Origin of the sequence: Eupransor demetentiae (assembly GCF_963930865.1) — a bacterium.
GTDB lineage: Bacteria > Bacillota > Bacilli > Lactobacillales > Lactobacillaceae > Eupransor > Eupransor demetentiae.
Map to the genome: position 1 here is coordinate 687,485 of NZ_CAWVOH010000001.1, position 53,751 is coordinate 741,235.

The following is a 53,751-nucleotide window of genomic DNA, read 5'->3' on the forward strand; positions in this document are numbered from 1 at the left end:
TGATAAACCGAGTTCCGTTTTCTTGGGCGTAACCATAGTTGAAATTCTTGTTATAGGCGTTCGCTGTCACTGTACCAACAGCAGTAGTTGAGGTGCTAACCACATTAATATTCGTGCTGCGCTTCAGAAAACCAGTTTTGACGGGAGCAAGACGTGCTGCCTGTTGTTGTGTGCTAGCTGCTGTCGTTTGAACTAACCGCTTAGCACGTTCAGGCAATAGCTGTCGCTTGTTGGTCATTGCTGACACAAACTTGTCTGCCCCTTCAACCCTAATTGACATCTGTGCGCTCCTTCGTGCCGTTTAGCTTAACTGTGACGGACTTGCGATAACCAACCTGTTGGCCTTCAATCGGCACATACTGATTACCATCAACAATTGCAAATTCAAAGCTAGGCAGCGGCATAGCTGTACGAATAATTAACTGGTCATAGGCCACAACACCATAGTCACGATAGGATTTTGCAGCGGACATGGTTGTCACGTTCGCAATAAAACTCCCAATCTTGACGTTAGCTGTTCCAGGCTGTTTCACACGAGGGTCTTTTGAGCGTTTTGCCTTGTTGTACAAGACAATTTCTGTTGACATGTTCAATAGAAAATCGCCCTCCCTCGCCGTGGCCCATAATTGTCCTTATCCCGATAGGCGTTAATCTCTTTCATGTAAGGGTCAAAGTCATTGTCACGGAAAGTCATGGTTAAACCGTCCTGTGATGATGACTTCATACCCTCGTTACCGATGCGAGAAAAACGTGATGCCGTCACATCATTCACGATATAGTCGAACTTCGTCGGGATACGGGTTGGGTCTTCAATCCCAAGCAAGACAGCTAGACGATTGCGCACCTCTTCTTCAAGAATATCAAGCTTATCTTCAACACTAACCGTGTTGCTAACTAGCTTGGCGTATCGTTTTGCTACTGTCATTTACTTGCCTCTCTTAGTTACCTGACTTAGCTGCGCTTGAACCAGACTTACCAGCCGTCAAGATAGCCTTCTTGTTGTTGTCGGAAATCCATGCACCGTACTTACCAGCACCTTGCAATTCAACACCAGCAAAGTTAGTAGCATCAATGGTACGAACGATGTTAATACCCAAGAATGCACGTCCAACGTTGTCAGGAGCAAAGATAACCTTAGCCCCTTGCATGTATTGCGTAGGCACTTCAGTAACACGGATGCCCTTCAACATCACTACACCATTAGTGTCGATGTTAGTTGCTGAGTTCTTAGCGGTCGTGGTTGCTGATGCGTCCACAATAGCGTTGTATGTTTCTGGATCAACGTAAGCACGTACAGGAACAGTGATTTCCATGTCCGTGTATTCTTGTGATGCCTTACCGAACACCTTCACTACGTCTGATGCAGAACCCAAGTCCTTGTCAGCATTGTCGGTCAACTTCTTACCAAACAAGTTGTTAAACAAACGAACCTTGGCTTGTGCTTGCAAGTCCAATCGGTCAGCTACGGCTTGGTTCAATTCAGCGTTCACAGTGAAACGGTCAAGCCCTTCACGAATAGCCCAAGTATCGTCGTAAGGCACGTCAGTATTCTTGTAGATGACTTCTTTCAACTTACCAAAACGATTTGAGTTGTCAGAACCGTTTCCAAAGGCGGTGTTAGCATCGGTACTATACTTACCAAGTTCTGCAGGCAAGTCAGTAGACTTGATAGAAAACATAGTTGCGTTATCAGTTACACCATCAATCGTCTGCAAATCTCCAAAAGCTGGTTGGAAAGCAGACAATGAGCGGAATACCGGTACAATCAAACCGGCAAATTGCTTGTCAAAAATTTGTTCATTAGCCATTTATGGCCTCCTTATTGATATTTCTTCATCTTTGCAGCAAACGGGTTATCAACGTTATCAAGCTCAGAGGCAGAACCGTTAGGCTTGCCGCTGCCGCTCAACTTCGCATCAACCTTAGCGTTTACTTGCTTTTCAATCGTGCTAGTCAACACATCAACCGTCTTATTGATGGCTTCGGCGTCTCCTAGCGTTACAAGGCTATCTGCCAAATCTGAAGGTAAACCTTTCTCGGACAATACGTCACGAGTGTTAGCCGTCAATTCACGTCGGTTCAATTCATCAAGGCGCTTCTTGTACTCAGCTTCTTGCTTTTCCTGTTCGGCCTGACGTTTCTCATCTTCGCTCATCTTGGCTAACTTAGCGCCCTCAGACTTGGCTTCATCTAGCTTTGCCTGCTGCTCTTTTTCCCACTTAGCACGAACCTTAGCAACACGTCGTTCAGCTTCTTGTTCAGCCATCTTCTGTGCTTCTTCAGCCGTGTATGTGGTTACTTGGTCTTCTTGCCCTTGCCCTTCTTGCAAGCCATCATTACCACCACCTTGTACGTTTTCATTTTTAGCTTCGTCTGTCATAACTTCTCCTTTGCACAGCGCCTGCACAGCTTCCACCAATCGGCACAAGTTCCACAAGGTCGCTCCGTTTAAAAGTTCAATAAGCAGTTAAAGGCTTGCTTAGGCACGTAATATAAAAAGGCAGACTGTTTAGTCCGCCTTTTCGTAAGTCTTTTCAAATACACCTTGAGCCACGGCGTAGACTTCATCGTTACTGTGAACGAGATAGTCGCCATCACCGGCTGTCGAGATACCAGTCATCCCCATTAGATCAACACGGAAGTTTCCCTTTTCGTCAACGGAAAAGTTAAAGTTGCCAATCCAATCAGGAACATTTTCATTCTTCAAAAAATCATCTTTCGAAACCTTGTAGGCTTCCACATCAACACTCTTGCGATACTTCATCATTTCTCCTATCCATCAATAATGTCATCGGGATTATCCGCAGCAACTACCGCACAACGGCAATTATGGTGCTTGGGCAACACGTACGGGTCGCTGCCATACTTGCTTACTTTGAAACGCTTACCGTCCATTTCCATGCAGTAACGGCAAGCACCAGCACTGGCAACCCATTCAGCGTAATCAAATCCAGATGCCTTGATGTTACGCATTTGTTGCTTACCAGACACTCTAGCCCCCTCTGTGCGCAAGATACGCTCGGCTTGGTATTTGAATACTCCAAACTTCTTACGCAAATCCTTAGCGTAGCTCATGGGGTTGTTGCCAGATAACATAGCCTGTCGCATTGCTTTGGAAACGTCATTACGCAACTGCGCTTGGTTTGACCAAACGTTATCCGACCATTTACGGCCATCATACGAACGCTTAATCTCTTCATCGGTTAGCTGTTCGGCAACGTGCTTGTAAATCTTTTGGCCAAGGTCAGCAGTCTGTGACACATCGGTGTGCAGTGACTTGTTAATCTTGGTAATCGACTCACTGGCGATAACAGAGGAGTACACTGTTGAAGCATAATCGAGTAGCTGGTCAACATTAGACACATTAGCTGGCTGCAGCCCATGCTGAATGGCGTACATATCCAACATATTAACTAACTCATGATTAGGTATCTGTGAGTTCGTCGTGTTGTCATACTCTGGATAAACCGACTGAAAAAGCGCCCACCATTGCATGAACTCTTTTGAGTTCTCATCAACAATCTTGTTAATGACTTTGGTGTTGCGCTTATCCTGACGTATTTGTTGTTTGCTAAATCGGTAGGCCTGATCACGTATGTTCATTGCTTACCTCTCAATCAAAAAAAAAAAACCAACGCATCATTCGTCCTCCTCTTCAATGTCTTCATCATCGACAGCATTGTCACGTTCATGTAAGCGCACCATTTCAGCTTGCATCGCGTTCTGTGTGACGCTTTGTTCGTCACGCAACCCTTGCATCTCGTCAGGCGTAATACCCGGCGCAAAACGGTCAAGGTATGCTTGAGGGAACGTAGCACCAGATTGCTGCAGTGTCTGAATGGTGTTGACATCATCAGTCGGCAAGTTATCCGTAAACATGAAGTTAATATCGTCAGCATCTAAGTTCCATGGACCAGATACGGCCTGTTCCAAAGCTTGAACAATACGATAGATACGGTTCAACCCCTTTTCAAACATGCGGCGCTTTGTCTTAGCTAACTGGATAACACCTAACTGCTTGTACTGCATAGCAACACCACTGGCATTGCTTGCAAAGTTCTCATCAGACACATCAGGAGTACGGCTAAACGAGTGAATGTTCTTGTACAAGCGGTTCTTATACGCTTCCACGCCGTTAACATCGTAGCTCTTAGTCAAGTATGAGGCTGACACATTGGTTTGTTGACCGGTAGCACTGATACCTGATTGAAGTACCAGTGTACGAGTCTTACGAATGTCAGCAAGCATGTCCTTCTTGGCCTTGACTAATTTATCTAAGTAATCCTTATCCTCTGGGTCAATCGCTGTACTAGCACTATCCAACAGGTCGGAAATATCGCCCTGGATAACCAACATGGCATCGTTACTATCTTGCATGTAGTTGGCCGTGTCAGACTGTGACGCATCATAAGCATCAATCAGTGAGATGACACCGTCATAATCGCCCATACGTTGGCTATTGTTCCAAAACTCAACGACTGGCATCGTAACCAGTGGCTGACGTTCTGCAATGGTGTATCCATCAGCAATACCACTCTGCATGTCAACCGGTGATGAACGGGTGTACTCGTCGTCCGTCCAGGTCTCAATAATGTACTGAATGGTTGCTGTCGTTTCCCCATTAGTACCTACCACACTAATTGGGTTGTAGCGCACAGCCATTAACGGCTTAGGGCTAACGTCCTGTGAATAGATAATGAACGTGCTCTGTGGGTCAAGCTGGACAATCTTTTCAATCCGTTCATCTTGATCCCGATAAACGTTAGCAAACGACCGGCCAAACTTCGACATATCACTGAACAAGTCGTAGTAGAGTGCATCAACGTCGTTAACCGCATTTACTTCTTCAAGAGTTGGATGTTCTTCATCGTCATTAACACTAATCGTGATGGCATTACCAACACTGAATGACGTGTGAAAGTCTGCAATCTCTTGGGCAAACGGGTGTGAGATACGCACATCAGCACCGTACTCATCACGACGTCGCTTGACTTCATCATTAATCTTGCTATCAACGCCCTTGTAATAACTGTCTAGCATCTGCATGCGTGGACGTTGGTTATCATAGTGATGCTTGATGAACTGACCCACGCGTTCAGCAGTTAGATTACTAGCGTCTTCCTGGTAGACCATCAAGGCGTTTTTTAAATTGTTATAGGTTGAGTTGTTGACGTTAACGTCCGTCATAGTCCAATCTCCTTAACTGCCTGTACTCGCTGGCGATAGTTCATGTAGCTGCCGTCCTTGTTTGTGAAGATAACCGGTTCTAAGGCATAGCCAAGCGCCTGTATAGCGTGGTCGTCGCCATCTTCCGGAATATTCAAGAACTTACCGTACTTATCTTTTTTATAAGTGAAAGTGCTCATCTCTTCAAATAAGGGACGAGCACTGGGGTGAATATGAAATTTGTAGTTCTTCATGAACTCCATGCGCTGAACGTTGGAGTCCTTACCCTTACCAACCGGCCTTACACCACGTATACCGTGTGTCCTTAGCTCTGCAATCGTACGAGGTTTGGCACTATCGGCGTATATCTGTCCAGATAGTCCGCCATTCTGTGCAATCAATCGAGCCATTGGTTCGTTCAGCAAACCGTGCTTGTAGAAACCGCCATAGACATAGATATCATTACCCTTAACAATTGCCTTAACAAAGGCCGTGGGGTCATTGGTAAAACCAAAATCAATCCCCATAATCTGTCGGCCAGTTATCGCCTTAGGGTCGAAGTCTTCCATCTCAAACAGTCCGTCAAAGACAAGACCCTCTGAAATACCCCAATCGCCAAACACAGCAACACGGGCACGGTTAGGGTTGCGCTTAACCATCTCTTTCATCGACTTAATAAAGGTGTCGTCTAAGTGATGGTTGTTGTGGTATGTCGTGGTAAACGAGAGTACGTCAGAACGTTTAGTAGCTTCATCGAAGAACTCGGACTTGAGCCAGTGCTGTTCCGACCAAGGGTTAAACGTAATGAGATGCTGATAAAATCCGCCCTCTGGCAACTCGCCACGAATAGACTCGATAACCGTGTTGAAGTCATCAAGGTTGCGCAGCTCGTAAGCTTCTTCCCACCACGTCCGGCATATCATACCCACATCAGCACGCACAGACGTAATCTTCATGGGGTCGTCCATGCCACGGAAGTAAACCTTTTGACCTGTGGGAATGAAGGTTATCTCAAGTGGGCTGACTGTGAACTTGAAGAAGTCATCAAGGCCGAGCAAGTGAACCACGAGACGTATCGTACTAAATGTCGAGTTACGCTGTGTCGTTTGGAACTGACGAATAACCAACCAATTACAGTACGGATACCTCAAGATATCATAGACAACCTTATAAGCGCCGGCCACACTCTTACCACTAGCACGAGCACCTTTTAGGGCAATGAACAGACTGTGCGAACTAAACAACTTGTAATAGTCTTGATCAACAGCTTTATGAAAATCTAGATTAATCCTCATCGCTATCCTCAAAATTATCTAACGTAATCGTTACTCGGCCTGTCTGATTACCAACCATGCTTGCGTTAGCTTCTGCAATGTCCGCTTCGGCCGTTAACTTGCGTAACTGTTGTTTAGCCACTTCATCACTACCTGGATAACGCTTCAATATTTCCTTAGTAGCCTGAATGCGAGTCTTAAGGTCGGCCTCTTTCTTGGTCTTCTCATAACCGCTCACAGTGGCCACCACAACCGTTTCAGTCTCTTCCCCTCTAACTACCCTAGTCAAGAATTCGATAGCTTCCTTGGCGCTCATGGTACGCTCTTCATCGAGTTTAGCCATCTTTTCAGCGATATATTTTTTAAGGTCAGGTTTAGTCAGGTTTTCCTGACCAATCGACTTGGCTGTTTTCTCCGAATAACCAGCTTTAATAGCGGATTGTTTAGCATTTCCAGACTTGACATATTCATCGGCGAACGCCTTTTGTTTAACTGTCAGTTTCATGTCATTGCTACACCTCCTTAGCTAGTTAGTCGTCAATTTTGACGTTTGTAAACACCTTATGGATAAACTCTATAATCAATGTCGCAAACGTTAGTGATAAAAACGGATGGTTAATTACAAACTGCATCACATCTCCTCCGTTAACCAAGGCATATGTTTGGCGTACATACTATTTCTAAGCTCTTGCTTCATCTTGTTGTATCGACGTACTCGTGTACCTTTATCAGTCTTAGAAGTCTTAACAAGTCGACTGTTCACACCGTTAGCACCATCAATGTTATTCTTGCGCTTCAATGCTTTCCTGCGTTCACGGTCTAGCGCTTTCTGGTAACGAACCGGGTCGCCAACAAGTGATGCGATTGGGTCGAAAACTTTAGTATGTCCCATATTAACCATTAGTTACTCCTTAAGATTTGACTGTTGCAATTTTTTCATTAGTCATATGTACTGAACAGCGAACCTGTAAGTCTGTCATCGTCACTTTGTTTCTGCAGTAAACATTGTGAACTTTTTTGATCACCAGGAAATATGTACACAGGCCGAAGCCTGCTTGTTTTATGCTAACGAATTCATGAAGTCATCAACCAGCTTTTGACGAATTACAAGCGCTTGCTGAACTTGCTGAATACCAGTCTTACCCAATGATGGGGAAGTCGTGAACTTAGATTCTTGTTCCTGCATACGAGCAATTGGAATGTCACGCATGTACTGCTTATATAATGCAATTCCATGAGCAGCGCTCAAGACTCCTGTGTTACGAAGTTCAAAGTAACGCGCCTTCAATTCAGCAGGCTTGTACTTCTTAACGGCCAACAGCATATGATTTCCAAGAAAATTACTTAGATCACGAGTTACTGAGTTAGAACCGGTATCAATAGCGCCCGTCCAATCCATACCAAGAATGTTGTCATTGTCGTAACGCTGCATACCCCACTTAACACCGTCATACGTTACCCAAGTCTGGTTCTTCTTCCATGCGTCGCCATCGCCCCAGAATAGAGCATGACTGATGTAATCGAAGATTGACTCGAAATCAAGCATTGAGTCTGCCTTTGATTTGAAGTTTTCGTAATTGTCGGTATCAGCTAAATATCCAAGAGCTGCCAACTTTTGAACAGCAGCATCAGAATTGGCTGTTTGCTTAGTCAAGTATGCCCACTGGTGTGAACCGTCAAGGTTAAATGACGGAACAGAGAACGACGGGTCGTTAGTCGTCAATGACGAACTTTCAGCGCCATCACCACCGTAAATACCAATGTTAGTATCTGGCTTATTGGCGTCCAATCCATAAGTGGCATAAGCGTCCTGATACTGGAACGTGTAAATTCCGTAATTGTTGACAGGGTTACTAGTTGCGTCCCCTTGCGGAACAATCAACAACTTAACTGGATAACCATCAATAGCACCATTGTTCAAACCAGTTTGAATTTGCGGTGCTGGATTGTGCTTAGATTGATTAATTTCAGCCCAATTACGCTGTGCAACGATGTTTCGACCAGTAGTTTCGTCAATATAATTTGACTTGATACTTGCTTTCTTAACAGGTTCCATCGATAAGTTAAAGTGAACTGTTTGTGATTTGGTTGCAGCAGCATCACTAAAGAACGACAAACCATAGTTAGCTCGTTCCCAACCCTGTGACGAGTCGCCCTGCTGTTTAACTGTTGCGTATCCGGTTGAGATGGTATTGCCAAGTGCATCAGTTAATGAATAAGGCATGATTACCTTAGAATCAGGATTAATACCAAAAGCCTTACCGGTTAACGTAAGCACTGGAATACCATCATTAGTTGCTGATGAACCTGAAGCTTCAATCTCGAACTGACGAACAGAACCCATTTCAGTCGATTGCTTACCCTCAATCACTCGAATATCGTACGAAGAATAATAATCGGTCGGCTTTGACCAAATTTCCCAACGTGAATAATCGCCAGATTGAGTTAATCGAGCAAATACGTTGGTTAAATCTCCCCATTTAGTTCCAAGAATTGACTTATTCTTGAAATAGAACAACTTAGTGAATGTTCCGCTATCGTCTGAAATCCAACCCCAAGTCTTGAAGTAAGAACGGTACAAGAACCACTGTGCAATACGCAAATCGCCTGGATCAGTCGTCATTGACTGGTCACTAACGGTTGTTAGAGTTGAAGCAGTACCAGTCCCACCATTAGTCTTAAGCGTGGCAATATCAGCCGTGTTGGTTGAAACTTGTGTCGTTAGGCTACTTGCATTCGTTGACACGCTGTTAAGCGCTTGACTATTAGCGGCTGCAAGTGAGTTAGCCTGCTGAGCTGTAATCTGTGCCGTGCTTCCAGCAGTCGATACAGTACTCAAACTCGTTGAGTTAACCCCAATGTTGGCAGCTAGTGAGTTCACTTCGCTATCGTAATTCTTACCGTTATCTCCTCCGCCACCTTGCGGACGTGCTTCAAGAACAGATACACGGCCCTCAACCAAATTAACGCTGGTTGCGGTGCTTGCGTTACCAGAAACATCCGTGTTGGCCGTTGACAAGGCTTCACTAGCTGTTGATGTGGCGTTATTTGCCGTTGATTGAGCGCTCACAGCATTTGAATTTGCTTCGCTTGCCGTTGAACCAGCTAGACTAGCAGATGATGCTGTCGTGTTGTTCAGTGAAGTTGCGTTAGCAGACAAATCACTAATGGCCTTTGAATTAGCCGTTGATAGGTTGTCAATTTCGGGCTGCCAGTTCTTACCATTTCCAGTTGGCTTGCTTTCCAATGTCGTAACACGGTTCTGCAAACCATCAACACGGGTATTAACCGCCTTAATGTCGCTCTTCAAGTCGTCAATATCAATCACTGATGGCAACTTAGCACCACTAGCATCAATTGCAACGTTGATATAGAACTGACCTTGGTCACGGTCGGGCCAAATCGAACCATCTGACAACTTCACTTCAAATGTGTAGTTACCAGTAGCAAGACCTGACATCGTGTCGTTTGTCATCGGCAATGACACAACACCAGCATCAACACTAGCCGTCACATTGGTTACATCGCCGCTCTGTGACTTAATAGCCACATTAGCTTGGCCACTATATGTAATTTGGTCTTCATCTTGCAGCAGTCCAAACTTAAAGACGGTTGAACTATCGCCCTGCTTGGTTTCGTTACCGCCCAGATAGGTTAATTTCTTGTAGCTTCCAACTGACTGTGGCATAATCGCTCCTTAATTTAGTGCAACAAAAAAGCAACCACTCGAAAGTGATTGCTGTATGTACTTGCGGGGAAATGTGTATTGAAAATCGTAAAAATTAATCAAAGGAAAACAATTTAAAAGTAACATTTCTAGATTGAGGAAATCAGTTATTCCCCGCAATTGTTCCGGGTGGACTTGCACCACCATCTGACACATTTCTGCCGCCTCTCCTTGTTGGGCTACGGAACTAAGAAGCCGGTACATGTTCTCGTTTATGTATCAAACTCATGATATAAATATAACACCTATATGACGGATGTAATATGCAGTTAATATGCGTTTTTCAACCATACTAAGTTATCCACAGAATTAATAATAACGATTGAAAATTGATCGCTCAAATTCATCCTTGATTAAATTCAAACGCCGAGTACAAGTTGAAACGTCAGCATGAAGTAACGTACTAATCTGTAACCATGTGTGGTATTTGTTTTTGTTGTAATGCCAGATAAGCAAATTTCTGTCACTTTCCTTCAATGTTGCAACAAACGCCTTAACACGATCCATCTTTCGCTTTAAATTTTTTAATTCGACATCAGATTCTAGCCTAATCATGTCATTTTCAATTTTGATACTTCGAACGTTTTTAGCCTGTCCGCCCCCAATGTTATCATCATTAGATTTTAAATTTAGTAATTCATACTTTCGGAACAAATATTCGTTTTTGATAATTCCGCTGAAATATTCAGTAAAAAGATTATCTGTATTATTTTTTACTTTATTAACCAATTTTCATCTCCTCTTTGATGTATGTACCGCCTGCAGGCAAGCAGGCATTAAAATGTAAGTCATCGGTCACAGCCGGATGCGCTGGAATGTGGGTGTGCATGCCTCGCGGCTTAGTGGCCAAGTACAGTGGCCGCATATGTATGCCAGGGGCTACTCCTGGACTTACTGAATAATTTCTATTCCACCGGATTCCTCCGATTTGTTGGCTGTCTCGAAGACTTAGGGCAGGCCTACTAGCTACCACGTATGTATGCCTGAAAGTAGCTAACTTCAGGACTTGAATGGGATTTTGAAAATTGATAATTTTAACAAATTCCTCGTGCTGCTCTTTTTAAGTCAATAGGCATCCCACGGACTTATGTACGTCAGGATGGCGCCTGACAGCTTAATTATTTAAATATCTACAATGAGCCAGTTTTTCTAGACAGTTTAGTGACGATATCCAGGTCATATTTTTACTTATTTGTGTTGCGGTTAAAATTTTCACGCATCCAGTAAACTGTTTGTCGTGTTGGAAAACGTTGTCCTGACCAATCGTGTAACGTCTTGCGTCCAATTCCCATTAATCGACAAGCGCTAGCTTGGTTACCGTTAAGCATGAATGCTTTTTGATGAATTAGTTTTTCTAACCTCTTCAATTTCATGCAGGTTTTGTACATGTCTGTATCTTCAAACCAAAACGTTCTCAACAAATAATCAAATAACAAATCAACGTGACGTTTGTTTGGTAGGCCATGATTGTTGTTGTATTTAGATAATGTTGCTGTTCCAATTCCAGAACCTAAATAGATATCCGTCATAAGAATTCCGCTTTTCGTTATCTTTTTAAAATTCTTGTTGAACTCATACTTAACCGTTAACCAATATTCTTCTGTCGCTCGGACAAATTCATCGACCCGTGCTTCCAAATCCTCCACGGTTAACTCCTTCTAGTTGTTCTACTTCGTTAATTTGTAAATCAGGTACTAACCTACTCATACTTGGCACGATACGGAACTGTAATACTCGCTCCCCACGGTCGATGTGTACTCGTGAACGGTTTGCAACTAGTTCTGCACACCACACGTCATCGTTACCTTGATAAGCGTTGTCGATGATGCCAATTCCGTTTGCTAGATCAACGCCCTTTTTCTTGTGCGTACTGGAACGCTCCGCAATGATGGCTTCGTATCCATCGGGCAGCTTCATCGCAACACCTAGTGAAACATGCTGCATGTCTCCCTTGCGTTTTAAGTCAACGTCTTCATCAACAGCTAGGTCAATCCAATCTCCGTGCTGTACTAGTCGCGGTGTATCTTCGCTTGCATACAGAACTTCAATAGTTGGTCGCTTGCTTTCTTGAACTTTGGTGCTAATGCCTTTGACATTTCGTTGAGATACTCGTAATCGATTACTCACACGTTCCTGATTATCCTTTTTGTTCATATTGCTTAATCAACCTTTCTAGGTATACTTTTGCCTTTTTCAGGTCTTCAACACCATTCTTTTTCTTGTGCCGTGTGACGTACTTGACGACGTTTCCCTCGTAAAAATCAAGGCCGAACTCGTCAATTACATCAAACACTTGCATACCAGTTTTACCGGTATAACGGTCTGGTTTAGTTAGTTGTTCATTCGACATATTCAACACAAACTTCTTTTCCGTAATATCGAGCATGTTTAATAATCTTTTTACCAATGCTGAACCAACCAACGTCCAATACTTTTGCTCCACTTTTTGGTCCCATAATAACTTCGTATTCATTGACCAATATTCCTTCTTGAATTCTATTTACCCATTCATTTCCAATTTTTATTCTTGCGTATGCCATTAATTACCGTTTCTTTTTATAGTGATTGAAGCAGTACAAACAACGCCAACATTTGTTCGTTTTGCTTCTCTGTCAATTTCATAATTTTGTTTTGAGTTAAGACGACTTGATCAAAGGCCATAAATACATGCGCCATCTTTTCCTTTTTGTTCATATATCTCCAATCTAGGATTATCCTTATCAACTTGAAACCGGTGCGTGATGGACGTGATGTGTGCCATGTTGTCGTTTTCGAGGAACACGCGTCCGTTTAATTCAGCCTTCTGCATTCCGTCAAAAATGTACTTCTGGCAGAACGCCCAATTATCTGGGTCAATGCGTTTATCTTTCAAATGCCAATCGAATACTAAGTCACACGGCCAATCAAACTGAACACCACGCTTCATGGCTGCAATCACTTCATAAGCCACATAGTTCGTCATTTTTTTCTTGGCCGAACTAGCAGCATACCGGTTGCGACGCTCCAAGTTGATGTACTTGTTCATCGTGTAGTTGCGGAATATTTCCGGGTCAAGCGTTATCATCTGCATAAAATATAAATTGGCATTGCCACAGATTTATCAATATACATATAACTTCCGTCTTCGAAAGTAACTCGAAAATTTTCTTTATTTCGCTCAATCGTTTTTACGATGCTGTTCCGATAATTACTTTTTTCTCCAACAATAAATGGTTTGAAACTTTTTTCGAAAGTCGGGTAAAGTTCAACTGCTTTATAAATTTCCATCATTCATACCCAATGAAGTAGGCCAACGCTACTTTTTCAAAATCAACTTGATCACTATAACCATCAGCCATATATGCTTCGGCAATCGTTTCTCCAATCCCACATTCATGAAGAGTATCCAGTGCATCAAGTTCTTCATCGTTTAGCTCTGGCTGTGTTTTAAAAGTTACTTCTGCCATTAATTAATCCTTCCACATTGCTTACAAATCCATTTATTTTTATCGAAATTATACATATTCTTAGTAAAATCGTGACAATAACCGCAATATATCCACCCGTTCATTCTTCCACCTCCACAACCGAAAACAACGGTTTAATTTGTCCTGGTAATTGTTCCGATTTTTCTTGTACATAAACAAAGTGACCTTGGTAAGCTAACTTTGAACTAGTTGTTAGTTCTGGTTTTTCTCCAAAACCTGTATACTTCAAATACATTGATTTAGAAGTTTGTTTTGATGTTGATACATCTAATAAAAATCTAAGCGCATATAGTTTTTCATGTTTCATTAGTCTTCCACCTTTTCAAACTTCGTGATGTCTAACTGGCCGTCAATCATTTCTTGCTCGGTAAATTTAGAAGCTCTTTTAAAATCCCAAGTAACAGCAACTATTCCAAGCGCACAAGTTGCATACCAGTGAGTTCCATCTTTGTCTGTATCAATCGTGCGCCACTTGTATTTTTTCTCTTTAATTTTGAAATATTTATTAAAGTCATTTTCAAAAATAGCTTTGAAATAGTTAGGTAACTAGCTACAAATTTCTTTATAATCCCCATTTCGATCGTATTCCCCTTTATTTCCAACAGCATCAATAAATGACTCTTGGTCGGCAAAACGATATTTTTCTTTAGCATAATCGTTATAATCGCTTCTAAAATGTTGTTTTAATGCTTCAAACGTTTTTGGTTCTAATTCAATACGTTCTGTCATCATTACCTCCTGTTGTTTTTAAGTGATGGCTTTTTGCTATTGTTTCATCTATTGCAATTCCTGATAGATGGTACTTATTCAGGAACGCTTTTTCGCTCTTCGTATGAACAAATACGCTGTGATGTTCACGACACAAGCTAATGGCCATGCGTCCCAAGTGATTAACCTTTAGACGATTGTTACCCATACCAATACGGCTACCTTCGAGATGATGAAGATCACCGGGTTTACCGTCCAAAACGCAAACATGTTTCATTAGGCAGGCGTACTCCCAATGCTTGATTTCTTCCGGCTGCAATTCTTGAATTGGTACACGGCTTAATCCAACGTCATGATCTAAGCAGAAGTCCAGCAGCATGTTGATGAACTCATTCGCCTTGCTTTTCACACCTCTTGCGTTCGACAAGCTAAAATCTTCATCGCCCGTTAGGTAGAAATATCGAAACTTGAAATACTCATAAACCAGGTTAGGAATACCCGCCCAAGCACCACCAATTTGTGCTCGTGCAATGTCGTTTATGATTGCCATCGCAAATTTACGCTGCTGTGCGCTCACAGAACGCTTGTCAGCCACTTCAATGCCGACCGAATGTAAATACCCTGCTGTGTATTTTTCGAGCTTATACAGGCTGTCATCGTCTTTTAACTCAACCGTTACAATTCGGCCACGATGACTAAGTATCTTTCCTTCGAATTCAGCCATGATAATTTGCGAACCATTGCTTATATTCACGTTCTCCTAATAGTTGCTTAGGAGTAACGCCTAACGTTTCAGCAAACACTCTTACTTGCTGTGGTGCGATGAACTTACCTTGTCGGTAAATATCAATCGTCTTGGGCATGATGTCGATGCTGTGCTGCTTGCCTAACTCGAGCGCTAGGTCGAACGAGTCCATGCCGGCATGATCCATGCACTGCTTTAGCTTATTCATAGGCTACTACCTCACGAAATCCGTACAGGCGTTTACCATCGGCGTGTTTGTTGCGGCGATTAACCAACATCAACACGTCAGTGACTTGCTGCCAGACGTTGCTACTAGTCCAGACGGTTTGCCCGTTCTCTAGAGCAATCATTTGATAACCCTTTACATACTTAATCACGTACATCCTCCAATCCGTCGAAGTTGAGTTGATTTTCTGGTCGTTTAGCAATCAGGCGACTAATCAACTTTGCATTGTATTTTTCATAAAGTTCTTGGCCGTTAAAGTTGGTCGTTACAATCGTGGTTAACAATCGCTTACCGTTCTTGTCACGGGCTTGCCTTGCTTCGGCCACGTCAAAGTAGAACCGCTGCAAGCTATCACTGGCCACACCTTTTCCTGACATACCACCAGCCTCAGAACCAAAGTCATCAAGCACTAGCACATCAACCGACTTCATCAAGTCCTTAGTCTTGCGCACCGTATCTTGTACCTGCTCGTCCTTGAACTGATGCACCATTTCAGATAGCGGAACGGTCGACACAAACATGACCGTCTTGTGGCTATGTTCCTTAATGGCGTTTAGCATGGCCAAGACCATCGCTGTTTTACCGGTACCCGCTGAACCGAATGCTGCAATGTTGCGACCGTGCTGTTTAATGCAGTCATACGCTAAGTGACGTGCTTTATTCTTTAGCTCTTCAGCCTTAGCGGTGTTAGGCTGCCAAGATGGTTGCCACTGATCAAAACTAAACGTTCTCTCTGATGAAGTGCCCCACAGGCTAAAGTCTGTATAACGACGTCGCCTAGCTGCCATGATTTGGTTATATGACGCTTGGTCTTTCTCTGCAATATGTTGCCTAAACCACTGAACCTTTTGCTCTGCAGTCAGATGGGACATGCTGTCTTCGGCTTCTTTGTAACCCTTTAATTCAGTTAATGGCTTAGCTGCGTCTGCAAACGACTGCATTGCTTAATCCTTTCTAGAACCCTAAGTTCTTCTTGGCTAACTCTGCAGCCTCGCTTCGCTTAGTGTCTATTCCTTGGTTTAAATACGACTCAAACTTTGTTCCGAACAACGTTTCAGGCCGCAGGTATTTTTCCATATCCGTCCCCTGCCACTCCGATACTTTGTTGTCGATTACTTTCTTAAAGTCATCTGCTGTAAAACCTTCCTTGACTCTTGCTGAGATAAAACGTTCAGTCTTTGGAGTCGTCGAACGGTAATGTTTACCGGAACGGAGATTGAGATAATCCACTATTTCAGACAGAGGGATACGGTCGTGTTCGTCAGAACTCGACAATATCTTTTTATTAGTACTTGTATTATTAATACTTGTATTATTCTCTCTGAAGTTTTCTTCAGTACCCTTCCTGAAGTTTTCTTCAGTACCCTTCCTGAAGTTTTCTTCAGTACCTTGTAGCAAAGTCAAATATCTTTTAGTGACCCTTACACCTTTTCGTTCGGTGTAACGATGAATATATCCGCACTTTTCCAATGAAGTTAACCAGTCTTGAATTGACCGTTCAGACACTCCGTAAATTTTTGCGAAGTAACTATCGCTTGCCCAACATTGACCAGTTTTGTTTGATAGCGCTGTGATTTCTCCGTATAGCAATATTGCTCTCGGTATAAGTCTGCTGTCATATCGGACGTTTGCCGGAATTACTGCGTAATAACTTGGTTGCATCTCTTCTGTCATTTTTGACCATCTTTCAAAAATTCAAAACTGAAAACGCCATCTTTGACTTCAAAACTGATATAACCGTTTAACACTAAGTCATTAATACCTTTCCAAAATCCAGTTTGGTCATTCATTGGAAGACTTTCACTATTCGCTAAAACGGTAGCGACCCCTTTTGCTTCCCAACTTAAACGACCGTCTTCAAGAATTTGTTTAATATCCGTCACATTCAACTCCTTTCATCACTCCAACCAACCAGGTAAGCTGGACTAACATTAAGTGCATCAGCAATCACTGACCATACGTCTGTACGGCCTGCGTACTCACTTTCGTATCGGCTAATCTCTGACTGTGCTAAACGACATTTCTTAGCTAGTTGATACTGGTTTAATCCACGCTCTGTGCGTACTTGTTTTAGACGATTAGAATGGCAGGTCATCTGCGTTGATATCTACTTCACTTCCTACGAATGGATTAAATTCACCTTGCTTTGCGTTTTGCTTTGGTTGAGATCCATTAGATGGTTGAACTCCGTTCTTTGCTGACCACATATCACGGGTAACACCATTAGGTTCACTACCGTTAGCAAGCTTAGGTTCATGACGCTTAACACGAAGATTGACGTTCCCATTGAACTCGTTCCAATCAACCGTGACTGACAACTCCTTGCCGGCCATTCCCTTGACAAAGTTTTGAATGCTGTCGACCTTTGTTCCTTCTGGAACACCGGCAGCAACCAATAAAGTGTTGAAGTTTCGCTCTGAACGCCTACGTGAGTCTTCGTCCTTTTCGTTCCAGACGATATTGTCGTATCGAATTTTTCCACCAGCATATTCTCCGTCGATGACTTCATAATTCATCACGGCCATTTCGCTACCGGTCTTAGCTTGCTTAGCTTCAGAAGTATCAAGCACTCGTACGTTGTACTTTCCTGCTTCTTCTACTTGCTGTCCTGATACGTTGTTGCTGTCTACCGTTACTCCAAATGCCATGTTTATTTACCTTTTACCTTTTTATTTATTACAAGCTCATATAACAATCGTTAGGGATATCATCAAAATCAATAAATGTCTTTTGCTTGTAACACTTATGCGTGATGAATTCAGTGTCTTCCACAATTTGTCCTTGCTTATAAAATGGTCGCTGATTTCCAGAAAACCAGAATAAATCATTACGTAATTCACGTTCTGTGTTATATGGTTTTATTTGAACAATTTGGCAATCTCCTGCATCGTTATTCCATACTCCAATTACTTTAATTTTCATGTTTATTTCTCCTCTTCTGCTGGTTCAAATAGTTCTTCTGCCTTAATGAGCGTTCGTTCATCAAGACGGTTCTTGGCGTGATTGCCGTTCTCAGTGTCTAGGTCAATTAGACGTTGACCGTCTTTCTTATAGATACGGCCAACCACATCAAATGGTGCTGTAAACCCGTTAAACGTCTTAGCGTTCATATCAGCCTCGAAACGTCCTTTTCCATCAAGTCCGTTTGAACCGTTGTCAATCTGATGTGCCGTGGCCAACACTGTTTTCTTGCTTGATCGCAATAGCATTCCTAAATCACGAAACCATAGCTGCAGTTTCTGATAATTCTGACGGCCGTCTTTACTTGCACCGTCGATATTTTCCAACACCCAGTTCTGCAAGGCCGTAACGTTATCTAGCATGATGAAGTCATACTTTTCTTCGTTAATCAGTTTATTAACTGAACGCCAGACAAGCCGCTGCAAGTTAGGAGCGTCCGTATTATCAAACGCAATCACTGTGGTGTCTGTCGTGTCCGCTAAGGCGTTGTAAGACCCATCGAATGTAAGTACAGCCTTGTTACCTTTAAACAGCTTAGACAGGCTCGTCTTGCCTGTACCGCCATCTCCATAAATGAAATACATATTTCCGGCCGGCACGACTTTCCCAGGTTCAAATACAATCATGCTGTTACCTCCTTATCAGTCGTAACTTAGCTTGTTAATGTTGGAGTAGACCATTACTGTTTCAAGGTCTTGCTCGATTTTTTCGCCGTAAATCTTCTTGAGCTGTGTGGGTGTCTTAACCTGAACAGCGTCCCAGCCATACTTATTAACAAACGCTTGTTTAGTTGCTTCTGACTGGTCAACCGAAGCTCGCTGTGTTTCCTTGTATGAAATGTTTTTGAACTGTTGACCTTCGTCTAGGCGTTTTTTTACAGTGTCATCAATAACTTTTAATGCTGGCTTCAGTTCCTTAGCCATATACTGGGCGTCTTGAAGCTGTTGCTGATCTAATTGTTCAACTTGCTTCTTGAATTCCTTGCGGTTGATTGAAAGCACTTCTCCGTCGCTGTTAGTGACTTGTAAATCGAACATTAGCCAACCTCCCAATTAACCTTGTCAAAAGGTGTCGTGCTTGGTGTGAAATTCTCTTCGTCGTACTGTTTCAGGTAGTTAGGCAAGTCTTCGTCTAAAACAAAGTCGCTGTATCCGTCTTCGTCAGTTAGTCGCAAGATACTGCTGCGTCCATTAACCTGCTGAATTTGTTCCGGTGTTAGGCGCTGCGAACATCCCCATACCTCAATCCACCTAGCTGCTGATTTCAATTCAGCATGCTGTGGCTGTTCTAGTGAATTTCCAATTCCCATAATTTCCTCCAATGTGATATACTGAAAAGGTAAATTCCTTATCAGTTTTTACGTGGCTCATGCTTTATCGTCGAAAGCGTGAGCCTTTTTATTTTGTCCAAATACTTAAGTTGTTCATCAGAACATGTCGACGTGCTTCACGTCGGATACTGTCCATCTCAGATAAGCGCTGTTGTTCAATTACTTCTTCAACTTCTAGGTCACAACCCTTACTTGCGATTACGATTGCTAGTGTTAGAATTGCTGCTGCGATTAAAATGGCTGCGATCATCATTAAATTTCCTTTCTACTCGGTTTAGTTGGTTTTTTAGCTGGAATAAGTAGTCTTCGTGTACACCCAATTTGTGGAGTGCTAACCCCGTAAAAATGAAAATGAAGAATACTAGTCCGGCCGTGTACATCATTAGAAAATCATTCCAATTCATTTATTTGCCTTTCTGTAAAAAAAGTTGTGCAACGCTAGTCCGTCCCACTCAATCTGTGTCTTAGATCGCAAGATTGGCTTAGGAAACCGTGCCATACGATTGTCACGATAATGACGTACAAACGTCCTTGGGTTAATGTCTAGCACTTGGCAGACTTCTTTTTGTGTATATTTTTTATTGATATCAAATTTCATTTTTCTCTCCGTGATATTCTTTAATTACTGGCATTGCAGTGCCTAGTAAATTGAAAGGACAATATTAATGAGTGGTAACAACAGCAGTTTTGAATCAATAATGATTCTTAAATTATCGTTGGAAACTACAATGAAATTTATGAATGATAATAATTTCAGTGAATCTTCCAAAACCGGCGAAGCTTTACTGAAATTGCAGCAAGAATTAGCTGATACTTTTTCTTATTTTTACGAGAATCATAAAGGTTCAACGCCTCTTCGTTAGCTTGAATACGTTCCTTTAATGTGTATTTATCACTTCTTGCTATTGCAACTAATTCTTCTAGGCGCTTTCGGGCGTCTTTTTTGTTGTTAAATTTCATTCAGCTACCTCTAGTTCCTTATCAGATAGAAACTTGTTGATGAAGTATTGCTGTCCTTTTCCCGTTACCTTGGTTGTCTTCGTGATACGAGTTGAACCGTCAGGATTGGTATGTGTTGACTCTTTGATTTCAAACAACTTCATATCCATTGAACGTTGGGTGGGCATGTTGTAGTTATTTCCCTTGCGTCCGATTAGATATCCGTTGCCTCGCATCCAAGCGAACAAACGATTTTGACCAATCTCTACGCCGTTTTGCTTCAAAATCTTTGCCAAGTCGCCAATCAGAATCGTTGTTTTAGCAGTAGCAACTGCATCGGCAAAGCGTGCTTTCGGCTGTAACTGTGCAATCATGGTTGTTGCATCAGTTAGTTTTTGTTGTGCAATTTGCATTGCTCGTGCCATGATACGATCAGGACTGTTCCAAGCTTTCTCAACTTCGATGAAGTACAAGCGAACTTGCTTACCTTTTTCAGTTCCACTCATCATTGCAATTTGTTTTGCTGCTTCAACTGTCAACTTGTAATCAACTAAGTTACGTGTTTGAAAACCGCCGTTGTTTTGTACCTGCGTGGATGCAACCACGCTGGTATAATCGACACCTTCAGCAAGCATATTGAAGTTCTTTGTTACCCATTCACTAAATCGGTAACTTGATTTGATACCCAATGCCTTATACAAGTCACGAGCGCTTACTGAAATGTTTCCTTCTTGGTTCTGTTGAACCTTTACGATTTGTTCCATTAGTTCTCCTTTTTGATAAAATAAGTTGTATTGCCCTTTTATACAGTGATGTATAAAGTGAATCGGGTGAATTCAAGGAAACTCTCTCGGAGACAACCCTGAGCTAAGCTACTAATCAGCTGAAATAATTAGTAGAAAGTGCAACGCATAGGCTGTGAGTGCTAGCAATAATCAGCCCACGAGCGCCCGACAACTCCATGAGTTGAAAAGATATGCTGAGCTGCATGGCGACATGTAGAAGTGTCGGATAAAAAACCGATACGGTAACAATTGAATAAGCAGAGCGCAAAGATTGCTAAATTAACTAAGACGATTGATGGAGGTGCTGCTATGAAATTTGACCAAATGATTACTAGCCCTCTTCCAAAGTCAGTTACAAATACAGCGGAACTTGCATCAAAGCAAGCAGAACGCATTAGCAAGATTGTTGATTCATTCAAACTTCCTGACTTCACTGAAGCCATTACGGGTATCGCTACTGTAGGTAATACAGCCACCTTCGGGTGGCTTTTTTGTTGCCGGGCACTCGTGGACTGACTATTGCTAGTAACTAGCTTCCTTTCCCTAAGTGCGCTTATTGATTTGCTATACTTTTCCTATCAGCACTGACTTGCTGAAATCTAGGAAAGGAAGCATTAACTAATGACAAAGCATATTTATGCAAACTTAGCCCCCAATGCTTGGACTGACTTAACAACAGATAAAGATTGTATTGTTTCTAACGACTGTCTAAGTCCCGTTGATTGGTACAAAAGTAATGGTGTTATGGATTCACTTACCATGAACCAAACACCAGGTTATTTAACTGATTACCCATTTGTGAATGTACATTTCAACGGAAAAGATTATCGTGTTAGCCCTTTTGATTTTCAGATTATTACTGATTAATCCCCCATTAATGGGAAAGCATTTAATTTAGAATTGATTTCTTCTGAAGTCAGTTCTTTTTTTGTTGTGTGATAGCTATTCTCAACTATATGAGATACTTCACGCCATTCTGCATAGGTTATGCCAGATAGCGCACGAGCAATTCGTTGTTTCTTTTTTGGTGTCACTCAATCACCACCTTTCTATTTTTGTTTATTGATTTTGTTCATGTCATCCTCACATCTTGGTCCATTCAATCCCCCCCTTTTTTGTTGTCCGTTTGGCAACGATTCGGCCAAAAAAATATCAGCCATTGGCTTCCCTAAAGTTTTCGAAATTTTCTTGGCTGTTTTTGGCGATGGATTGCTTCGTCCATTAATGTAACGGTCCATCGTCCCCTTATGAACGCCAACGCGCTTAGAAAACTCTGCCATGTTGTCGCCGGATAAAGCAATCATCTTTTCAACATCTTCAATGTTTTTAAACTTAAGTGCGACTGTCATTCGCTTGCTCCTTTCCTTAAGCTATGAATATAGTATGCACCTTTGTTGTCTTTTTGTCAACACTTTGTTGTCAAAAAAAGTATATTTTGTTGTTTTCTTGTTTATAATAAGCTCAACAACCATTTAGCAAGGGGAAAATATGGCTAACGAAATCGAATTTGGAAACAAAATAAGAGATATACGTTTAATGAAAGGATATTCAGTTAGACAAGCTGCTATGCAGGGTGGGATATCTTTTTCATTTCTTTCTAAAGTAGAAAATGGTCATCGTTCAATACCTAAGGTTGAAAACCTGTACAAGATAGCTAAAGGGTTAAGGATAAGCAATGAAGATATTTTAAAGATAGCTGGTATTAATTCTGGAGAAGCTGACAATATTGTAAATATATCTGAATACGATGACGTTGAACTTCCTATATACGGCCGTATATCTGCAGGATATCCAGAAGGTGCTGAGGAAGATATCGATGGTAGCATTCATATCAGCAGTGACTTATCCAAGCGCTACGGAACCGACAAGTTACTAGCCTTGCGCGTGGACGGCGAGAGTATGAACAAGGTAGCGCCAAATCACGCTGTGGCTATCTTGGCTAAGATTGACGAGTCTGACTGCTCAAACGGCGATATTTGCGGTGTGATTATTGACGGCGAGTCAGCAACTCTTAAGCACGTCTACCGATACCCAGACCGTATCAGGTTTGAACCGGACTCATGGCTACCAAACTACAAGCCCTTTGAATACCGCATGGAAGATGTAAAAAAAGACAATCCACCAGTACAGATTATTGGTAAACTAGTTCATGTTAGCTATGATCTAAATGGCAAACATATTCAATAAGAAATAGGAGAGATAAGGAATGTCAAAGAAAATCACTGATGAAAACGGAAACACCTACGTTCAAAAGAAACCTTTTTATAAGAAAATTTGGTTTATTGCTTTAGTTATCTTCATTTTATTAGCAGCATTTGGAAGTTCAGCTAATAAAAAAACAGAAAATAATAATACCAGCAAGTCGTCTACAACAAACACAGCTGCCTCATCAAGTAGTTCAAATTCTACAAAGCAGTCATCTCAAAAGTGGACACAGGCAGATTTTGACGCTCTAGCTAAGGGCGACATGATGAATAAAGGGGCCGGCGGTGCTAAATTGGATGATTTGATTAATCAATATGGAAAACCATCTTCTACAAGTGACTCATCAGTTAATGGAATGGACACTAAAATGGCTACCTGGACAAATACTAATGGTAGTTTTGGCTCTAACGTTATCCTATCGTTTATCAAAAGTGATGATGGATCATACCTATTGTATTCGACAGCCGCAACCGGATTAAAGTAAATAAAAAAGCCCCACGGGGCGTACATAATAAGTATTGCAATGGAGGGAAGGTTCATGAGCGAACTGGACATAGAAGCACATAATCAAAATCCAATAGTAAGTACGATGTATATCACAGAATATGGTGAAACGTATCCATTACTAACGTATTTTTTTGATAAAAATGAACTTAGAATAGAAATACATATTCAATTCTTTAAGATAAAGCTTGGAAGTTATCACATAGATTTTTCATTCTCTAATGACAAAGGTGAAGTATTCGAAAATTTACATCATATTATGGATATAAAGCCAGAATTCAAATTGCATGAAGGAGATAATTTCGCAGCCGATTATAGCTTCTATGTATTATTTGACAAAGGTGAAATAAAGCCAACAAATTACGTTGCTATTGATGTTAAAATTGACGGTAGAGATGAGGATCGTCTATATCTTTACCTTTATAAAAAGATGAGGAAAAGATAATGGCAGAAATAGAAGATGGTCCTCTTACAATTTTTAATCCAGAAAAAGAGGAATCTAACATGGCGCACGAGTTTGCAACTAAAACAGAATTAACTGAACTAAAGCATGATGTTGAACTAAATCAGGTCAAAACAGATTCAAAATTAAACCTAATTGATTCCAAAGTTGATAGTCTGGACAAAAACTTAAGTTTAAAAATCGATAATTTAGAATTGATGGTTTCTTCCAAGATAGAAACAAAAACAAATACCATGATAATGTGGTTTATTGGAACTTCTATTACACTTTTCGGATTGCTCGTGACAGTTATTAAACTGTGGAAATAAATTATATTAGTAATAACAGGGTGTGAGGCCTTTTTATTTTGTCCAAAATTGGAGGAATTGGCATGAGTTCTGAATATAAACGTGGTAAGACGTGGACTTCTAGCGTCGTTGTGAATGTACGTGGCGAAAAGAAACGCAAGACCAAGTCGGGATTTCCTACCAAGTCAGAAGCAAGGCGCTGGGGTGCTGAACAAGAGTCCAAGCGTGACATGGCCGGTACTAACACCCCCATTATTGACTTATATTTTGAGTGGTATGAGATATTTAAAAAGCCAAATATCAGTCGTGAAACACGGAACTGGTACTTGGCAGTCGGTCATATCATTAGGGATAAATGGACACAAACACAGCTCGATGAACTGAATGCTAAAGAGTTTCAAAAGTTCATTAATGATTACGGCCGTGATCACGTTCTTTCTTCCGTTCGACGTGTTAAAAATATCATTGCGGAGTTTGTCCGATACTGTGTTGAAGAAGACTATATCAGCAAGGACTTCACAGCCAATACTAAATCAGTATCAGCCAAGAAAGGCAAAGACAAAAACTTAAAGTTCTTGGAATATGACGACATGATGGCACTTATTGAAGCTTGCAAGGAAGATGACTGTCAAACTAGCCGAATGATACTAACATCGCTGTACACTGGATGTCGCTATTCCGAGGTAGCTGCACTGCAGCCTACTGACGGGACTTTGAAAATGACACGGTAGACGTCAGCAAGTCCTGGGATATGATTACACAGAAATTTAAGCCCACTAAGACCGGTACTTCTAACCGAGTGATTGACATCCCCCACAACTTCGCTAAATTAGCGCATAGCTGGCCGTCTAACGTTGATTACACCTTTCAAGGTAAAACAGAATACACGCCAACTAACAACGGCTGCAACAAGCAACTAGCTAAGTTACTGACACAGATTGGTGCTAAGCAGGTCACATTTCACGCCCTAAGACACACACATGCCAGTTACCTACTAGCTAACGATATTGCTATTCAATACGTCAGCGAACGGCTAGGACATGCAGACGTAAATATCACACTTAAAACCTATGCTCATTTGCTGAACAGGAAACGTAAAGAAGAGACAATCAAGACGATTCACATTTTGGATAATTTGTAGCACGCTTGTAGCACACTTGGCCAAAAACAGTGCAATTATGTGCAATTACATGTGATTGGATGCAACTAGATAAAGGGATACAAAGTCAGTCATACCAATGCTTTATCCTACAAACCGCATAACACCGGCTTTTACGCAAATATGCGAAAAATAGCGGGTGAGCGCACTAAAAAACCTGCCGTGTTGGCAGGTTTTTCTTTTTAAAATGAAATCAAAAGCTTGTTCAAACGTGGGGCGTAGATGTCACCGAAACGAACGAAGTGCATCATCACGTAGTAGAATTCATACCACTTCATGCGGTCTTGCCAACCTTCATCCATTGGATAAGTGGCCTGATAGGCATCATAGAAGTCCTTATTAAAACCAGGGAAAACTGTTGAAACGGCAATATCATATTCCCGGTCTCCGTAAAAGGCATTGGGATCATACAAAACCGGTTGGCCAGATTGGTCAAACATGAAGTTTCCACCCCAGAAATCACCGTGCAACAAAGATGGTTTAACGCTATTGGCGTGTTCATCATTTTGAATGGTTTTGATCAAATTAGCAAAATGATCGCCACGCTGCGTTAGCCAGAAGGCCTTCTTTTGCGCCTGCTTCATCAGAGGCTTCAAGCGCTGTTCGATAAAGAAGTCGGCCCAGTTATCGTTCCAAGTGTTGTCCTTGGGCACGTAGTCAACCGTGTTTGAAATTTCAAAACCGAAGCGTTGGCCGTGATGGCTATGCAAGTTAGCCATCATCTTGCCCAAATCGGCCTGGTCGCCCTGGCCACGTTCAATCCAGGAAAGAATCAAGTAGGCGTTATCACCCAATTCGCCCTGTTTAATAACTTCCGGGACACGAACATACTGTCCCAAAGCCTTCAAACTAGCCACTTCACTATCAAAGAAGCTAGCATCGTGATGCGGTTGTACTTTCAAAAAGAGGCGTAGGTCGCCAGAGTATAGGGAGTAGGCTAAATTAATATCCCCTCCACTGACACTCTTTAAGTTATGAGGATCTTGCAAGCCTAAACGACTCACAAAGTCCTGATTTACAATATTTTTACGATCAACTACCATCGGATTTCCTCCCGTTTTTTCAACAAAAAAAGCAGCTTTCCCCACGGAAAACTACTTTTTAGCAAAATAAGCCCCTACAAAAACGTTCAGCTTTGTCTGATGTACCGTCTCCATTAAGTGCATTTTGCCTTCCTTTCAACTAAATCCAGTGTAGCACGGAACTTAGTCTTGAGGCAATTTATTTGCACGGTTCAAAATGGCTGCCCCATCAACAGGAGTCAAATGGCCATCTTCATAGACGGTCTGCATGACGTCTTCACCAGCATGATTTTCAGGAACGGTCAGCAATTGCCCCTGCTCATCATAAATCACCTTCATCCGGCCAGACTTCGATGCCTTGGACATGTCCGTCTTGGGATGCTTTTGAATGGAGAAGTGTTCGCCCTTGCTGTTTTCAGCATAGGCGGCCTTGATGGCAAAACGTTCCGTGTCCCGAGTGAAGCCTTCTTGTAGAAGTCCCCCGCCTGAGCCAACGGCAATGTTGTCGGAAGACCAACCGGCTGCCAAGATGGCTTCGTACAAATCGATAATGGTATCGGCCTTCATTCCGTCACCTTGAATCAAGCCAACGTTATGCTTCAAAACCTTGTAGCCCTTGTCATTGGTTTCAGTTCCAAAAATCTTAGCCAGGGCGTATAGCACCTGCAAATCCATCGTTTTTGGATCACCAGAATCGGGCCGGAAAATCATCCGACCAGGTCGGGCAATAATCTTAGCCTTAATTTCTTCGGAACCAACCACCTTATCAATGAAGTTAAAGGTGTCATAAGAATCAATCACGATGGAAAGGGCCTGCTTACCCGGCGTCTTATCCAGTTGAGCATTCAAGTAATCAAATTCACCCTGCCCTGGTCCATAGGCGGTAGCCACGGAATGTTCCGTTGCCCAAATGGACTGGGCCCGACCAGCAATGCCATAGATTTCTTCAAAGTATTCACTAGCGGCCAAGTTGTCGGAACCGCGGAAGTGCAGCAAGTGAGCAGCACCACCACGCTGACCAGATTCAAGGGAAGTAGCACCACGCAAACCAAAGTCATTGACCATCCAAGGCAGATTGGCAACATCCCCACTCTTTTCAACAAGGGGTAGGAGGCGCTTTTTGATCATCATCGAGTTCGTCGCAATCGTGGTTGGATACCAAACATGCATGAGGAAGACTTCCAAAGCATTCAGGGTTGTCGCAAACCAGTCCTGGGTCGATTCAATCGTAAAGAGCGCGGTTCCGGTCGGAACTTCCAAGCCTTCGGGCAGGGCCTTGATTTTAACTGGGAAGTAACCCAAATCCCGGACCTTTTCCCAAACTTGGCGGTTGAAGTAGCGGTCAGTCCCAAAGGTTGCCTTGGCAACGGCTTCGGCCTGATCAATCATTTCGTCGGTAACCTTTTGGGTTAGAAAATCCTTCAAAATCATGGAAAAGCCGAACCAAGAAATGGTGTCAAAACGGCCGCCCTTGCGGGCTTCACCATAGGAATAAAGCTTGGTGATATTGTCTGGATACTGGAGGTGGTGAGTCAACTTGTAGGCGTCTGTTGCAAGAATCAAGTTCATTGTGTTGCTTCCTTTCGTTCACGCTTGAAGGTCCAAGTGATAATGGCGACCAAAGAATTGATGATGTAGTAACTATACTTTCCGACGTTGGCAATGTTGCCCTGAATAATCGCTTTTCCAAGGTTAGCCACGTTATAAAATGACCACAAGTACCACTGTTCCTTAATCCGGAAAATGTTTAAGACATCGGCGGCAAAAGCCAGAGCAAAGGTTATTGAAGAAAACCAATACATGGCATCCAAGCCCCAGCCAGAAAACTGGAAGGCCAAGGCATTAATCCCAAAAGAAAATAGGACGCTGGCCGTGACCATTAAAATCAGATAGACGGTGCGGATGTGACCGACTTGCGAATGCTTGGCCCAGGTCTTGGTTGGCAACCAATTGGTCAACATGGAAATGGGATAGGTCAAAACGGCCCCTACATTTCCGTTTAAGAAGTCAACAAAACCCGCCAATATCACATTCATCCAGGAAATGGTGTTACCCAAATCCTTTTGTTTCGCGATAAAGCGGGTTGATAGAATCGAGCCAACCGCCGATATCGTCGCGAAAATTCCCAAAAGTGGGAGCCCTGTGAAAAAGTTGTGCTGGCCTTTAAATAACCAGGAGGCTCCCAGTGGCTTGGACCAATAGCCCAGTCCGATGGAAGCCGATAGCACAATGACTAGTCCTAGCAAGTCGAAATAATCGACTCGGCGGAACAGTCCGAAGAACTTCTCACGACGATACTGCTTAGTGCTCGTTGATAACATATTTATTTCTCCTGTTTGTTTTTTTGCAGAGCCGCAACGGAATGAAACGCTCTGATGAGTTCCTAACAGAACTCTGGTAAAAATGTTTGACAACAGTATATCGAATCTTTTTTATTTTTGCAAAAAAAAGACCAAAATTTTCACTTTGGTCTTAGATCAATATCTTATTTTATTGGGCTTGAATCTTAGTAAAATCCGTCGCCAAAATTTGTGGCGTAATGTCAATAAAATCCGTATCAGAACGGTAGCGCAAGATGCGCCAGTCATAAATGGCATTTTGGTTGTGCTCGTCACGGTAGGCTTCCATTTTGCCGCCCTGTTCAAGAATCAAATAGCCGGCAAAGTTCTGAATGAAGTCTTCATCCGATTGAATCACGCGCTTAATTTGCCCTTCCTGGAAGAAAGCGACCACAAGCTTTTGGCCTTGCCACTGCCCTTCTAGGGCCCAGCGCAAAGTAATCCAGTCTGTGGAAGTCAAACCTAGATTCAAAAGGTAATCCGCGGTCAAGCGTATGTGGATTGGGTGCTGTTCTTGCTGATATTGCTTCCCCAGTTCATCGAGGGCCGCACTGTATTTCAAGGCCAGTTCTTCGAGTTGCAAACGGCTTAACTCTTTCTGACCAGCCTTAATTTGAGCAAGTTCTTCGGGGCTGTTCAGTTTTAAGGTCGCCAAAACTTCTTCGTCAGATAGCTGGCTTAGTGATTGTATTTTTTGAATGTTTAGGTTTAGCATAAGTAAATTATAAAGGATATCGAAACAATAAAAAGAAAAAGATGCCCAGCGGCATCTTTAGGACCTTAGCCCCTTTTCTTTTTCAGCAGTGAATTAATCAAAGCAATAATCGATGGCAGCAAGGAAACGAAGACGATTCCCAAGACGATGGCTGAGAAATGTTCCTGAAAGAATGGAATGTTGCCCAGCAAGGACCCCGCACCCGTCATCAAAAATGACCAGGAGAAGGCTGCGATTGCTGCGTAACGGAAGAAGGCCGAAAAGCTAAAGTGACTAATACCCGAAACAAAGGGCACAAAAGTACGGATAATTGGCACATAACGACCAAAGATGATGGCCAATGCCCCGTGCTTTTGGAAGAAGACTTCAGCTTCCTTGATGTTCTTTTCTTTGACCATGAAAGAAAATGGTCGGTGATGCAGCAACTGGTAGCCACCGCTGTGACCAATCCAGTAATTCAATGAATCACCGGCTAGCGCTGCCACAAAGAAGAGCAACATGAAGAGCCAGTGATTCAAGCCAGCAGCTTGCCCAGCAGCCGTCATCGAAATGGCCCCCGCCGCAAAGAGCAAGGAATCACCTGGCAAGAAAGGCATGATGACCGAACCGGTTTCGATGAAAATAATGGCAAACAAAATGACGTAAGTCCAGGGACCGAAATCTTGAACCAGGTTGGCCAAGTGGTGGTCAATGTGCAAGATAAAGTCAATCAAAAAGGACATATGAGGTCTCCATTCCAAGTTTCTTGTAATCTATTTAAGCAAATTCCGATTAAACCAAGCTTAAAAGATTAGTCAAGAACGGCTTCTTTTGGCTGGAAATAAGAAATCAAACCAAAGACTACCAACCAAATTGTGGCCCCAATGGCGGGCACAACGGACGATGAGTTAAAGAAGAGCGTGACGTAAACGAAGATGAAGAAGACAATCGCCATCGGCACGAAAAGACGTGGCGCACGCATCAAGAAACCATCGCGCATGTAATCTGGCGACTTACGGTACTGCCAGTAAGCAACCAAGACCAAGACATAGATCATCAAGAACAAGTCCGTTGCGGCACTCGTCACGAAGACGAAGGCATCGCTAATGGCTGGAATTGATGAAATCAAGGCCGAGCCAGACATAATCAAGGCTGAGAAGATAATGGCCTTGGATGGCAATTCACGCTTTGACATCTTCGCAAAGGGCTGCAAGAACTTGGCCCGTGATTCGGCTGCCAAAGAGTAGAAGTTTCGTCCAGATGAGAAAAGAATTGAGTTAAAGGATGAAGCTGCCGCCGTCAAAACAACAAAGTTAATTACTGCTGCGGCCGCCTTCAAACCAACCAATTCAAAGACCATAACGAATGGCGACTTGTGGGCAGGAATGTCGCGCCATGGATAAATGGTCATAATGACAAACAAAGCACCCAAGTAGAAGAAGAGCACACGGAAGGGAATTTGATTAATCGCCTTAGGCAAAATCTTGCGCGGATTGTCGGTTTCAGCAACCGTCATCCCGATGAATTCCATTCCAACAAAGGCAAACATGACCATCTGGAAGGCATTCACAAAGTTCCCCACCCCATTAGGGAAGAGACTAAAGTGATGGAAAACGTTCATAAAGGAAACGGTTCCCACGGGCGTTTGGAAGTGGCCAAAGGCCATCATGATTCCAGTGACAATCAAGGCCAAAATGGCAACAACCTTAATCATCGAGAACCAGAATTCCATTTCACCAAAGAGTGAAACGGCAATCAGGTTAACGCCCATCAAAACAACCAGGAAAATGACCTGAATCAACCAGTTGGGCATATCCGGAAACCAGAACTGAACATACTTGGCAATCGCTGTCAATTCAGCCATTCCAAAGAAGATGGTCGTTAGCCAGTAGGACCAGCGGGCAAAAAAGCCGACCCGGTTACCCAAGTACTTGGTCATGTAAGCGATAAAAGTATGCTGGCTGGGATCTTGGTAGAGCATTTCACCCATGGCGCGCATCATGACAAACATGAAGAAGCCAATAATCGCGTAGACCAACAAGATGGCAGGTCCCGCAAAGTTAATCGAATTACCGGCACCCATGAAGAGTCCCGTTCCAATTGTTCCCCCAATGGCAATCAATTGAATGTGGCGGTTTTGCAAGCCCTTTTTATGCTGGCCTGCTTCCACCGTTGCATTTTCTTTTGACATATTCTTTCCCTCGTAATTAATAGAAGAAGACACCTAAGAATTAGGTGTCTCCGTTTTTTAAATCAAAGCTTAATCAACTCGTGAGTAACGGGCAACGTCGGCTTGGATTTCCTTCATGAAATCAACCATGCTAATCGTTTCCGTTGCTTTTTGACCGTAGCGGCGAACCGTTACGTTATCCTGTCCCATTTCTTCGTCTCCCAAGACCAAAGTGTATGGAACCTTCTTCGTTTGGGCTTCGCGAATCAAGTAGCCCATCTTGGCATCCTTGGTTTCAACTTGTGCACGCAAACCAGCATCTTGAAGCTGCTTTTGGATCTTACGAGCATAATCACCGTGGGCACCCAAGTTAACCGGGATGATTTCAACTTGTAATGGGGCCAACCAAGTTGGGAAGGCACCCTTGTACATTTCAATCAAGTAGGCCGTGAAACGCTCCATGGTACCAACGATACCACGGTGCAACATAACGGGACGGTGGTTATCCTTACCATCTTCCCCGACGTAAGTTAGGTTAAAGCGTTCTGGCAGCAAGAAGTCCAACTGGATGGTTGACAAAGTTTCTTCGCCACCCAAGGCCGTCTTGGTTTGAACGTCCAACTTAGGACCGTAGAAGGCTGCTTCCCCTTCGGCTTCGAAGTAATCAACACCCAAGTCGTCCATGGCACGCTTCAATTGCGCTTGGGACTTTTCCCACATTTCGTCGTCATCGAAGTACTTTTCAGTATTCTTTGGATCACGGTATGACAAACGGAAGCGGTAATCGGTGATGTTGAAGTCTTCATAAACTTCCATCATCATCTTCAAGATTGACTTAAATTCATCTTCCAACTTTTCTGGTTCAACGAAAGTGTGACCATCGTTCAAAGTCATTTCACGAACACGGGACAAACCAGTCAAGGCCCCTGACTTTTCGTAACGGTGCATCATACCCAATTCGGCAACACGCATTGGCAAGTCACGGTAGGAACGTGGCTTGTGCTTGTAAACCATGATGTGAGAAGGACAGTTCATTGGACGAAGTTCCAAATATTCGCCATCCCCCATGTCCATTGGTGGGAACATGTCTTCACGGTAGTGGTCCCAGTGACCTGAAGTCTTATACAAGTTCAGGTTTGACAAAACTGGCGTGTAAACATGCAAGTAATCGTTGTTCAATTCCTTGTCGACGATGTAACGTTCTACCTGACGACGAATCGTCGCCCCGTTTGGCAACCAAACTGGCAAACCAGAACCAACTTCTTGACTGGTAAAGAAGAGATCCAAGTCACGACCGATGTTACGGTGGTCGCGCTCCTTAGCTTCGGCACGGCGTTGCAAGTCAGCTTCAAGATCAGCTGCCTTCCAAAAGGCCGTTCCGTAGATACGTTGCATCATGTGGTTGTCAGAATCACCACGCCAGTAGGCACCAGCAACCGAAATCAACTTAAAGTGCTTGATCCAGCCAGTTGATGGGACCAAACCACCCTTGTCCAATTCGACGTGATCACCTTGCACAGCAACCGTAATCTTTTCACCTTCAGGCAAATCGTTAATCAATTCAACCTTGTAAGGGTCGTTAGCAAAGGTCTTCAATGCTTCTTCGCGTGAAATTTCATGGGACAAGATTGGCAAGTTTTCCTTTACAATCTTGTGCATCATAGCTTCAATTTCAGGGAAATCATCAACAGAAACTTGGTTACCGGCACCGTTATCAGTGTCGTAGTAAAAACCGTTTTCGATGTATGGGCCAACACCAAAGTGCATGTTGGCAAACTTAGGGATACGCTTAAGGGCTTGAGCCATCAAGTGCGATGCTGAATGACGCAAGATATCCAAACTTTCAGCATCGTCAGTCGTGATCAATTCAAACTGACCACTGGCAGGAATTTCGTCATTCATGCCAACGTAGTGACCGTCCAACTTAGCCGAAACAGACTTCTTTGCCAATGACTTAGAAATGCCGTTTGCAACATCGATTGGCTTCACACCCGCATCGTATTCCTTAACGTTGCCGTCTGGGAAAGTTAATTGAATTGCTGCCATATTAATTTACCTCTTTTATTTTCTGACCAGGACAAAGAAAAAGTCCCTTTAAATCTCTCGATTTAAAGGGACGCTTTACCGTGGTACCACCCATTTCTCGTACAAAAGTACGACTCAAATGACGGTTAACGGTGTCACCCGGGTTGACTTTCGAATCTACTTGCCAACCACTCAAAGGTAGTCTCGCAGTACCAGCCCTACCCGTTCTCAGCAAACACGAGCTTTCTGAAAGGGTCTAGTAAAGGAGTTGTCCTCATCAATGCTTATGCCAATATCATAACACAATTATTAGAAAGTAACCAACTTATTTGAAATCGGCCAAAACCTTAGCCAATGCCTGCCGTGCGGCATCGTCATGATCCAAAATCCCGTTATCCAAAACGGCCTGCAAATGTGCAACTTCCTGCTTATTCAAGTCTGCCATGTTGACAACCTCCTTGTTTTATCTTCTTTTCTATTATACCTTAAAACTATTGTGACAAAAGCTGAATAAATTCATTAAATAAGTTATAATAATATTCTAATCAAATTCTTAGGAGGTCGGCTATGAGCACCGAACAACAAAAAGCGCTAGTGGTTTTTGCCACGATTACTGGAAATAACGAAGCGGTGGCCGATCTTTTGATTGCTGACCTTGAAAAAAAGGGTCTGGACGTTACCAAAAGTGAAATCAGCCAAACCGAAGCCGATGAATTAAGCGACTACGACATCGTCGCCATTGTCCCCTATACCTATGATCAAGGGTCCTTACCAGACGAAGGCTTGGACTTCTACGATGATTTGGCCGAGGAAGAATTACCAGATGTCGTCTATGGCATTGCGGGTTCCGGCGACCTCTACTACGGCGATACTTACTGTTTAGCCTTAGATGATTTCGACAAGCAAATGGCCAAAACCGGTGCACAACGGGCCGGTGAAATTATCCGGATTAATTTGTCCCCTTCTGACGAGGATGCCTTCTTGCTTGACAAGCTGGCCGACCACTTAATTGAAAAAGCAAAATAAAAAAACTGCCTCACAGGCAGTTTTTTTATGATTAATCTTCAGCAGTCGTGTAAACGGCCAAAACGTCATCGTTATCTTCAAGTTCGTCAACCAACTTGTCCAACTTTTCACGGTCTTCGCCCGTTACTTCCATTGGGTTTTGAGGAATCATGGTTACTTCGGCATCAGCAAAAGTGTAACCGGCTTCCGTCAAAGCGGCTTCGACAGTCTGAAAGTCAGAAGGTTCCGTGTAGATTTCAAAGGCTTCATCAGAAGTCTGAACATCTTCGGCACCGGCTTCCAAAGCGGCTTCCAAAATCGTGTCTTCGTCGACATCAGGGAATTCTTCGCGGTCAATGACCAAGTAACCCTTACGGTCGAATTGGAAGGCCACGGAACCTGAAGTTCCTAATGAGCCACCAAAGTGCTTAAATGAGTTACGAACAGTTGAAACCGTACGGTTAATGTTATCCGTTGAGGCTTCCACCAAGATGGCAACCCCGGCCGTTCCATAACCTTCATAAGTAACTTCTTCGAACTTAGTACCACCAGCACCGGAAGCCTTATCAAGGGCACGTTGAATGTTATCCTTCGGCATGTTGGCTGCCTTGGCCTTTTCAACGACCAAACGCAATGATGCGTTCATTTCTGGATCTGCACCGCCAGCCTTTGCTGCAACATATAAGTCGTGCGCAAGCTTTTGGAAAATCTTTCCTCGCTTAGCATCTTGGGCGTTCTTACGACCTTGAATGTTATGCCATTTACTGTGTCCTGACATTGTGTCATCTCCTTCAAAATTTCAATACTCATTATTTTACCAAAAAAGTAGCTGAGCTACCAATTTAATTTTAATAATGGTTACCACCTTGGATTTCGAGGTAAGTCATGGCAGCACTGGCAATCAAAGCAGCCAAAATATCATCAAGGAAAACGTTAACCGTATCCGTGCGATCGTTGATTTCACCAATCAAACCGGGCTTCAAATCATCAAGCAATCCATAGTGGACCGTGGCCGCCGCAGAAAACTGCTGGGTAATTCCAATTGCCAACAATTCATCAACATTGTAGCCGTTCGCATCACGGGCCAAACGGCCCTTCATGATGTTACTTTCAGGCATCACTTCGGCCTGCTCATCCAAGTACAAAGCGGCCAAAATAATATCCGCGACTTCATCCTTATGCAAAACGCGGTCAATTGCCTTGTTCAACAAAGCTTCGTCAATGGCATCGTGGTACTTATTGGTCAAGAATTCGTCAGCGCCCTTGTAAATATCGCTAACCTTAACCCCACGTTCGGCCATCTTGTCAATCGCAGCTGCCTGTAATTTTTCAGTCAAAATCTTTCTCCTTATGCTTTCTTTTCGTAAAAATGCAAATTCAAAACTTGTGGGATGGCCTTCAATTCAGCCTGGATGGCTTCAGTCTGTCCCTGACCAAGGTGGTCGAAGGCGACCAAAGTATAGGCGTAGTCCCCTCGGCTGCGGTTGTTCAGTTCGGCAATGTTGATGTCAACCTGGCCAAAGACTTTTGAAATCTGGCCCAGCATATTGGGCACGTTCTTGTGCAAAACACCGATTCGGTACTGGCTCGTAAAGGGTAGGTTCATTTCGGGAAAGTTAACGGAATTAATGATATTCCCGTCTTCCAAAAAGGCCTCCATTTGGTGAGCTGCCATCATGGCGCTGGTATCTTCGGCTTCAATGGTTGAACCACCGATATGGGGCGTGACCATCACCTTAGGCTGGTCAAACAAAACGTCATCAGAAAAGTCCGTTGTGAATAGACGCAGCTTGTCAGCATCCAAAGCCTTAACGACCGCCTGGTCATCCACGATGCCGCCGCGGGAGAAGTTAATCAAAGCAGCACTAGGCTTCATTTTGGCCAATTTATCAGCATCAATAAAGTGCCGGTTGGCCTCGTTCAAAGGGATGTGGACGGTGATGTAATCTGACTTGTTCAGCAGGTCATCCAGGTTTGAGGCGTGTTCAACACGGCGATCAATGCGCCAAGCTGTATTAGCGTTCAAACCAGGATCGTAGCCGATAACTTCCATATCCAAATCCAAGGCCGTGTTGGCCACCTTGGAACCGACGTTCCCTAGGCCAATCACACCCAGAGTTTTGCCGCTGAGTTCAGTTCCACGGTAACCACCCTTATTGGATTCGGTTCTTAGGGAGACATCCCCGCCGCGGGTTTCTTGGGCAAAGCGTACCGCTGCCAAAATGGGACGGGCCGCCATAATCAAAGCCGCAATCGTTAATTCTTTGACGGCGTTGGCGTTACCCCCAGGTGTATTAAAAACAGGAATGCCACGCGCAGATAAGTCGGCAACCGGAATGTTATTGAAACCGGCTCCAGCACGGACAACGGCCTTTACAGAATCCGCTACATCACTGTTTTGGAGCTTTTGGGACCGCAACAAAATGCCATCGGCATCTTCGTCAGCATTGATTTGGTAACCCGCATCTTTTAAAGCGGCCAAACCCTTGGGGCTAATGGCATTATAGGTTTTGATATTCATCTCAATATTCCTTTCGGACTTGCTCTAGAAAAGTAATCAGGGCCTCGACGGCTTCATCGGCCTGCGCATTGTACATGGAGGCGCGGAAGCCCCCCACTGAACGGTGACCAGCCAAATTGTGTAGGCCAGCCTTATCGGCCTTTTCAGCAATGGCAGCATCCCGCTTGGCATCCCCAGTCGTGAAGACGACGTTGGTCCAAGAACGCTGGTCGCCCTTCACCAAGGCATGGTAGAAATCGGAATGGTCCAAGTAATCGTAGAGTTTACCGGCCATGACCTGGTGCTTTTTGAACATGACCTCGACGCCACCCTGTTCTTCTAACCAGCCCAAAACTAGATTCAAGGCGTAGATGGCAAAAACAGGCGGCGTGTTGTAGAGGGAATCCTTGTCAATGTAGGTTTGATAGGACATCATGGGACCAACGTTATGCAAAGTCTGCTCGGCCAGCCATTCTTTTTTGACAATTGCTAAGGTAATTCCAGCGGGTCCCAAGTTCTTTTGGGCACCCGCAAAGACGGCATCAAACTTGGTAATATCGTAAGGTTCTGCCAGAATATTTGACGACATGTCAGCGACTAAACGACCGGTGGTTTGAGGCAAGTTGTTGGCATGATAAGCTGTTCCCTCAATGGTGTTATTGGCCGTAATGTGCAAGTAATCATAGTCGGCTGGGTCGAAATCGCTCGGCAGGCTGGGCAAAAAGCGGTACTTTTCGGCACGTGATGAGGCAACTTCAACCCCTTCTTTGCCGACGGCCGTGGCAGCCAGAGCTGCTTTATGGGCGAAGGAACCAGAGTCCAAGACGGCGACTTTTCCGGTTTTATTAGCAAAGTTGAGTGGCATCATTTCAAATTGAAGCGAACCACCACCCTGAATGAACAGCACCGCGTAGTCGTTGGGAATCTTCATTAAATCGCGTAGACGCTTTTGCGCCTGATCAATGATTTTTTGGAAGGTAGCGGAGCGATGCGAAATTTCAAGAATACTCGTTTGGCTGCCCTGGGCCTCCTGTAAATCGCGTTGAATCTGGCTCAAAACCGATGCCGGCAAAACCGCCGGACCGGCTGAAAAATTAAAAGATTGCATATATTTCGCCTCAATTTCTCCCCAAGTTATATAAAACTACAATGAGAACATTTTAATTAAATTTTACGTTTTAAGGCTGATTTGTCAAGCCTTGTCAAAGGTATAGGCCAGTGGTATAGTCTTATAGTATTAAGCCGATGTGGCGGAACTGGCAGACGCGTACCGTTCAGGTCGGTATGGTGATTTCACCGTGCAGGTTCGATTCCTGTCATCGGCATTAATCGTTTCACAATAAAAAGCTTCCCTAACGGGAAGCTTTTTATTTTTGCGTAAAGAAATTGTTTAAACGCTGGGAACGGTCAGAACGCTTATATTCTGGCTTATCAGCATTTGCTTGCTCTTGTTGAGCTTGATGGGCTGCTTCTTGCTGAGCAGCCTTTTCTTCTGCCTTTTGAGCGGCAGCTTGAGCCTTAGCGGCCTTCTTTTGTGCACGCTTAGAAGGTTGCTTTTCAGGAGCTTGCGATTCGGCCGTCGAGACTTCTTCTTGAACGGGGGCAGTTTCAACCTGAGGGGCAAAGTCCTTTTTCGGCAAAGGCAAGTCTTCATAGGTCAAGGTGGTCAAGCGGTCCTCGTTTGGATGAGGAACCTTGAGCCGGACTTGATAATGCGTGGTAAAGGGCGAAGCCAGAAAGGCCTGATCCTGACTAGTATGCTGTGCTACCCAAGCCGGGATAGCCTTTAGGAATTCTGCCAAATCGGCCGGCATCAAATCAGCATAAGCGACCGCCTGATCAATTGCAGGGTCGGAAATGATGGCCGCACTGTTCTTAGTCCTTTCCTGCCATTTCAAGGCAGCATAGGAAGAAACAAGGCCATAACCGACAAACTCAATCTCACGGGCCTTCACTTCTTTTTTGGCCTCTTGGATTTTCTCGTCCAAATCGTCATCCAGGTAAGCTTGGGCGTGCAAGAGGTCGGTCGCAATGTACAAAACCGCCTGCTGGCTAGGGGTCACCACGTCGTTGACATAGTGGGTCCGGTGTAGCTCTGGTTCTGAAAAAATCACGCGCAAGGTCTTGGAAGTCACCTTTTCAGGATGGTCTAAGTACAAGTTCACCTGGTTTTCCAAGCTTTCATCGCCAGCCAACAAATCTCCCTCTTCTTGCAAGAGCGGTTGAATCGTGACGGAATGAAAGATAAAGGAGCCCGAACCAGCCGAGAGCAAGGAAATCCGGTAAGAGTCCATGTTGCTAGGTGCCGTTACTTCGATTTCTTCGGAATTTTTATGCTGAGTCGAAATGACCTGCCCTTCTTGATCCAGAAAGGTCACGGCCAAGTAGGCGTGCATGCGCTCCGAGTTTTCAGAATCACGGCGAATTAAATAAGATTGCCCCGGCTTAAGGGAAGGCAGGTCGGCCACACGCTTATCACGGAGGTAGTTCGCCTTCGAATGCCAAACGGCGATGACGTGGCCCGACGGCAAAAAGCGGTGAGTAAAGGAAACTTGATTAAAGGCCTGAAAATCAATGTCGGCCCCTTGCAGTTCCTTTAACTGCGTTTGCGGGGTCCAGTAGACTTGATAGCGCATTAATAAGTCCTCCTTCCCATCATTTTAATCGCTTCTTTTTCCATGGCGTCGATCATGTACTTGACCATTTCGTCAATCTTTTGCTCGTGGAAGCCCTTTTCAACCTTGTGGTCGAAGTTAACCCCCTTGTCCTTCAAGAAAGACAAAAGCTGGGGCAGGGACTTGCCATCGTACTCATCTTCAGACATGGTAAAAAGGGCCACATCCTTGCCCGCCCAGTTAACCTTGTCGAGCTTTTGCCAGAGTTGAGCATCCATCATTTCGCTGTCATCTGGTGACATGCGACCAGCTAGGAAACGACGAACATCAAGGGTCCAATCGCGGTTTAGACCGTTATGGGGGAACTCCGGACTAGCGGTAAAGGTTCCTAAATTCATAATCGGCTTGGCAACAATCAGAGCACCGGCATCAACGTTTGCTAGGTAGTACATAGCTGGATAAGAACCCATGGAGTAACCGGACATGATAACTTGGTCCGGCGTCACATCCGCTTCGCGCATGGCCTTTTCGATGGTGTTCAAGACTACGGCTTCATAGGCTTCGGACCCGACGTCAAAGGCTCCACCCTGGGTACGAGAATCCGTAAAGAGCAAGTAAGGATAACCCAGCTTGTTCAAAGGCCCCATCATTTCAAAACCTTCAATGTGCAAGCGCGTTCCAGCAAAGAGAATGATTAAGGGTCCCTTCTTGGTTCCGGGATTGTAGTAGGACAAAACTTCTTGACCATCATCGGTCAATTCACGCTGCCCACCCGGGATAAAGAGTCCTAAGCCGTGTCGTGAACGGCGTTGGTGCAAGGCGTGCAAATCAATCTTGCCCTGCCCTTTTAGCAAAACCAAAATTTGATAATCTTGATACTTTTCAGGGGCTTTAACCATGGCCATTTGGCGCAGAGCATCCCCCTCTAGAATCTGCAATTGCTGCAGACGGCCGTTTTGGAAGAAGACGAATTCCAGCGCAACCTGGACGCCACCCTCGCTTTGATAGTCGAGGTACATCCAGTTATCCTGACCGGCAGCGAAGTCGCCTGGAAAGGTCTTCAAAGTTCCGACCTGGGTCCAATCATTGCCAAAGTCCCCTTCATACAAGGTTGAAAAACGACCGTGCCGTTCAAAGGTCCAGCGGTAGTCCGTTTGTGGCAAGTACTGTTCTTCACTGAAACGGGTTGGAAAACCAATTTGACCAATGTAAAGGTCGCGCACGATTCGCTGTCCGACTGTTTCAGGGGTCTTTTGCCCAAAGCGCATCGCACGACGTTCCGCCAACGCCGCCTTGACATCAAAATTAATCTGATCGGGATTGGCAATGTAAACCACTCGATAGGCCGGCCACTTACGAATTTGCTGGGCCAATAAAGTCGAATCCAAAACTTCATCGGTCAAAAGCACGTAGTTTTCTTCGAGTTCAAAAGGATCCACTTGCTTGGTCAAGTAAGTTGGTAAGTCCCGCAAAGTTGTGTGGTGCCATTCTAAAGGCAGGTTGGCCACTTGGGCAGTCCAGTCTTGGGCACCAATTTGTAAAATGGAAATATCGGCCATTAAGCAGCTCCATCATCCTTCGTATTTTCATTAAAAACAGCCTGCCAGCGATCCCAAAGGGCCTGATGATCAAACTTATAGGCTTGATTGGTGGCCGCCTGTTGGGCGCTAAACCAAATTTGACTGTCATCGACATACTTGTTTAAGGCAATCATTAATTGGGCCGTATCGCGAATTATTTTACCGTTTTGGCCGTCTTCGACATAAGGGGTCTTGACGGTGTTAATCTGTGGCATTCCCTTAGTCAAAGCCAAAGCTTGAAGGAAAGTATTGGGATGCAAGTCCAGGTCAACCAAAAGATAACCTGAATTGAAGTAATCCAAATACTGCTTTTCGCTTAAGTAACCCTTGAATTCAAACTGAGCGGCAAAAACATCCCGCTTCGATTGATTCTTTTCATCCTCATCGGCCATCAATGCCAGCTTATCGTTTAACAGTTGACGGAGTGCGGAGAAGTCACCCTTCCCCGAAATCACAACTGAAATCCGGGTATTAAACTCGGCCAACTGCATAAAGCGCTCCATGGCCGCCTTTTGCAAAGGCAGGGACAAATCATCAATCCGCCAGTAAATTGGCAAAACGTCACGCGTGGCAGTCCGCTTGGTGTCTGGGTTGGTGACGTAAGGCGCTATCCAAGTGGCGGGCTTGCTATCGCCATAGCGTTCCTTAAACTTCTTCAAGTCAGAAGGTCGGCTGAAGACAGTTTCCTGAGCAGCCGCGGGCAAATCTATGGTTGCTTCGGCATGGGTGGCTTCGTTTGACATAATCAAACGCGCGGCAAGTTGCACATCGGCCAAAGCCGCGACATTACGGCGGGTTTGACTGGCAATCACAACATCATCAGCGGGCAAGGTTGCCAAATAACGGTGCACAATTTCGTTAATTAACTCCGTCATGTTGGCAAAAGAACGCTGATCCGTCCACTGCTGTTGCGTCGTAACGCGCCCGGTCGTGCAATCTTCTTGGGCGGCAACATCTCCGGAAGGCGTCAAGTAATCAATCCGTTGCAAAGCTTGGCCCTCAAAGTTCAAGATACGGGAAACAAAACCACGGTCGTCCAAGGTCAATTGTTGCTTCAGCTGACCGTTTTCAAAGAGGTCGACACGGTCATACATGGTCGCATCAGGATAGGTTGGCCAAAGGGTCGCAAACTGCGCGCGATCAACCATGACCACCACCCGGTCGTACATGCGAACAAATTCCGCCCCAGCTGGCCAAGTAAAGTCGTTGACTGCCAGAGGCTGTTGTTCTTGAATATTAACGTGCTGCAAGTAGTCAAAGGCTGACCAGTAAGACACATCGGTTAACTGATTGGCCACTAAAAGCGCCCGCATTTTGGGAAGATAGTCGCGCAAAATTAAACGGACCGGATATTTCTTCACCAGAAATAAGCGTGCTTGATACACGCTTGGATCCATTTGTGGCACTTCATTTAAATAGCGCTGCCAGTCCGGCATGATATTGAGCGTCATGGCTCTCCCCTCGCTCTTTCTAAAATACTTACTTCAAAATCGAAAGTTTGTCGGTTGGCAAGCCCGCGGCCTTAATCAAGTCATAGTCCGCTTGCCGCACTTCGACGTGTTGAATCTTATGCTTAGCTTCTTGCAAAATACCAGCCAAGTTAGCGTAAATGTTGCCCTGGGCGTCCTGAACACCTTCAGGGAAGGTCAAAACGCTGTTTAATGGTGCAAAATCAATTTCACGGCCGACCTGCGTAATGCGGTACTGGTTGGCGTGGAAGCTGTCACCCAAGTTAGCTAAGTAGGCTTCGGCTGACGGGAACTTCTTTCCTTCAGCTTCAACAAAGTTACGCTGTCCTTCAAAGTAGAAGTCCCGCGTTTGGGCTTGGCGCTGGCCAATGTAAAAGTCCGATTCCAGCAATTCGCCTTCGGAGAAATACTGCTTGGCAAAAAGACGGCCATCGCGCTGGTAAATATCCTTGTAGTCAATCTGACCATCGGAATCTTGCCAGGCAACTGCTTGAACAATCCGCTGTGAGTTAGCAAACCAACGGATTTTAGCCAGTTCATGGCCGTTTGAAACCATGCTCTTGGTCCAGTCATCGTTAATGACCAACTGCGCTTCGTTGGGCACTGGCAAATCAGTAAACCAGATACCATTTTTATCGTCGGCATCCGTTACATAGGCACGGGCGTACATGTCATAGACTTGTTCCGGCTTCAAACCTAGGTTCTTAACTAAAGCAGCGGCATCTTCGTGGGGTGTTGCCAACCAGAGCTCGTCACTCTTGCCTGACTTGACCTGTTCAATTTGCCAGCGAACGCCGGGAAAGTCCAAATAATCAAGGGAGTTAATCATTTCAATTTTCATGATAGTTCCTCCATCAATTCTGCCCACTGGTCAGCAATAATGTGTGGCTGATACTGCTGAGCAACTTGGTGAGCACCTTGGGAAAGTTCGTCGTAGTTTTCAATGGTGCGCTTCATTGCGGCAGCCAAATTCTTAACGTTGGCTTCTTCGTCGCTATCTTGACGGCTAAAGTCCGCCAAAGCCCCGTTGCGGCCTTCATGAACCAATTCCTGCGCACCAAAAAGATTGCTGTAAGTCGCAATTGGTAGGGAATCTGAAATGGCTTCGATATAGGTCAAACCAAATCCTTCGGAATAAGAGGCCGAAACGAAGACGTCGTAGGATTGCAAGTCATGGACAACGTCCTGACTCAAGCCCTTCAAAGTCACGTACTTTCCAAGGTCAAGCTTTTCAATCAATTCCTTAAGAGCCTTTTCATCCCCACCGGAACCAAAAATGGCCAAAGTGGCGTTCATGCCAGCCTTACGGAGTTGGTCAACGGCCTTGATAATTTGGCTAATGTGCTTTTCAGGATGCAAACGTGAAGCCGTCACGAAACGAGCTTCCGTGCCGTCCCAGTGGCGAGCAGGTTCGTTAATTTCAGCACCACCGACAGGAATAGCGCGAATCTTCTTCAACTGTTCCGGTGCTTCCAGTTGTGCCAAATCTTTCTTCATGGCATCGCGCTGTAGCTTGGTGGCCGTAATCACGGCATCCATGCTATTAAAGTGGTCAAACATGTATTGGTAGAAGTTGTTGAAAAGTGGGTGACCGTTTTGGAATTCAACCAAGTGGGCGGCGTGGACCACGTCAACAATCTTCAACGGTACGCCACCATCCTTGAGGCGAACTAGGATTTCTTCGTTTTCGTTTCCACGATCAATGATAAAGATATTGTGGTCGTAGCTTCCCTGCAGTTCAGCAAAGAAGAAGGAAACCAATTCTTCAAAAGTTTCAAAGAAGTAAGATTGCCCGCGGAAGTTATCCAAGTGAATGTTGGTGGCCAACTTGCCCCGTGAACCATAGTCACGGTAGTGCCAGCTTAGGCGGTGAATGCCGTTTTCAAGGAAAACGCGGCTGTCATCAACGATATAAATCTTTTTCTTTTCGGAATAACGCTTGTCTCGCAAGATGGTCTCGGTGTAAGAACCCGTGGTCTGGCGGACCTGGCGACGTTGCGTATTAGTCAAATCCCAAAGCATTTCTTCTTGGAATTCAGAGATTTCACGCAAACCATTTTCCAAGTAATCATCCGGATTGTCGGCCAAGAAGTAGTCGTACATGCCGATTACTTCGTTTTCAGCTAAGTGCCATTCCTGCATGTGCAAATGCAATTTAGGTAGTAAATCGGTAAAAACTAGCTTGAATGGAATCTTTTTTTCGCGAAAACGCTCGGCACGGTAAAACTGGGCATGTTCGACACCACTGTTACCGTGGCCCATTCCCTTATTGACGAAAAAATTCATAACGTTGCTCCCCTACGCTTTTCAGTAATTAAGCGGAATTCGATAAGTTAATTATGACACAAAAAGTAAATCTTTGACTAGGTAAAAGACAAAGAATTAGACTTTTGTAAAGATTTTGCATAAAAAAAGAACCCGGAGGTTCTTATTGCGCCAAAGCTTGGGCGGCCGTGATGATGGCCACCTTGTAAACGTCTTCTTCGTTGGCACCACGAGACAGGTCCGAAACGGGCTTTGCCAAACCTTGAAGGATGGGTCCAAAGGCCTCGTAATCCCCCAAACGCTGAGCAATCTTGTAGCCAATGTTGCCCGCTTCTAGACTTGGGAAAACAAAGACATTGGCCTGGCCGGCAATTTTGGAGTTAGGTGCCTTAGCGGCAGCAACGGCAGGCACAATGGCCGCATCAAACTGCATTTCCCCGTCGATTTTATCGGCAAGTTCTGGGGCCATCTCCTTAGCCTTTTGTGTTGCTTCGACAACCTTGTCGACTTCCTTGCCCTTGGCTGAGCCCATCGTTGAGAAGGACAGCATGGCGACCTTAGGATCCAGGCCAAAGACCTTAGCAGTGTGGGCGGATTGAATGGCGATTTGTGCCATGGTGTCCGCATCAATTTCGATATTAATGGCACAGTCCGCAAAGACATAGCGTTCCTGACCCTTTTGCATGATGAAGGCACCGGAAATTCGGTTGGATCCGGGAGCAGTCTTAATCAACTGGAGGGCAGGACGTACCGTGTCACCGGTGGGATGAGTTGCCCCAGAAACCATGCCGTCGGCTTGGCCCGTTTGAACCAGCATGGTCCCGAAGTAGTTGACGTCCTTGAGCCAGTTTGCAGCAGTTTCGGCATCCGTCTTACCATTGCGACGCTTAACCAAAGCGTCTTGCAAATCGGCCAAATCCTTGGCAGGATAGGTCGCCAAGTCGATGATTTCAAGCTTGTCTAATGACCAGTTTTTCTGCTTGGCTAAAGCCTGAATCTGGTCAGCCTTCCCCAACATAATGGGCTTGACCAAGCCTTCTTCTGCTAAACGCACGGCAGCGCCTAGAACGCGTTCGTCTTCCCCCTCAGGAAAAACAATCTTTTGCTGATCCTGCTTGATTTGGCGCTTAAATTGCTCAAATAATTCCATTTCAATCTCCTATAAGGCTTTCGTCTTAAATACGCCTCTTAGTATAACAAAATTTTAGTGGAGCCAGTCGATTCCAGCACGACCGTGTTCTTCCAAATAGGCATTGGCCTTAGAAAAAGGCCGCGAACCGAAGAAGCCCCGGTAGGCTGAAAGCGGACTGGGATGGGCCGATACCAAAACCAAGTGCCGGTTTTCATCAATCAGATGGCGTTTGGATTGGGCAAAGCGGCCCCACAAAATAAAGACCTTGGGCTGAGGGTCTTCCGAAGCAATTTGAATCAAAGAATCCGTTAAAGGTTCCCAAATCCGACCCTGATGGCCGTTCGCCTGCCCTTCGGGCACGGTCAAAACCGCGTTTAAAAGCAGAACGCCCCGCTGAGCCCAGGAAGACAGGTCGTGACTTTGACGCGGGCCAATATCGCTGGCCAACTCTTTTAAGATGTTTTGCAAGGATGGGGGTGCTGGCACGTCATCCGGCACGGAGAAACTAAGGCCCTGAGCTTGCCCAACTTCGTGGTAAGGATCTTGGCCCATGATGACAACCTTAGTGTCCGGAAGTGGCGTCTTTTCCAGTGCGGCAAAGACCGCTTTTCGTGGTGGGAAAACCGTCTTAGGCCCCTGATAAATGTCTTGTAAAAATTGCGCAACTTCGTCTAAATATTGCGGCGTTAACTTTTGTTTTAAATACGGTGCCCAGGAAGTATGTGACAGCATCCCTCAATTCCTTTCGTGTTAAAATGGCCTAAAGGAAGCTCAGCCATGTTTCATTATTATTTGCGACAACGATATAGTCCTAGCCAAGTCAGCTGCATGGCCTTTGATGCGCATTTTCAGCCCATTTTTATCGTAACGGGCCAAAGCGGCAGGATTGGCGACTGCCTGGCAGTTTGCGACCTGAGTGGTAACCGTCTGGTGGAAATCCAGCAGCTTTCACTCGGGGTCGTTCCCCGCTTTTTGCTGCGCGAACGCAACCAAGAGCTTAGTTCGCTGACCCTCCATCTCGGCTACGTGGCCAATTTGATTTACCTACGCAAGTTAAACTGGCTGATTACTGGTAATTTTATTACGCAAAACTACGTCACCTACCACCATACCAAAAAAATTGCGGCGGTCAAGCCACAGGCCCAGCCTGACGGGCTTTATGACGAGATTGCCACAACGGTTTCGGCCGACCAACTGCCCATTTTAATCGCCATTACCGCTCTGCTAGACATTTGGTACCTGAACCATGATTTGATGAGCCAGTTTTTACCTCGCCAAAACTGGCAAAGTAACATCCAAGCCGAAATGGAAGTCGCCAAAATTAAGTATGATTGACCAATTAAAAGAGTACCAAGTTATTTTTTCAGACCGTCCTGCTGTTCAAAAACGAATTCAGGCCGTGTTGGACTGCCTGGAGGCGCTCCAAGAACAGCGGCTTCCTGTTGAACCTTTACCGGCATTAGCCTATTCAACTCGGCAAATTCTCGCCGATCCCAGGTTGATGGGCCTCGATGATTTACTGTCGAACTTGCGGCAGTACTTGATTGAAGAATTTGGTATCTGGTTTTTACCAAACGAGGCTTGGCTGAATGACCTAAGTGCTTGGATTGCTAAGCGTCCTGTTCTTGAAATCATGGCCGGGAATGCCTTACTTTCGGCAGGTTTGCGCAAAGGCGGTCTTGCTGTTTCAGCCGTCGATAATTTTGACTGGGCGGGTCAAGACATTTTAAGGCCTGCGCCGTGTACAAAGGTTCAACAGGCCGATGCTCTTTCCGCCGTGCAAAATTTTGACAAGGGCGTTGTTCTCTTAGCCTGGGCGCCCGACACCACGGAAACGGATGCCAAAATTTTGGATTACCTGCGAAAGAGCCAGCGAAAGATTGATTTTATCGTGATTGGCCAAGAAAATGGCCACACAAATTCCAAGCTTTTCTGGCAGAAGGCCCAGTTAGAAACAATTGAAAAATTAAATCAACACTACCATTCTTTTGACGGGATTGATGACCACGTCTTTCTCGTCAAATAAAAAATCGCCTCCAAGGGCGATTTTTTTAATTATAAGATTGGCGCCAAGAGGCGAGAAAAATGTTGCTTGAAATTCAACCAGCGTGATTCCTTATCGAAATCAGATGGCTTTTGCAGGCTCGATTGTTCAATATCCTTTTGGTATTGCACGAAAAGCTCGTGAGCCAATTGACGATCGTAAATAAAGGCATTCGCCTCGAAATTCAACTTGAAGGAACGGAAATCTAGGTTGGCCGAACCCACCGAAGCGATTTTACCATCCACCACCATAGTTTTGGCGTGAATGAAGCCGTTTTCGTAGTAGTAAATTTTGACCCCGGCATCAGCTAACTGGCGGGCATAATACTGCGTAGCGCGATAAACGAAGGCGTGATCAGGCTTGCAAGGCACCATGATACGGACATCAATCCCGGCCGCGGCAGCAATTTTAATGGCATCAAACATACTATCATCGGGAATTAAATAAGGCGTTTGAATCCAACAGGTCTTCTGGGCCAACTGAATCAAGCGGATGTAGCCCATTTTAATCAAGTGGTCGTCTGAATCGGGACCAGAGGTCACCACCTGCATGCTGGTATCTCCGTGTTTTTGCACAAGGGGGAAGTAACGCTGGGCCTGACCATCATAAGAAATCTGATGCTTCAAGTCAGTGGCATTCCAGTCCAGGATGAAGTAAGCCTGCAACTGGTATACTGCCGTACCGGTCAAACGCAAATGGGTATCCCGCCAGTAGCCAAACTTTGGGTCACGACCGACATACTGGTCCCCAATGTTAAAGCCCCCAATGTACCCCACTTCGCCATCAACAATCACCATTTTGCGGTGATCACGGAAGTTCAAACGAAAATCAAAAATGAAGGAATGCGTCCGCAGGAAAGGTTCTGCATGACCACCGGCTTCACGTAGCGGTTTGAAGAAGGAGGCTAATGTGGGAAAAGAACCAAAGGAATCGTAGATAACGTGGACCTTCACACCAGCTCGGGCACGTTCCACCAAAATATCGCGGATCTGACGGCCTAGCTGATCGTTGGCGAAGGTGTAAAACTCGATATGAATCGTATCCTGAGCCCGCTTCAAGTCGGCCATCATCTGGTCAAACATCCGATTACCATCCGTGAAAAGCTGAAAATCATTATGCTCCGCCAAAAAGACCCCTTCCATGGTGTTAAAAAGCGTAATCAAAGTCCGGGCCTTTTGCACAGAGGTTTGGTCATCGACAATGTCGATGGGATCCTGTCGATCCAACTGCTCGTTAATTAGTTGACGAACCGCCGAAACATTTTGCTCCTGATAGCGAAAAAGTCTTTTCTTAGGCAGCTTTCGACCAGCGAAGGCATAGATTAGGAAACCCAAGATGGGCACAAAAATTAGGACCAGCATCCAGGCCCATGTCGCCGCGATATCACGGGGTTGGCGGAAGACCGTAATCAAGGCCAAAATGGTGTTCAACGAAAATAAAATGAAAATTGCCGATAAAATCAAGGCCCTACCCCACTTAAATTAAAAACTTTATAAACTTTTTTCATTTTATCATAGGATCAAAGGCACAAAGCCTTGTAAGACAAATTTAATCCAATTGTAAAATAAAAAAGAGCTTACGCTCTTTTTTAGTATTCCATCAAGGCTAAGAAAGGTACTTCGCCGGCTTCCATAGCTTTTTCGCGACCATGCAAGGCTTCCAATTCAATAATGAAAGCTACACCAGCGACTACACCACCGAGTTCTTCGATGATGCGGCGTGTGGCATTAATCGTTCCCCCAGTCGCCAAGAGGTCATCAACAATCAAAACGCGCTGACCAGGCTTAATGGCATCCTTGTGGATTTCCAATTCGTTAACCCCACCATACTCCAAGGTGTAAGATGCGGAAACAGCTTCGCGCGGTAGTTTACCAACCTTACGAGCAGGCACAAAACCAACGCCAAGCGCATAGGCCAAAGGTGAACCAACGATGAAACCACGCGATTCCGGACCAGCAATCAATTCGACATTCAGGTCCTTGGCAAAGTCAACAATTTGGTTAATGGCATCCTTGTAGGCGGCCCCATTTCCCATCAAAGGGGAAATGTCACGAAATTCAACGCCGGGTTCTGGATAATCCTTGACCGTGGCAACATAATCACGTAAATTAATTTTTTCCATGCTAGTTGAGGAGCTCCTCTAATAATTCGTATTATTGAAAATACTTGCGATATGACGGTGCCGCCGAAAGCGGCTTTTTAGCGGCCTGAGTCAGCACCTCAATTTGACCACCATTTATTTTAACAAAATCTAGTTCCAAGAACACTTGGATTATGACTTTAAATTGAGCCGGTGTCAAGCGCAAAGTTTGGCAGACACTCTGCAAATGTTGGACGTAGTCCAAATCGTGATGGCTCAGCAAATACTTATAAACTTGACCGAAGATGGCCTTACTCTTGTCTGTGCTTTTGGCTTGCTGGGTAATCGCCTGCAAATCCGTCATCATCAATTGTAAGGTGGCGCGTCCGCGGAAGTAATTCATTCCCACTGTCGCGGTAAAGGACAGGGGCAAGTTCTTCTGACTCAGGGCCACCCAGTCCGGATGGTTGAAACCAACCGCCTCAATCAAATGATCGTGACCGGAAACTTTAAGTTTCAAGTGCTGATTAGTGGTTCCCATGCTGCCAGCAGAAATCACATCCACCTTGTCAAATTCAAAGACTGGTCGAGGATTGTCGGTTCCGTAAGGTTCTAAGACTGCCAAATCCGTAAAAAGCGAATCTTGTAAATCCTGGCTTTTTAGTTTGGCCGTCACCATTTGCGAACTGGCAGGTAAGTCGACAGCCGCGCTTTTTTCAGCAACAGCGGCTTGCAAAGCAGAAAGCTGGTCTGGATCCACGGTTAAACCTAAAGCCCCGGCATGGCCACCGAAATTAAGATAGTGGTCACGGAACTGGTCCATGAAATCAAAAAGGTTGAAGTCGCCAAAGGAACGACCTGAACCCTTGTAGGCTCCGTCAACAAGCGATAAGACCACGACCGGTTTTTTGAGCAAATCAACTAAACGACTAGCGACAATCCCCAAAATTCCTTGGTGCCAAGCCTCGCCAGCAACAATCACAACGGATTGTTCTTGATAATCGTCTTGAAGAGCAATTTGCTTTGCCGCTCCAAAGACTTCTTCGACTAAGTCCTGCCGCTGCGCGTTAATGGCTTCGATTTGACTAGCCAAGTACTTGGCCTTCTCCTCGTTTTCAGCAAGGAGCAAATCCATGGCGAGCTTGGCATCCCCCAAGCGGCCAACCGCATTAATACGGGGAGCAATCTTAAAGGAAACGGTTTCCGAGCAAATTGTTTCATCCTTGGCTAACTTGGCGTTTTTCAGGAGGGCTGCAATTCCAGGACGGGGGCTCTGGTTAAGTTCTTCCAGTCCCCAAGAAACCAAGGTACGGTTTTCATCTGTTAGCGAAACCATATCGCCAATTTCACCTAGAGCGACCAAGTCAAGCAAGTCGGTGGGCATGTCCTCGCGTGAGGCTGGCGCCTGCCCTTCATTAATCAAGGCCTGAGCAACCTTAAAGGCCACCCCGACACCCGAAAGATCGCCAAAGGGATAATCGCCTTCCGGATGACGGGGATGGACAATGGCGAATGCCGGTGGCAATTGGTCGGGCAAGGAGTGGTGGTCGGTAATAATAACGTCCACACCCTGCTTTTGCGCATAATCGACGGCATCATAGCCCGAAACACCATTATCAACCGTCACAATTAGCTGGGCCCCATCATCAATCAACTGCTTGTAGCGGTCTAAATTGGGCCCGTAGCCGTCCTCAAAGCGATTGGGGATGTAAGGCTCGACCTCGGCGCCAAGTAACTGCAAAGTTTGGTACATGACGGTCGTAGCTGTCACACCATCCAAATCATAATCACCATAGATTACGATTTTTTCACCACCAAAAACAGCTTCTTGGAGGCGTTCAATTGCCGGTGCCATATCATGAAGTTCCATGGGGTCATGGAGGTCTTCAAAGTCAACATTCAAAAAAGCGCGTGCTTTTTTGACCGTGTCATAGCCGCGCTGAATTAAAATGCCGGCAACAAGCGGCGAAATATTCAATTCTGTATGCAGCTGCTGAACCTCCGCCGCTGTGGGTGCCGGGAGCAATTGCCAATCAGTTTGACTCATTTTTTTCCTTTTGGAAGGGTACATCGACGACGTCAAAGTCCCGGGCAACATAAGTGTTTGGGAAAATCTTACGGACGTCTTGAATCATTTTCTTAAGGGGCGCACCAAGATAGCGTGCGGAAATGTGGGTAAGCACCAAGCGACCAACGTGGGCTTGCTTAGCAACCCGGGCCGCATCCGCCGAAGTCGAGTGACCGTGGGCCTTTGCCATTTTTAGCTCGGCTGGTTCTTGCCCATAGGTACTTTCGTGGACCAAAACATCGGCATTCTTGGCTAACTTTTCGATTTCTGGATTCGGACGGGTATCATAAATGATGGTCACCACCCGGCCCTTCTGAGCAGGGCCAATGTAGTCTAGACCTTTGATTGTCCGACCATCATCGAGTGTGACTGTCTGGCCAGCCTTAATCTGGCCATAGATTGGACCGGAAGGAATCTGATCGGCCCGCAACTTATCAACCAGGAGTTCACCCGGGTGATCTTTTTCTTCTACGCGAAAGCCCCAGGCTTCAATCCGGTGGCGCATCGGTGCGGCATAAACCTTAAAGGTGTCATCTTCAAAGATTAAACCTGCATGCAATTCCACGTAGTGAATTGGATAAGAAAGCCGCGTTTCAGAAACCCGCAATGCCGCTTGAACGAAGTCGCGCAGGCCCTTAGGTCCATAGATTGTCAAAGGTTCGTTCTTGTCAGCACCCTGAAATGACCGTGACGACAGCAAGCCCGGCAAACCAAAAATGTGGTCACCGTGCAAGTGCGAGATGAAAATCTTTTCGATTTTACGGGGACGAATCGTCGTCTTTAAAATTTGATGCTGG

At 44.7% G+C, this 53,751-nt stretch carries 70 protein-coding genes and 1 tRNA gene (2 of these 71 only partly in view); 12 read left to right on the forward strand and 59 right to left on the reverse strand.

The features are described 5' to 3' along the window. From ABSY64_RS03395 to ABSY64_RS03560, 35 genes are all read right to left on the reverse strand, one after another. Positions 1 to 280, reverse strand: the 5' portion of a protein-coding gene (locus ABSY64_RS03395; RefSeq protein ID WP_349641661.1) for an HK97 gp10 family phage protein. It extends 83 nt beyond the left edge of the window; the window shows 280 of its 363 coding nt (coding positions 1–280); the start codon lies at positions 278 to 280; its stop codon lies beyond the left edge, outside the window. Next, the gene (locus ABSY64_RS03400) at positions 270 to 593 is read right to left on the reverse strand and encodes a hypothetical protein (protein WP_349641662.1); all 324 of its coding nucleotides are present in this window, start codon (positions 591 to 593) and stop codon (positions 270 to 272) included. Before ABSY64_RS03400 ends, ABSY64_RS03395 begins: the two co-directional genes overlap by 11 nt. Further along, on the reverse strand, positions 590 to 925 hold the full coding sequence (locus ABSY64_RS03405; RefSeq protein WP_349641663.1) for a phage head-tail connector protein: 336 nt from the start codon (positions 923 to 925) through the stop codon (positions 590 to 592). Before ABSY64_RS03405 ends, ABSY64_RS03400 begins: the two co-directional genes overlap by 4 nt. A gap of 13 nt (positions 926 to 938) precedes the next feature. Continuing rightward, positions 939 to 1,808 carry a phage capsid protein gene (locus ABSY64_RS03410; RefSeq protein ID WP_349641664.1) on the reverse strand — a complete coding sequence of 290 codons (870 nt, stop codon included), beginning with the start codon at positions 1,806 to 1,808 and terminating at the stop codon, positions 939 to 941. Positions 1,809 to 1,819: 11 nt separating this feature from the next. Then, positions 1,820 to 2,380 (reverse strand): DUF4355 domain-containing protein, encoded by a 561-nt coding sequence (locus ABSY64_RS03415; protein WP_349641665.1) that lies wholly within the window; start codon positions 2,378 to 2,380, stop codon positions 1,820 to 1,822. Between the two features lie 129 nt (positions 2,381 to 2,509). Then, entirely contained in the window at positions 2,510 to 2,764 is a 255-nt protein-coding gene (locus tag ABSY64_RS03420; RefSeq protein ID WP_349641666.1) for a hypothetical protein, read from the reverse strand. A gap of 8 nt (positions 2,765 to 2,772) precedes the next feature. Next, complete coding sequence (locus tag ABSY64_RS03425) at positions 2,773 to 3,603, reverse strand: minor capsid protein (protein WP_349641667.1); 831 nt, start codon at positions 3,601 to 3,603, stop codon at positions 2,773 to 2,775. Positions 3,604 to 3,639: 36 nt separating this feature from the next. After that, positions 3,640 to 5,187: a phage portal protein gene (locus ABSY64_RS03430; RefSeq protein WP_349641668.1), complete on the reverse strand. Its 1,548-nt coding sequence runs from the start codon at positions 5,185 to 5,187 to the stop codon at positions 3,640 to 3,642. After that, positions 5,184 to 6,461 carry a PBSX family phage terminase large subunit gene (locus tag ABSY64_RS03435; RefSeq protein WP_349641669.1) on the reverse strand — a complete coding sequence of 426 codons (1,278 nt, stop codon included), beginning with the start codon at positions 6,459 to 6,461 and terminating at the stop codon, positions 5,184 to 5,186. Before ABSY64_RS03435 ends, ABSY64_RS03430 begins: the two co-directional genes overlap by 4 nt. Beyond that, positions 6,451 to 6,945, reverse strand: coding sequence for a terminase small subunit (locus ABSY64_RS03440; protein WP_349641670.1), 495 nt, complete (start codon positions 6,943 to 6,945; stop codon positions 6,451 to 6,453). The genes ABSY64_RS03435 and ABSY64_RS03440 overlap by 11 nt, the downstream gene beginning before the upstream one ends. A 126-nt stretch (positions 6,946 to 7,071) precedes the next feature. Next, positions 7,072 to 7,341, reverse strand: coding sequence for a hypothetical protein (locus tag ABSY64_RS03445; protein ID WP_349641671.1), 270 nt, complete (start codon positions 7,339 to 7,341; stop codon positions 7,072 to 7,074). A gap of 159 nt (positions 7,342 to 7,500) precedes the next feature. Next, positions 7,501 to 10,128 carry a CotH kinase family protein gene (locus ABSY64_RS03450; RefSeq protein ID WP_349641672.1) on the reverse strand — a complete coding sequence of 876 codons (2,628 nt, stop codon included), beginning with the start codon at positions 10,126 to 10,128 and terminating at the stop codon, positions 7,501 to 7,503. A 348-nt stretch (positions 10,129 to 10,476) separates the two neighbouring features. Beyond that, entirely contained in the window at positions 10,477 to 10,896 is a 420-nt protein-coding gene (locus tag ABSY64_RS03455) for a DUF722 domain-containing protein (RefSeq protein ID WP_349641673.1), read from the reverse strand. A 455-nt stretch (positions 10,897 to 11,351) separates the two neighbouring features. Continuing rightward, positions 11,352 to 11,813 (reverse strand): hypothetical protein, encoded by a 462-nt coding sequence (locus ABSY64_RS03460; RefSeq protein ID WP_349641674.1) that lies wholly within the window; start codon positions 11,811 to 11,813, stop codon positions 11,352 to 11,354. Beyond that, positions 11,785 to 12,111 (reverse strand): dUTP diphosphatase, encoded by a 327-nt coding sequence (locus tag ABSY64_RS03465; protein ID WP_349641675.1) that lies wholly within the window; start codon positions 12,109 to 12,111, stop codon positions 11,785 to 11,787. Before ABSY64_RS03465 ends, ABSY64_RS03460 begins: the two co-directional genes overlap by 29 nt. A 193-nt stretch (positions 12,112 to 12,304) precedes the next feature. Continuing rightward, the gene (locus ABSY64_RS03470; RefSeq protein ID WP_349641676.1) at positions 12,305 to 12,640 is read right to left on the reverse strand and encodes a DUF3310 domain-containing protein; all 336 of its coding nucleotides are present in this window, start codon (positions 12,638 to 12,640) and stop codon (positions 12,305 to 12,307) included. 177 nt (positions 12,641 to 12,817) lie between these two features. Next, entirely contained in the window at positions 12,818 to 13,192 is a 375-nt protein-coding gene (locus ABSY64_RS03475; RefSeq protein ID WP_349641677.1) for a hypothetical protein, read from the reverse strand. Between the two features lie 241 nt (positions 13,193 to 13,433). Then, complete coding sequence (locus ABSY64_RS03480) at positions 13,434 to 13,613, reverse strand: hypothetical protein (protein ID WP_349641678.1); 180 nt, start codon at positions 13,611 to 13,613, stop codon at positions 13,434 to 13,436. A gap of 100 nt (positions 13,614 to 13,713) precedes the next feature. After that, the gene (locus ABSY64_RS03485) at positions 13,714 to 13,941 is read right to left on the reverse strand and encodes a hypothetical protein (protein ID WP_349641679.1); all 228 of its coding nucleotides are present in this window, start codon (positions 13,939 to 13,941) and stop codon (positions 13,714 to 13,716) included. A 239-nt stretch (positions 13,942 to 14,180) separates the two neighbouring features. Then, on the reverse strand, positions 14,181 to 14,363 hold the full coding sequence (locus ABSY64_RS03490) for a hypothetical protein (protein WP_349641680.1): 183 nt from the start codon (positions 14,361 to 14,363) through the stop codon (positions 14,181 to 14,183). Further along, entirely contained in the window at positions 14,347 to 15,066 is a 720-nt protein-coding gene (locus tag ABSY64_RS03495; RefSeq protein WP_349641681.1) for a putative HNHc nuclease, read from the reverse strand. Before ABSY64_RS03495 ends, ABSY64_RS03490 begins: the two co-directional genes overlap by 17 nt. After that, positions 15,059 to 15,259, reverse strand: coding sequence for a hypothetical protein (locus tag ABSY64_RS03500; protein WP_349641682.1), 201 nt, complete (start codon positions 15,257 to 15,259; stop codon positions 15,059 to 15,061). Before ABSY64_RS03500 ends, ABSY64_RS03495 begins: the two co-directional genes overlap by 8 nt. A 28-nt stretch (positions 15,260 to 15,287) precedes the next feature. After that, entirely contained in the window at positions 15,288 to 15,464 is a 177-nt protein-coding gene (locus ABSY64_RS03505) for a hypothetical protein (protein WP_349641683.1), read from the reverse strand. After that, positions 15,457 to 16,254: an ATP-binding protein gene (locus ABSY64_RS03510; protein ID WP_349641684.1), complete on the reverse strand. Its 798-nt coding sequence runs from the start codon at positions 16,252 to 16,254 to the stop codon at positions 15,457 to 15,459. Before ABSY64_RS03510 ends, ABSY64_RS03505 begins: the two co-directional genes overlap by 8 nt. Before the next feature lie 13 nt (positions 16,255 to 16,267). Then, a complete protein-coding gene (locus ABSY64_RS03515; protein ID WP_349641685.1) occupies positions 16,268 to 16,987 on the reverse strand; it encodes a conserved phage C-terminal domain-containing protein in 720 nt (239 codons plus the stop codon). Continuing rightward, positions 16,984 to 17,196, reverse strand: coding sequence for a hypothetical protein (locus ABSY64_RS03520; RefSeq protein WP_349641686.1), 213 nt, complete (start codon positions 17,194 to 17,196; stop codon positions 16,984 to 16,986). Before ABSY64_RS03520 ends, ABSY64_RS03515 begins: the two co-directional genes overlap by 4 nt. A gap of 2 nt (positions 17,197 to 17,198) precedes the next feature. Beyond that, positions 17,199 to 17,408, reverse strand: a complete 210-nt coding sequence (locus tag ABSY64_RS07610) for a helix-turn-helix domain-containing protein (protein ID WP_350339479.1) — start codon at positions 17,406 to 17,408, stop codon at positions 17,199 to 17,201. Further along, positions 17,392 to 17,961 (reverse strand): DUF669 domain-containing protein, encoded by a 570-nt coding sequence (locus tag ABSY64_RS03525; protein ID WP_349641687.1) that lies wholly within the window; start codon positions 17,959 to 17,961, stop codon positions 17,392 to 17,394. Before ABSY64_RS03525 ends, ABSY64_RS07610 begins: the two co-directional genes overlap by 17 nt. Before the next feature lie 28 nt (positions 17,962 to 17,989). Then, positions 17,990 to 18,235, reverse strand: coding sequence for a hypothetical protein (locus ABSY64_RS03530; RefSeq protein WP_349641688.1), 246 nt, complete (start codon positions 18,233 to 18,235; stop codon positions 17,990 to 17,992). A 2-nt stretch (positions 18,236 to 18,237) separates the two neighbouring features. Continuing rightward, on the reverse strand, positions 18,238 to 18,900 hold the full coding sequence (locus ABSY64_RS03535; protein WP_349641689.1) for an AAA family ATPase: 663 nt from the start codon (positions 18,898 to 18,900) through the stop codon (positions 18,238 to 18,240). Positions 18,901 to 18,915: 15 nt separating this feature from the next. Further along, positions 18,916 to 19,311: a hypothetical protein gene (locus tag ABSY64_RS03540; protein WP_349641690.1), complete on the reverse strand. Its 396-nt coding sequence runs from the start codon at positions 19,309 to 19,311 to the stop codon at positions 18,916 to 18,918. Continuing rightward, a complete protein-coding gene (locus ABSY64_RS03545) occupies positions 19,311 to 19,583 on the reverse strand; it encodes a hypothetical protein (RefSeq protein WP_349641691.1) in 273 nt (90 codons plus the stop codon). Before ABSY64_RS03545 ends, ABSY64_RS03540 begins: the two co-directional genes overlap by 1 nt. Positions 19,584 to 19,671: 88 nt before the next feature. Next, positions 19,672 to 19,857: a hypothetical protein gene (locus ABSY64_RS03550; RefSeq protein ID WP_349641692.1), complete on the reverse strand. Its 186-nt coding sequence runs from the start codon at positions 19,855 to 19,857 to the stop codon at positions 19,672 to 19,674. A 500-nt stretch (positions 19,858 to 20,357) separates the two neighbouring features. After that, positions 20,358 to 20,564: a hypothetical protein gene (locus ABSY64_RS03555; protein ID WP_349641693.1), complete on the reverse strand. Its 207-nt coding sequence runs from the start codon at positions 20,562 to 20,564 to the stop codon at positions 20,358 to 20,360. Next, on the reverse strand, positions 20,561 to 21,307 hold the full coding sequence (locus ABSY64_RS03560) for a phage antirepressor KilAC domain-containing protein (protein ID WP_349641694.1): 747 nt from the start codon (positions 21,305 to 21,307) through the stop codon (positions 20,561 to 20,563). The genes ABSY64_RS03555 and ABSY64_RS03560 overlap by 4 nt, the downstream gene beginning before the upstream one ends. Positions 21,308 to 21,637: 330 nt before the next feature. Between ABSY64_RS03560 and ABSY64_RS03565 the strand changes: the two genes are divergently transcribed. Beyond that, positions 21,638 to 21,844 carry a hypothetical protein gene (locus tag ABSY64_RS03565; RefSeq protein WP_349641695.1) on the forward strand — a complete coding sequence of 69 codons (207 nt, stop codon included), beginning with the start codon at positions 21,638 to 21,640 and terminating at the stop codon, positions 21,842 to 21,844. Between the two features lie 105 nt (positions 21,845 to 21,949). After that, positions 21,950 to 22,195, forward strand: a complete 246-nt coding sequence (locus ABSY64_RS03570; protein WP_349641696.1) for a hypothetical protein — start codon at positions 21,950 to 21,952, stop codon at positions 22,193 to 22,195. On the opposite strand, the gene ABSY64_RS03575 is transcribed toward ABSY64_RS03570, so the two are convergent. Next, a complete protein-coding gene (locus ABSY64_RS03575; RefSeq protein ID WP_349641697.1) occupies positions 22,192 to 22,362 on the reverse strand; it encodes a hypothetical protein in 171 nt (56 codons plus the stop codon). The genes ABSY64_RS03570 and ABSY64_RS03575 overlap by 4 nt on opposite strands. A 15-nt stretch (positions 22,363 to 22,377) precedes the next feature. After that, the gene (locus ABSY64_RS03580; protein ID WP_349641698.1) at positions 22,378 to 22,677 is read right to left on the reverse strand and encodes a helix-turn-helix transcriptional regulator; all 300 of its coding nucleotides are present in this window, start codon (positions 22,675 to 22,677) and stop codon (positions 22,378 to 22,380) included. A 139-nt stretch (positions 22,678 to 22,816) separates the two neighbouring features. On the opposite strand from ABSY64_RS03580, the gene ABSY64_RS03585 reads away from it, so the two are divergent. From ABSY64_RS03585 to ABSY64_RS03610, 6 genes are all read left to right on the forward strand, one after another. Continuing rightward, positions 22,817 to 23,515, forward strand: a complete 699-nt coding sequence (locus tag ABSY64_RS03585; protein ID WP_349641699.1) for a helix-turn-helix domain-containing protein — start codon at positions 22,817 to 22,819, stop codon at positions 23,513 to 23,515. Positions 23,516 to 23,534: 19 nt separating this feature from the next. After that, positions 23,535 to 24,017, forward strand: a complete 483-nt coding sequence (locus tag ABSY64_RS03590) for a phage immunity protein (RefSeq protein ID WP_349641700.1) — start codon at positions 23,535 to 23,537, stop codon at positions 24,015 to 24,017. 54 nt (positions 24,018 to 24,071) lie between these two features. Continuing rightward, complete coding sequence (locus tag ABSY64_RS03595; RefSeq protein WP_349641701.1) at positions 24,072 to 24,482, forward strand: hypothetical protein; 411 nt, start codon at positions 24,072 to 24,074, stop codon at positions 24,480 to 24,482. Then, positions 24,482 to 24,808, forward strand: a complete 327-nt coding sequence (locus tag ABSY64_RS03600) for a hypothetical protein (RefSeq protein ID WP_349641702.1) — start codon at positions 24,482 to 24,484, stop codon at positions 24,806 to 24,808. Before ABSY64_RS03595 ends, ABSY64_RS03600 begins: the two co-directional genes overlap by 1 nt. Before the next feature lie 62 nt (positions 24,809 to 24,870). Beyond that, positions 24,871 to 25,518 (forward strand): site-specific integrase, encoded by a 648-nt coding sequence (locus tag ABSY64_RS03605; protein WP_349641703.1) that lies wholly within the window; start codon positions 24,871 to 24,873, stop codon positions 25,516 to 25,518. Between the two features lie 20 nt (positions 25,519 to 25,538). Then, complete coding sequence (locus ABSY64_RS03610) at positions 25,539 to 25,928, forward strand: site-specific integrase (protein ID WP_349641704.1); 390 nt, start codon at positions 25,539 to 25,541, stop codon at positions 25,926 to 25,928. A gap of 200 nt (positions 25,929 to 26,128) precedes the next feature. On the opposite strand, the gene ABSY64_RS03615 is transcribed toward ABSY64_RS03610, so the two are convergent. The 7 genes from ABSY64_RS03615 to thrS all read right to left on the reverse strand — a co-directional run bounded on the left by ABSY64_RS03615 (position 26,129) and on the right by thrS (position 34,217). Then, entirely contained in the window at positions 26,129 to 26,989 is an 861-nt protein-coding gene (locus ABSY64_RS03615; RefSeq protein WP_349641705.1) for a fructosamine kinase family protein, read from the reverse strand. Positions 26,990 to 27,151: 162 nt separating this feature from the next. After that, entirely contained in the window at positions 27,152 to 28,537 is a 1,386-nt protein-coding gene (locus ABSY64_RS03620; RefSeq protein ID WP_349641706.1) for a nicotinate phosphoribosyltransferase, read from the reverse strand. Then, the gene (locus tag ABSY64_RS03625; protein WP_349641707.1) at positions 28,534 to 29,289 is read right to left on the reverse strand and encodes a nicotinamide mononucleotide transporter; all 756 of its coding nucleotides are present in this window, start codon (positions 29,287 to 29,289) and stop codon (positions 28,534 to 28,536) included. The genes ABSY64_RS03620 and ABSY64_RS03625 overlap by 4 nt, the downstream gene beginning before the upstream one ends. Before the next feature lie 169 nt (positions 29,290 to 29,458). Next, positions 29,459 to 30,022: an XRE family transcriptional regulator gene (locus ABSY64_RS03630; RefSeq protein ID WP_349641708.1), complete on the reverse strand. Its 564-nt coding sequence runs from the start codon at positions 30,020 to 30,022 to the stop codon at positions 29,459 to 29,461. Between the two features lie 65 nt (positions 30,023 to 30,087). After that, positions 30,088 to 30,744 carry a VTT domain-containing protein gene (locus ABSY64_RS03635; protein ID WP_349641709.1) on the reverse strand — a complete coding sequence of 219 codons (657 nt, stop codon included), beginning with the start codon at positions 30,742 to 30,744 and terminating at the stop codon, positions 30,088 to 30,090. 68 nt (positions 30,745 to 30,812) lie between these two features. Further along, positions 30,813 to 32,192 carry an amino acid permease gene (locus ABSY64_RS03640; RefSeq protein ID WP_349641710.1) on the reverse strand — a complete coding sequence of 460 codons (1,380 nt, stop codon included), beginning with the start codon at positions 32,190 to 32,192 and terminating at the stop codon, positions 30,813 to 30,815. A 69-nt stretch (positions 32,193 to 32,261) separates the two neighbouring features. Continuing rightward, on the reverse strand, positions 32,262 to 34,217 hold the full coding sequence (gene thrS / locus ABSY64_RS03645) for a threonine--tRNA ligase (RefSeq protein ID WP_349641711.1): 1,956 nt from the start codon (positions 34,215 to 34,217) through the stop codon (positions 32,262 to 32,264). A gap of 546 nt (positions 34,218 to 34,763) precedes the next feature. Between thrS and ABSY64_RS03650 the strand changes: the two genes are divergently transcribed. Continuing rightward, the gene (locus ABSY64_RS03650; RefSeq protein WP_349641712.1) at positions 34,764 to 35,222 is read left to right on the forward strand and encodes a flavodoxin domain-containing protein; all 459 of its coding nucleotides are present in this window, start codon (positions 34,764 to 34,766) and stop codon (positions 35,220 to 35,222) included. Positions 35,223 to 35,253: 31 nt separating this feature from the next. On the opposite strand, the gene ABSY64_RS03655 is transcribed toward ABSY64_RS03650, so the two are convergent. The 4 genes from ABSY64_RS03655 to serC all read right to left on the reverse strand — a co-directional run bounded on the left by ABSY64_RS03655 (position 35,254) and on the right by serC (position 38,809). Continuing rightward, positions 35,254 to 35,979, reverse strand: a complete 726-nt coding sequence (locus tag ABSY64_RS03655) for a YebC/PmpR family DNA-binding transcriptional regulator (protein WP_349641713.1) — start codon at positions 35,977 to 35,979, stop codon at positions 35,254 to 35,256. 70 nt (positions 35,980 to 36,049) lie between these two features. Then, positions 36,050 to 36,502: a phosphatidylglycerophosphatase A family protein gene (locus tag ABSY64_RS03660; protein ID WP_434063055.1), complete on the reverse strand. Its 453-nt coding sequence runs from the start codon at positions 36,500 to 36,502 to the stop codon at positions 36,050 to 36,052. Between the two features lie 47 nt (positions 36,503 to 36,549). Continuing rightward, positions 36,550 to 37,722, reverse strand: a complete 1,173-nt coding sequence (locus ABSY64_RS03665; protein WP_349641715.1) for a 3-phosphoglycerate dehydrogenase family protein — start codon at positions 37,720 to 37,722, stop codon at positions 36,550 to 36,552. Between the two features lies 1 nt (position 37,723). Continuing rightward, positions 37,724 to 38,809, reverse strand: a complete 1,086-nt coding sequence (serC, locus tag ABSY64_RS03670) for a 3-phosphoserine/phosphohydroxythreonine transaminase (RefSeq protein ID WP_349641716.1) — start codon at positions 38,807 to 38,809, stop codon at positions 37,724 to 37,726. 133 nt (positions 38,810 to 38,942) lie between these two features. Here serC and ABSY64_RS03675 point away from each other — a divergent pair. After that, a tRNA-Leu gene (locus ABSY64_RS03675) sits at positions 38,943 to 39,026 on the forward strand. A 42-nt stretch (positions 39,027 to 39,068) separates the two neighbouring features. Here ABSY64_RS03675 and asp3 read toward each other — a convergent pair. The 7 genes from asp3 to ABSY64_RS03710 form a co-directional block, all read right to left on the reverse strand. Next, positions 39,069 to 40,337: an accessory Sec system protein Asp3 gene (asp3, locus tag ABSY64_RS03680; protein WP_349641717.1), complete on the reverse strand. Its 1,269-nt coding sequence runs from the start codon at positions 40,335 to 40,337 to the stop codon at positions 39,069 to 39,071. Further along, complete coding sequence (gene asp2, locus ABSY64_RS03685) at positions 40,337 to 41,875, reverse strand: accessory Sec system protein Asp2 (protein ID WP_349641718.1); 1,539 nt, start codon at positions 41,873 to 41,875, stop codon at positions 40,337 to 40,339. Before asp2 ends, asp3 begins: the two co-directional genes overlap by 1 nt. Next, a complete protein-coding gene (asp1, locus tag ABSY64_RS03690; protein WP_349641719.1) occupies positions 41,875 to 43,347 on the reverse strand; it encodes an accessory Sec system protein Asp1 in 1,473 nt (490 codons plus the stop codon). The genes asp2 and asp1 overlap by 1 nt, the downstream gene beginning before the upstream one ends. 28 nt (positions 43,348 to 43,375) lie before the next feature. Beyond that, positions 43,376 to 44,206, reverse strand: coding sequence for a glycosyltransferase (locus ABSY64_RS03695; RefSeq protein WP_349641720.1), 831 nt, complete (start codon positions 44,204 to 44,206; stop codon positions 43,376 to 43,378). Next, positions 44,203 to 45,651: a glycosyltransferase gene (locus tag ABSY64_RS03700; RefSeq protein WP_349641721.1), complete on the reverse strand. Its 1,449-nt coding sequence runs from the start codon at positions 45,649 to 45,651 to the stop codon at positions 44,203 to 44,205. Before ABSY64_RS03700 ends, ABSY64_RS03695 begins: the two co-directional genes overlap by 4 nt. 142 nt (positions 45,652 to 45,793) lie before the next feature. Further along, positions 45,794 to 46,780, reverse strand: coding sequence for a phosphate acetyltransferase (gene pta / locus ABSY64_RS03705; protein ID WP_349641722.1), 987 nt, complete (start codon positions 46,778 to 46,780; stop codon positions 45,794 to 45,796). Between the two features lie 54 nt (positions 46,781 to 46,834). Beyond that, positions 46,835 to 47,494, reverse strand: coding sequence for a uracil-DNA glycosylase (locus ABSY64_RS03710; RefSeq protein WP_349641723.1), 660 nt, complete (start codon positions 47,492 to 47,494; stop codon positions 46,835 to 46,837). A gap of 45 nt (positions 47,495 to 47,539) precedes the next feature. Here ABSY64_RS03710 and ABSY64_RS03715 point away from each other — a divergent pair, with 45 nt between their 5' ends. Continuing rightward, positions 47,540 to 48,097 (forward strand): LURP-one-related/scramblase family protein, encoded by a 558-nt coding sequence (locus ABSY64_RS03715; RefSeq protein WP_349641724.1) that lies wholly within the window; start codon positions 47,540 to 47,542, stop codon positions 48,095 to 48,097. After that, positions 48,090 to 48,788, forward strand: a complete 699-nt coding sequence (locus ABSY64_RS03720; RefSeq protein WP_349641725.1) for an SAM-dependent methyltransferase — start codon at positions 48,090 to 48,092, stop codon at positions 48,786 to 48,788. Before ABSY64_RS03715 ends, ABSY64_RS03720 begins: the two co-directional genes overlap by 8 nt. Before the next feature lie 29 nt (positions 48,789 to 48,817). Here ABSY64_RS03720 and cls read toward each other — a convergent pair whose 3' ends face one another. The 4 genes from cls to rnz all read right to left on the reverse strand — a co-directional run. Then, on the reverse strand, positions 48,818 to 50,266 hold the full coding sequence (gene cls, locus ABSY64_RS03725) for a cardiolipin synthase (RefSeq protein WP_349641841.1): 1,449 nt from the start codon (positions 50,264 to 50,266) through the stop codon (positions 48,818 to 48,820). A gap of 128 nt (positions 50,267 to 50,394) precedes the next feature. Then, the gene (locus tag ABSY64_RS03730; protein WP_349641726.1) at positions 50,395 to 50,928 is read right to left on the reverse strand and encodes an adenine phosphoribosyltransferase; all 534 of its coding nucleotides are present in this window, start codon (positions 50,926 to 50,928) and stop codon (positions 50,395 to 50,397) included. A gap of 31 nt (positions 50,929 to 50,959) precedes the next feature. Then, positions 50,960 to 52,933 carry a single-stranded-DNA-specific exonuclease RecJ gene (recJ, locus tag ABSY64_RS03735; RefSeq protein ID WP_349641727.1) on the reverse strand — a complete coding sequence of 658 codons (1,974 nt, stop codon included), beginning with the start codon at positions 52,931 to 52,933 and terminating at the stop codon, positions 50,960 to 50,962. After that, positions 52,920 to 53,751: the 3' portion of a ribonuclease Z gene (gene rnz, locus ABSY64_RS03740; RefSeq protein WP_349641728.1), read on the reverse strand. Its footprint extends 125 nt past the window's final position; only the last 832 of its 957 coding nucleotides appear in the window; its start codon lies beyond the right edge, outside the window; its stop codon occupies positions 52,920 to 52,922. The genes recJ and rnz overlap by 14 nt, the downstream gene beginning before the upstream one ends.

What these genes read in the sequence shown, in the direction of transcription:
- ABSY64_RS03600 (WP_349641702.1), top strand. Translation starts at nt 24,482, where the DNA reads ATGGCAGAAATAGAAGATGGTCCTCTTACAATTTTTAATCCAGAAAAA.
- ABSY64_RS03715 (WP_349641724.1), top strand. Translation starts at nt 47,540, where the DNA reads ATGTTTCATTATTATTTGCGACAACGATATAGTCCTAGCCAAGTCAGC.
- ABSY64_RS03700 (WP_349641721.1), bottom strand. Translation starts at nt 45,651, where the DNA reads ATGAATTTTTTCGTCAATAAGGGAATGGGCCACGGTAACAGTGGTGTC.
- pta (WP_349641722.1), bottom strand. Translation starts at nt 46,780, where the DNA reads ATGGAATTATTTGAGCAATTTAAGCGCCAAATCAAGCAGGATCAGCAA.
- ABSY64_RS03405 (WP_349641663.1), bottom strand. Translation starts at nt 925, where the DNA reads ATGACAGTAGCAAAACGATACGCCAAGCTAGTTAGCAACACGGTTAGT.
- ABSY64_RS03470 (WP_349641676.1), bottom strand. Translation starts at nt 12,640, where the DNA reads ATGAATACGAAGTTATTATGGGACCAAAAAGTGGAGCAAAAGTATTGG.
- ABSY64_RS03590 (WP_349641700.1), top strand. Translation starts at nt 23,535, where the DNA reads ATGTCAAAGAAAATCACTGATGAAAACGGAAACACCTACGTTCAAAAG.
- asp2 (WP_349641718.1), bottom strand. Translation starts at nt 41,875, where the DNA reads ATGGCCGATATTTCCATTTTACAAATTGGTGCCCAAGACTGGACTGCC.
- ABSY64_RS03550 (WP_349641692.1), bottom strand. Translation starts at nt 19,857, where the DNA reads ATGATGATCGCAGCCATTTTAATCGCAGCAGCAATTCTAACACTAGCA.
- ABSY64_RS03425 (WP_349641667.1), bottom strand. Translation starts at nt 3,603, where the DNA reads ATGAACATACGTGATCAGGCCTACCGATTTAGCAAACAACAAATACGT.
- ABSY64_RS03570 (WP_349641696.1), top strand. Translation starts at nt 21,950, where the DNA reads ATGACAAAGCATATTTATGCAAACTTAGCCCCCAATGCTTGGACTGAC.
- ABSY64_RS03490 (WP_349641680.1), bottom strand. Translation starts at nt 14,363, where the DNA reads ATGACAGAACGTATTGAATTAGAACCAAAAACGTTTGAAGCATTAAAA.
- ABSY64_RS03485 (WP_349641679.1), bottom strand. Translation starts at nt 13,941, where the DNA reads ATGAAACATGAAAAACTATATGCGCTTAGATTTTTATTAGATGTATCA.
- ABSY64_RS03635 (WP_349641709.1), bottom strand. Translation starts at nt 30,744, where the DNA reads ATGTCCTTTTTGATTGACTTTATCTTGCACATTGACCACCACTTGGCC.
- ABSY64_RS03620 (WP_349641706.1), bottom strand. Translation starts at nt 28,537, where the DNA reads ATGAACTTGATTCTTGCAACAGACGCCTACAAGTTGACTCACCACCTC.
- ABSY64_RS03495 (WP_349641681.1), bottom strand. Translation starts at nt 15,066, where the DNA reads ATGGCTGAATTCGAAGGAAAGATACTTAGTCATCGTGGCCGAATTGTA.
- ABSY64_RS03500 (WP_349641682.1), bottom strand. Translation starts at nt 15,259, where the DNA reads ATGGACTCGTTCGACCTAGCGCTCGAGTTAGGCAAGCAGCACAGCATC.
- ABSY64_RS03410 (WP_349641664.1), bottom strand. Translation starts at nt 1,808, where the DNA reads ATGGCTAATGAACAAATTTTTGACAAGCAATTTGCCGGTTTGATTGTA.
- ABSY64_RS03440 (WP_349641670.1), bottom strand. Translation starts at nt 6,945, where the DNA reads ATGAAACTGACAGTTAAACAAAAGGCGTTCGCCGATGAATATGTCAAG.
- ABSY64_RS03430 (WP_349641668.1), bottom strand. Translation starts at nt 5,187, where the DNA reads ATGACGGACGTTAACGTCAACAACTCAACCTATAACAATTTAAAAAAC.
- ABSY64_RS03465 (WP_349641675.1), bottom strand. Translation starts at nt 12,111, where the DNA reads ATGCAGCATGTTTCACTAGGTGTTGCGATGAAGCTGCCCGATGGATAC.
- ABSY64_RS03640 (WP_349641710.1), bottom strand. Translation starts at nt 32,192, where the DNA reads ATGTCAAAAGAAAATGCAACGGTGGAAGCAGGCCAGCATAAAAAGGGC.
- ABSY64_RS03420 (WP_349641666.1), bottom strand. Translation starts at nt 2,764, where the DNA reads ATGAAGTATCGCAAGAGTGTTGATGTGGAAGCCTACAAGGTTTCGAAA.
- serC (WP_349641716.1), bottom strand. Translation starts at nt 38,809, where the DNA reads ATGCAATCTTTTAATTTTTCAGCCGGTCCGGCGGTTTTGCCGGCATCG.
- ABSY64_RS03610 (WP_349641704.1), top strand. Translation starts at nt 25,539, where the DNA reads ATGATTACACAGAAATTTAAGCCCACTAAGACCGGTACTTCTAACCGA.
- ABSY64_RS07610 (WP_350339479.1), bottom strand. Translation starts at nt 17,408, where the DNA reads ATGACCTGCCATTCTAATCGTCTAAAACAAGTACGCACAGAGCGTGGA.
- thrS (WP_349641711.1), bottom strand. Translation starts at nt 34,217, where the DNA reads ATGGCAGCAATTCAATTAACTTTCCCAGACGGCAACGTTAAGGAATAC.
- ABSY64_RS03480 (WP_349641678.1), bottom strand. Translation starts at nt 13,613, where the DNA reads ATGGCAGAAGTAACTTTTAAAACACAGCCAGAGCTAAACGATGAAGAA.
- asp1 (WP_349641719.1), bottom strand. Translation starts at nt 43,347, where the DNA reads ATGACGCTCAATATCATGCCGGACTGGCAGCGCTATTTAAATGAAGTG.
- ABSY64_RS03605 (WP_349641703.1), top strand. Translation starts at nt 24,871, where the DNA reads ATGAGTTCTGAATATAAACGTGGTAAGACGTGGACTTCTAGCGTCGTT.
- ABSY64_RS03650 (WP_349641712.1), top strand. Translation starts at nt 34,764, where the DNA reads ATGAGCACCGAACAACAAAAAGCGCTAGTGGTTTTTGCCACGATTACT.
- ABSY64_RS03665 (WP_349641715.1), bottom strand. Translation starts at nt 37,722, where the DNA reads ATGAATATCAAAACCTATAATGCCATTAGCCCCAAGGGTTTGGCCGCT.
- ABSY64_RS03630 (WP_349641708.1), bottom strand. Translation starts at nt 30,022, where the DNA reads ATGCTAAACCTAAACATTCAAAAAATACAATCACTAAGCCAGCTATCT.
- ABSY64_RS03545 (WP_349641691.1), bottom strand. Translation starts at nt 19,583, where the DNA reads ATGGGAATTGGAAATTCACTAGAACAGCCACAGCATGCTGAATTGAAA.
- ABSY64_RS03515 (WP_349641685.1), bottom strand. Translation starts at nt 16,987, where the DNA reads ATGACAGAAGAGATGCAACCAAGTTATTACGCAGTAATTCCGGCAAAC.
- ABSY64_RS03525 (WP_349641687.1), bottom strand. Translation starts at nt 17,961, where the DNA reads ATGGCATTTGGAGTAACGGTAGACAGCAACAACGTATCAGGACAGCAA.
- ABSY64_RS03625 (WP_349641707.1), bottom strand. Translation starts at nt 29,289, where the DNA reads ATGTTATCAACGAGCACTAAGCAGTATCGTCGTGAGAAGTTCTTCGGA.
- ABSY64_RS03415 (WP_349641665.1), bottom strand. Translation starts at nt 2,380, where the DNA reads ATGACAGACGAAGCTAAAAATGAAAACGTACAAGGTGGTGGTAATGAT.
- ABSY64_RS03660 (WP_434063055.1), bottom strand. Translation starts at nt 36,502, where the DNA reads ATGGCCGAACGTGGGGTTAAGGTTAGCGATATTTACAAGGGCGCTGAC.
- ABSY64_RS03435 (WP_349641669.1), bottom strand. Translation starts at nt 6,461, where the DNA reads ATGAGGATTAATCTAGATTTTCATAAAGCTGTTGATCAAGACTATTAC.
- ABSY64_RS03535 (WP_349641689.1), bottom strand. Translation starts at nt 18,900, where the DNA reads ATGATTGTATTTGAACCTGGGAAAGTCGTGCCGGCCGGAAATATGTAT.
- ABSY64_RS03720 (WP_349641725.1), top strand. Translation starts at nt 48,090, where the DNA reads ATGATTGACCAATTAAAAGAGTACCAAGTTATTTTTTCAGACCGTCCT.
- ABSY64_RS03510 (WP_349641684.1), bottom strand. Translation starts at nt 16,254, where the DNA reads ATGCAGTCGTTTGCAGACGCAGCTAAGCCATTAACTGAATTAAAGGGT.
- ABSY64_RS03450 (WP_349641672.1), bottom strand. Translation starts at nt 10,128, where the DNA reads ATGCCACAGTCAGTTGGAAGCTACAAGAAATTAACCTATCTGGGCGGT.
- ABSY64_RS03565 (WP_349641695.1), top strand. Translation starts at nt 21,638, where the DNA reads ATGAAATTTGACCAAATGATTACTAGCCCTCTTCCAAAGTCAGTTACA.
- ABSY64_RS03595 (WP_349641701.1), top strand. Translation starts at nt 24,072, where the DNA reads ATGAGCGAACTGGACATAGAAGCACATAATCAAAATCCAATAGTAAGT.
- asp3 (WP_349641717.1), bottom strand. Translation starts at nt 40,337, where the DNA reads ATGCGCTATCAAGTCTACTGGACCCCGCAAACGCAGTTAAAGGAACTG.
- ABSY64_RS03560 (WP_349641694.1), bottom strand. Translation starts at nt 21,307, where the DNA reads ATGGAACAAATCGTAAAGGTTCAACAGAACCAAGAAGGAAACATTTCA.
- ABSY64_RS03655 (WP_349641713.1), bottom strand. Translation starts at nt 35,979, where the DNA reads ATGTCAGGACACAGTAAATGGCATAACATTCAAGGTCGTAAGAACGCC.
- ABSY64_RS03730 (WP_349641726.1), bottom strand. Translation starts at nt 50,928, where the DNA reads ATGGAAAAAATTAATTTACGTGATTATGTTGCCACGGTCAAGGATTAT.
- ABSY64_RS03710 (WP_349641723.1), bottom strand. Translation starts at nt 47,494, where the DNA reads ATGCTGTCACATACTTCCTGGGCACCGTATTTAAAACAAAAGTTAACG.
- ABSY64_RS03475 (WP_349641677.1), bottom strand. Translation starts at nt 13,192, where the DNA reads ATGAACAAGTACATCAACTTGGAGCGTCGCAACCGGTATGCTGCTAGT.
- ABSY64_RS03530 (WP_349641688.1), bottom strand. Translation starts at nt 18,235, where the DNA reads ATGAAAATTAAAGTAATTGGAGTATGGAATAACGATGCAGGAGATTGC.
- ABSY64_RS03695 (WP_349641720.1), bottom strand. Translation starts at nt 44,206, where the DNA reads ATGAAAATTGAAATGATTAACTCCCTTGATTATTTGGACTTTCCCGGC.
- recJ (WP_349641727.1), bottom strand. Translation starts at nt 52,933, where the DNA reads ATGAGTCAAACTGATTGGCAATTGCTCCCGGCACCCACAGCGGCGGAG.
- ABSY64_RS03615 (WP_349641705.1), bottom strand. Translation starts at nt 26,989, where the DNA reads ATGGTAGTTGATCGTAAAAATATTGTAAATCAGGACTTTGTGAGTCGT.
- ABSY64_RS03580 (WP_349641698.1), bottom strand. Translation starts at nt 22,677, where the DNA reads ATGACAGTCGCACTTAAGTTTAAAAACATTGAAGATGTTGAAAAGATG.
- ABSY64_RS03540 (WP_349641690.1), bottom strand. Translation starts at nt 19,311, where the DNA reads ATGTTCGATTTACAAGTCACTAACAGCGACGGAGAAGTGCTTTCAATC.
- ABSY64_RS03585 (WP_349641699.1), top strand. Translation starts at nt 22,817, where the DNA reads ATGGCTAACGAAATCGAATTTGGAAACAAAATAAGAGATATACGTTTA.
- ABSY64_RS03555 (WP_349641693.1), bottom strand. Translation starts at nt 20,564, where the DNA reads ATGAAATTTAACAACAAAAAAGACGCCCGAAAGCGCCTAGAAGAATTA.
- ABSY64_RS03445 (WP_349641671.1), bottom strand. Translation starts at nt 7,341, where the DNA reads ATGGTTAATATGGGACATACTAAAGTTTTCGACCCAATCGCATCACTT.